This window comes from Sphingopyxis sp. (assembly GCF_051861155.1).
GTDB lineage: Bacteria > Pseudomonadota > Alphaproteobacteria > Sphingomonadales > Sphingomonadaceae > Sphingopyxis.
In genome coordinates this window covers 337,380-393,217 of sequence record NZ_JBHYDE010000002.1, presented here as the reverse complement: position 1 = coordinate 393,217, position 55,838 = coordinate 337,380, and the positions used below count along the sequence as shown (strand labels likewise).

General features: G+C 64.0%; 55 protein-coding genes and 2 tRNA genes (1 of these 57 only partly in view). 26 read left to right on the top strand and 31 right to left on the bottom strand.

Annotated elements, in window-relative coordinates; genetic code table 11:
• A protein-coding gene (locus ACTIFP_RS05120; RefSeq protein WP_439567634.1) for a hypothetical protein crosses the window boundary here: on the top strand, positions 1–544 show its 3' portion. 521 nt of this gene lie to the left of the window's left edge; the window shows 544 of its 1,065 coding nt (coding positions 522–1,065); the start codon falls outside the window, past its left edge; the stop codon is at positions 542–544.
• Positions 541–1,107 (top strand): serine O-acetyltransferase, encoded by a 567-nt coding sequence (locus ACTIFP_RS05115; RefSeq protein ID WP_439567633.1) that lies wholly within the window; start codon positions 541–543, stop codon positions 1,105–1,107. The genes ACTIFP_RS05120 and ACTIFP_RS05115 overlap by 4 nt, the downstream gene beginning before the upstream one ends.
• Before the next feature lie 16 nt (positions 1,108–1,123).
• Here ACTIFP_RS05115 and ACTIFP_RS05110 read toward each other — a convergent pair whose 3' ends face one another.
• The 17 genes from ACTIFP_RS05110 to pseB form a co-directional block, all read right to left on the bottom strand.
• The gene (locus ACTIFP_RS05110; protein ID WP_439567632.1) at positions 1,124–1,924 is read right to left on the bottom strand and encodes a metallophosphoesterase; all 801 of its coding nucleotides are present in this window, start codon (positions 1,922–1,924) and stop codon (positions 1,124–1,126) included.
• A 220-nt stretch (positions 1,925–2,144) separates the two neighbouring features.
• Entirely contained in the window at positions 2,145–3,221 is a 1,077-nt protein-coding gene (locus ACTIFP_RS05105; RefSeq protein ID WP_439567631.1) for a Gfo/Idh/MocA family protein, read from the bottom strand.
• Positions 3,218–4,219: a zinc-dependent alcohol dehydrogenase gene (locus tag ACTIFP_RS05100; RefSeq protein WP_439567630.1), complete on the bottom strand. Its 1,002-nt coding sequence runs from the start codon at positions 4,217–4,219 to the stop codon at positions 3,218–3,220. The genes ACTIFP_RS05105 and ACTIFP_RS05100 overlap by 4 nt, the downstream gene beginning before the upstream one ends.
• Positions 4,216–5,481 carry an N-acetyl sugar amidotransferase gene (locus tag ACTIFP_RS05095; RefSeq protein ID WP_439567629.1) on the bottom strand — a complete coding sequence of 422 codons (1,266 nt, stop codon included), beginning with the start codon at positions 5,479–5,481 and terminating at the stop codon, positions 4,216–4,218. The genes ACTIFP_RS05100 and ACTIFP_RS05095 overlap by 4 nt, the downstream gene beginning before the upstream one ends.
• Positions 5,478–6,251 carry a HisA/HisF-related TIM barrel protein gene (locus ACTIFP_RS05090; RefSeq protein ID WP_439567628.1) on the bottom strand — a complete coding sequence of 258 codons (774 nt, stop codon included), beginning with the start codon at positions 6,249–6,251 and terminating at the stop codon, positions 5,478–5,480. Before ACTIFP_RS05090 ends, ACTIFP_RS05095 begins: the two co-directional genes overlap by 4 nt.
• Positions 6,248–6,874, bottom strand: coding sequence for an imidazole glycerol phosphate synthase subunit HisH (gene hisH, locus ACTIFP_RS05085; RefSeq protein WP_439567627.1), 627 nt, complete (start codon positions 6,872–6,874; stop codon positions 6,248–6,250). The genes ACTIFP_RS05090 and hisH overlap by 4 nt, the downstream gene beginning before the upstream one ends.
• A complete protein-coding gene (locus ACTIFP_RS05080) occupies positions 6,871–8,001 on the bottom strand; it encodes an N-acetyl sugar amidotransferase (protein WP_439567626.1) in 1,131 nt (376 codons plus the stop codon). The genes hisH and ACTIFP_RS05080 overlap by 4 nt, the downstream gene beginning before the upstream one ends.
• Entirely contained in the window at positions 7,998–8,888 is an 891-nt protein-coding gene (locus ACTIFP_RS05075; protein WP_439567625.1) for a hypothetical protein, read from the bottom strand. The genes ACTIFP_RS05080 and ACTIFP_RS05075 overlap by 4 nt, the downstream gene beginning before the upstream one ends.
• The gene (locus ACTIFP_RS05070) at positions 8,885–9,418 is read right to left on the bottom strand and encodes a GNAT family N-acetyltransferase (RefSeq protein WP_439567624.1); all 534 of its coding nucleotides are present in this window, start codon (positions 9,416–9,418) and stop codon (positions 8,885–8,887) included. Before ACTIFP_RS05070 ends, ACTIFP_RS05075 begins: the two co-directional genes overlap by 4 nt.
• On the bottom strand, positions 9,393–10,697 hold the full coding sequence (locus tag ACTIFP_RS05065) for a DegT/DnrJ/EryC1/StrS family aminotransferase (RefSeq protein WP_439567623.1): 1,305 nt from the start codon (positions 10,695–10,697) through the stop codon (positions 9,393–9,395). Before ACTIFP_RS05065 ends, ACTIFP_RS05070 begins: the two co-directional genes overlap by 26 nt.
• 7 nt (positions 10,698–10,704) lie before the next feature.
• The gene (locus ACTIFP_RS05060) at positions 10,705–11,697 is read right to left on the bottom strand and encodes a Gfo/Idh/MocA family oxidoreductase (RefSeq protein ID WP_439567622.1); all 993 of its coding nucleotides are present in this window, start codon (positions 11,695–11,697) and stop codon (positions 10,705–10,707) included.
• Positions 11,698–11,717: 20 nt separating this feature from the next.
• Positions 11,718–12,755, bottom strand: a complete 1,038-nt coding sequence (pseI, locus tag ACTIFP_RS05055) for a pseudaminic acid synthase (protein ID WP_439567621.1) — start codon at positions 12,753–12,755, stop codon at positions 11,718–11,720.
• A gap of 8 nt (positions 12,756–12,763) precedes the next feature.
• The gene (locus ACTIFP_RS05050) at positions 12,764–13,405 is read right to left on the bottom strand and encodes a formyltransferase family protein (RefSeq protein WP_439567620.1); all 642 of its coding nucleotides are present in this window, start codon (positions 13,403–13,405) and stop codon (positions 12,764–12,766) included.
• Positions 13,399–14,448 (bottom strand): UDP-2,4-diacetamido-2,4,6-trideoxy-beta-L-altropyranose hydrolase, encoded by a 1,050-nt coding sequence (pseG, locus tag ACTIFP_RS05045; RefSeq protein ID WP_439567619.1) that lies wholly within the window; start codon positions 14,446–14,448, stop codon positions 13,399–13,401. The genes ACTIFP_RS05050 and pseG overlap by 7 nt, the downstream gene beginning before the upstream one ends.
• Before the next feature lie 32 nt (positions 14,449–14,480).
• Positions 14,481–15,188: a pseudaminic acid cytidylyltransferase gene (gene pseF, locus ACTIFP_RS05040; protein ID WP_439567618.1), complete on the bottom strand. Its 708-nt coding sequence runs from the start codon at positions 15,186–15,188 to the stop codon at positions 14,481–14,483.
• Entirely contained in the window at positions 15,185–16,336 is a 1,152-nt protein-coding gene (gene pseC / locus ACTIFP_RS05035) for a UDP-4-amino-4,6-dideoxy-N-acetyl-beta-L-altrosamine transaminase (protein ID WP_439567617.1), read from the bottom strand. The genes pseF and pseC overlap by 4 nt, the downstream gene beginning before the upstream one ends.
• A gap of 40 nt (positions 16,337–16,376) precedes the next feature.
• The gene (pseB, locus tag ACTIFP_RS05030) at positions 16,377–17,387 is read right to left on the bottom strand and encodes a UDP-N-acetylglucosamine 4,6-dehydratase (inverting) (RefSeq protein WP_439567616.1); all 1,011 of its coding nucleotides are present in this window, start codon (positions 17,385–17,387) and stop codon (positions 16,377–16,379) included.
• A 585-nt stretch (positions 17,388–17,972) separates the two neighbouring features.
• Between pseB and wecB the strand changes: the two genes are divergently transcribed.
• The 12 genes from wecB to ACTIFP_RS04970 all read left to right on the top strand — a co-directional run bounded on the left by wecB (position 17,973) and on the right by ACTIFP_RS04970 (position 29,841).
• Positions 17,973–19,088 carry a non-hydrolyzing UDP-N-acetylglucosamine 2-epimerase gene (gene wecB, locus ACTIFP_RS05025; protein WP_439567808.1) on the top strand — a complete coding sequence of 372 codons (1,116 nt, stop codon included), beginning with the start codon at positions 17,973–17,975 and terminating at the stop codon, positions 19,086–19,088.
• Positions 19,078–20,373, top strand: coding sequence for a UDP-N-acetyl-D-mannosamine dehydrogenase (gene wecC / locus ACTIFP_RS05020; RefSeq protein ID WP_439567615.1), 1,296 nt, complete (start codon positions 19,078–19,080; stop codon positions 20,371–20,373). The genes wecB and wecC overlap by 11 nt, the downstream gene beginning before the upstream one ends.
• Before the next feature lie 46 nt (positions 20,374–20,419).
• Positions 20,420–21,226, top strand: coding sequence for a class I mannose-6-phosphate isomerase (locus tag ACTIFP_RS05015; RefSeq protein WP_439567614.1), 807 nt, complete (start codon positions 20,420–20,422; stop codon positions 21,224–21,226).
• A gap of 82 nt (positions 21,227–21,308) precedes the next feature.
• Complete coding sequence (gene hslV, locus ACTIFP_RS05010; protein ID WP_439567613.1) at positions 21,309–21,875, top strand: ATP-dependent protease subunit HslV; 567 nt, start codon at positions 21,309–21,311, stop codon at positions 21,873–21,875.
• Positions 21,876–21,880: 5 nt separating this feature from the next.
• Positions 21,881–23,182 (top strand): ATP-dependent protease ATPase subunit HslU, encoded by a 1,302-nt coding sequence (gene hslU, locus ACTIFP_RS05005; protein ID WP_439567612.1) that lies wholly within the window; start codon positions 21,881–21,883, stop codon positions 23,180–23,182.
• A 155-nt stretch (positions 23,183–23,337) separates the two neighbouring features.
• The gene (locus tag ACTIFP_RS05000; RefSeq protein ID WP_439567611.1) at positions 23,338–24,201 is read left to right on the top strand and encodes a helix-turn-helix domain-containing protein; all 864 of its coding nucleotides are present in this window, start codon (positions 23,338–23,340) and stop codon (positions 24,199–24,201) included.
• 120 nt (positions 24,202–24,321) lie between these two features.
• On the top strand, positions 24,322–25,260 hold the full coding sequence (locus ACTIFP_RS04995; protein ID WP_439567610.1) for a tetratricopeptide repeat protein: 939 nt from the start codon (positions 24,322–24,324) through the stop codon (positions 25,258–25,260).
• Complete coding sequence (tilS, locus tag ACTIFP_RS04990; protein WP_439567609.1) at positions 25,214–26,218, top strand: tRNA lysidine(34) synthetase TilS; 1,005 nt, start codon at positions 25,214–25,216, stop codon at positions 26,216–26,218. Before ACTIFP_RS04995 ends, tilS begins: the two co-directional genes overlap by 47 nt.
• Before the next feature lie 81 nt (positions 26,219–26,299).
• Positions 26,300–28,246, top strand: coding sequence for an ATP-dependent zinc metalloprotease FtsH (gene ftsH / locus ACTIFP_RS04985; protein ID WP_439567608.1), 1,947 nt, complete (start codon positions 26,300–26,302; stop codon positions 28,244–28,246).
• Positions 28,247–28,336: 90 nt separating this feature from the next.
• A complete protein-coding gene (locus ACTIFP_RS04980; protein WP_439567607.1) occupies positions 28,337–28,696 on the top strand; it encodes a hypothetical protein in 360 nt (119 codons plus the stop codon).
• Positions 28,697–28,729: 33 nt separating this feature from the next.
• Positions 28,730–29,215, top strand: coding sequence for a hypothetical protein (locus ACTIFP_RS04975; protein ID WP_439567606.1), 486 nt, complete (start codon positions 28,730–28,732; stop codon positions 29,213–29,215).
• Between the two features lie 20 nt (positions 29,216–29,235).
• A complete protein-coding gene (locus tag ACTIFP_RS04970) occupies positions 29,236–29,841 on the top strand; it encodes a DUF3800 domain-containing protein (RefSeq protein WP_439567605.1) in 606 nt (201 codons plus the stop codon).
• A 219-nt stretch (positions 29,842–30,060) separates the two neighbouring features.
• Here ACTIFP_RS04970 and rpoZ read toward each other — a convergent pair whose 3' ends face one another.
• Positions 30,061–30,405 carry a DNA-directed RNA polymerase subunit omega gene (gene rpoZ / locus ACTIFP_RS04965; RefSeq protein ID WP_439567604.1) on the bottom strand — a complete coding sequence of 115 codons (345 nt, stop codon included), beginning with the start codon at positions 30,403–30,405 and terminating at the stop codon, positions 30,061–30,063.
• A 138-nt stretch (positions 30,406–30,543) separates the two neighbouring features.
• Here rpoZ and ACTIFP_RS04960 point away from each other — a divergent pair, with 138 nt between their 5' ends.
• Positions 30,544–31,740 (top strand): phospholipase D-like domain-containing protein, encoded by a 1,197-nt coding sequence (locus ACTIFP_RS04960; protein ID WP_439567603.1) that lies wholly within the window; start codon positions 30,544–30,546, stop codon positions 31,738–31,740.
• Here ACTIFP_RS04960 and ACTIFP_RS04955 read toward each other — a convergent pair.
• Complete coding sequence (locus ACTIFP_RS04955; protein ID WP_439567602.1) at positions 31,737–32,375, bottom strand: class I SAM-dependent methyltransferase; 639 nt, start codon at positions 32,373–32,375, stop codon at positions 31,737–31,739. The genes ACTIFP_RS04960 and ACTIFP_RS04955 overlap by 4 nt on opposite strands.
• Before the next feature lie 149 nt (positions 32,376–32,524).
• Between ACTIFP_RS04955 and ACTIFP_RS04950 the strand changes: the two genes are divergently transcribed.
• On the top strand, positions 32,525–33,838 hold the full coding sequence (locus tag ACTIFP_RS04950) for an MFS transporter (protein WP_439567601.1): 1,314 nt from the start codon (positions 32,525–32,527) through the stop codon (positions 33,836–33,838).
• On the opposite strand, the gene ACTIFP_RS04945 is transcribed toward ACTIFP_RS04950, so the two are convergent.
• Positions 33,835–36,162, bottom strand: coding sequence for a CDC48 family AAA ATPase (locus ACTIFP_RS04945; protein ID WP_439567600.1), 2,328 nt, complete (start codon positions 36,160–36,162; stop codon positions 33,835–33,837). The two genes, ACTIFP_RS04950 and ACTIFP_RS04945, sit on opposite strands and share 4 nt — an antisense overlap.
• A gap of 154 nt (positions 36,163–36,316) precedes the next feature.
• Between ACTIFP_RS04945 and ACTIFP_RS04940 the strand changes: the two genes are divergently transcribed.
• The gene (locus ACTIFP_RS04940) at positions 36,317–37,195 is read left to right on the top strand and encodes a LysR substrate-binding domain-containing protein (RefSeq protein WP_439567599.1); all 879 of its coding nucleotides are present in this window, start codon (positions 36,317–36,319) and stop codon (positions 37,193–37,195) included.
• A 17-nt stretch (positions 37,196–37,212) separates the two neighbouring features.
• Here ACTIFP_RS04940 and ACTIFP_RS04935 read toward each other — a convergent pair whose 3' ends face one another.
• Both ACTIFP_RS04935 and ACTIFP_RS04930 read right to left on the bottom strand, forming a co-directional pair.
• Entirely contained in the window at positions 37,213–38,880 is a 1,668-nt protein-coding gene (locus ACTIFP_RS04935) for a hypothetical protein (protein ID WP_439567598.1), read from the bottom strand.
• Between the two features lie 208 nt (positions 38,881–39,088).
• Positions 39,089–39,163 (bottom strand) — tRNA-Thr (locus tag ACTIFP_RS04930).
• A gap of 45 nt (positions 39,164–39,208) precedes the next feature.
• Between ACTIFP_RS04930 and ACTIFP_RS04925 the strand changes: the two genes are divergently transcribed.
• Positions 39,209–39,409, top strand: coding sequence for a hypothetical protein (locus tag ACTIFP_RS04925; RefSeq protein WP_439567597.1), 201 nt, complete (start codon positions 39,209–39,211; stop codon positions 39,407–39,409).
• Here the strand turns inward: ACTIFP_RS04925 and ACTIFP_RS04920 are convergent.
• Positions 39,399–39,713, bottom strand: coding sequence for a DUF1905 domain-containing protein (locus ACTIFP_RS04920; protein ID WP_439567596.1), 315 nt, complete (start codon positions 39,711–39,713; stop codon positions 39,399–39,401). The genes ACTIFP_RS04925 and ACTIFP_RS04920 overlap by 11 nt on opposite strands.
• Positions 39,714–39,815: 102 nt before the next feature.
• Positions 39,816–40,817, bottom strand: coding sequence for a peptidylprolyl isomerase (locus ACTIFP_RS04915; RefSeq protein WP_439567595.1), 1,002 nt, complete (start codon positions 40,815–40,817; stop codon positions 39,816–39,818).
• A 73-nt stretch (positions 40,818–40,890) separates the two neighbouring features.
• Between ACTIFP_RS04915 and ACTIFP_RS04910 the strand changes: the two genes are divergently transcribed.
• Positions 40,891–40,981 (top strand) — tRNA-Ser (locus tag ACTIFP_RS04910).
• A gap of 26 nt (positions 40,982–41,007) precedes the next feature.
• On the opposite strand, the gene ACTIFP_RS04905 is transcribed toward ACTIFP_RS04910, so the two are convergent.
• Both ACTIFP_RS04905 and ACTIFP_RS04900 read right to left on the bottom strand, forming a co-directional pair.
• Positions 41,008–42,099, bottom strand: coding sequence for a flavin reductase (locus tag ACTIFP_RS04905; RefSeq protein WP_439567594.1), 1,092 nt, complete (start codon positions 42,097–42,099; stop codon positions 41,008–41,010).
• A gap of 121 nt (positions 42,100–42,220) precedes the next feature.
• A complete protein-coding gene (locus ACTIFP_RS04900) occupies positions 42,221–43,201 on the bottom strand; it encodes an NAD(P)H-dependent flavin oxidoreductase (protein WP_439567593.1) in 981 nt (326 codons plus the stop codon).
• Positions 43,202–43,334: 133 nt separating this feature from the next.
• On the opposite strand from ACTIFP_RS04900, the gene ACTIFP_RS04895 reads away from it, so the two are divergent.
• The 5 genes from ACTIFP_RS04895 to ACTIFP_RS04875 are packed head-to-tail and all read left to right on the top strand — an operon-like array spanning position 43,335 to position 48,837.
• On the top strand, positions 43,335–44,429 hold the full coding sequence (locus ACTIFP_RS04895; protein WP_439567592.1) for an acyl-CoA dehydrogenase family protein: 1,095 nt from the start codon (positions 43,335–43,337) through the stop codon (positions 44,427–44,429).
• Entirely contained in the window at positions 44,426–45,631 is a 1,206-nt protein-coding gene (locus ACTIFP_RS04890) for an acyl-CoA dehydrogenase family protein (protein ID WP_439567591.1), read from the top strand. The genes ACTIFP_RS04895 and ACTIFP_RS04890 overlap by 4 nt, the downstream gene beginning before the upstream one ends.
• Before the next feature lie 13 nt (positions 45,632–45,644).
• On the top strand, positions 45,645–46,427 hold the full coding sequence (locus tag ACTIFP_RS04885; protein ID WP_439567590.1) for an SDR family NAD(P)-dependent oxidoreductase: 783 nt from the start codon (positions 45,645–45,647) through the stop codon (positions 46,425–46,427).
• Between the two features lie 24 nt (positions 46,428–46,451).
• A complete protein-coding gene (locus tag ACTIFP_RS04880) occupies positions 46,452–47,702 on the top strand; it encodes an acetyl-CoA C-acetyltransferase (RefSeq protein ID WP_439567589.1) in 1,251 nt (416 codons plus the stop codon).
• Between the two features lie 4 nt (positions 47,703–47,706).
• The gene (locus tag ACTIFP_RS04875; protein ID WP_439567588.1) at positions 47,707–48,837 is read left to right on the top strand and encodes a CaiB/BaiF CoA transferase family protein; all 1,131 of its coding nucleotides are present in this window, start codon (positions 47,707–47,709) and stop codon (positions 48,835–48,837) included.
• Between the two features lie 107 nt (positions 48,838–48,944).
• Here ACTIFP_RS04875 and ACTIFP_RS04870 read toward each other — a convergent pair whose 3' ends face one another.
• Both ACTIFP_RS04870 and ACTIFP_RS04865 read right to left on the bottom strand, forming a co-directional pair.
• The gene (locus ACTIFP_RS04870) at positions 48,945–49,649 is read right to left on the bottom strand and encodes an acyl-CoA dehydrogenase family protein (RefSeq protein WP_439567587.1); all 705 of its coding nucleotides are present in this window, start codon (positions 49,647–49,649) and stop codon (positions 48,945–48,947) included.
• Positions 49,646–50,785, bottom strand: coding sequence for an acyl-CoA dehydrogenase family protein (locus tag ACTIFP_RS04865; RefSeq protein WP_439567586.1), 1,140 nt, complete (start codon positions 50,783–50,785; stop codon positions 49,646–49,648). The genes ACTIFP_RS04870 and ACTIFP_RS04865 overlap by 4 nt, the downstream gene beginning before the upstream one ends.
• 50 nt (positions 50,786–50,835) lie before the next feature.
• On the opposite strand from ACTIFP_RS04865, the gene ACTIFP_RS04860 reads away from it, so the two are divergent.
• Together ACTIFP_RS04860 and ACTIFP_RS04855 are read left to right on the top strand one after the other, a co-directional pair.
• Positions 50,836–51,639, top strand: coding sequence for a crotonase/enoyl-CoA hydratase family protein (locus tag ACTIFP_RS04860; protein WP_439567585.1), 804 nt, complete (start codon positions 50,836–50,838; stop codon positions 51,637–51,639).
• Entirely contained in the window at positions 51,636–52,424 is a 789-nt protein-coding gene (locus ACTIFP_RS04855; protein ID WP_439567584.1) for a tyrosine-protein phosphatase, read from the top strand. Before ACTIFP_RS04860 ends, ACTIFP_RS04855 begins: the two co-directional genes overlap by 4 nt.
• Positions 52,425–52,541: 117 nt before the next feature.
• Here the strand turns inward: ACTIFP_RS04855 and ACTIFP_RS04850 are convergent, their stop codons facing one another.
• From ACTIFP_RS04850 to ACTIFP_RS04840, 3 genes are read right to left on the bottom strand one after another with little or no spacing between them, the layout of a single operon-like run.
• The gene (locus ACTIFP_RS04850; protein ID WP_439567583.1) at positions 52,542–53,867 is read right to left on the bottom strand and encodes a Xaa-Pro dipeptidase; all 1,326 of its coding nucleotides are present in this window, start codon (positions 53,865–53,867) and stop codon (positions 52,542–52,544) included.
• A gap of 50 nt (positions 53,868–53,917) precedes the next feature.
• Entirely contained in the window at positions 53,918–54,658 is a 741-nt protein-coding gene (locus tag ACTIFP_RS04845) for an HAD family hydrolase (protein WP_439567582.1), read from the bottom strand.
• Positions 54,655–55,575, bottom strand: coding sequence for an aminotransferase class IV (locus ACTIFP_RS04840; RefSeq protein ID WP_439567581.1), 921 nt, complete (start codon positions 55,573–55,575; stop codon positions 54,655–54,657). Before ACTIFP_RS04840 ends, ACTIFP_RS04845 begins: the two co-directional genes overlap by 4 nt.
• Between the last annotated feature and the right edge of the window lie 263 nt (positions 55,576–55,838).

Sequence of the window (55,838 nt, the reverse complement as noted above, 5' to 3'; positions counted from 1 at the left end):
CGGAAGCAAGTATGCGGTCTCGTTCCTCGGAACTGCACATACCGATCGTTATGCCATCGTATCGCAGATCGACCGCCAGCTACCCGCGCACATTACCCGGTTCTGGTTTCTCTATCTGCAAGCGAAATGGGTTCTGTTGGCATATCGTCTGCTGAATCGAGGATTCCGCGGCGCCCGCCAACGCGATTTCAGCTTCAATCCGATGGATCGCCAGGCCAGTTCGCAAATATTCTGGCAATCGGATGCCATTCTTGACATCGAACACCCCCGACAGGTGGGCTTGACGATGCGGACGTTCGAGACGCTGGGCGCCGGCAAGAAACTGATCACGACCAATGCCGATGTCCGAAACTACGCCTTTTTCGATGCAGCGAATGTCTGTGTAATCGACCGGAACAATCCCTCGGTCCCGGCGGCGTTTCTGGAGAAAGCGGCCACGCCGGTTTCGGAAGCAACGCGAAAGCGATATAGTTTGGCTGGCTGGGTCGATGAAATTTTTGCGGAGGAAGATTTCTCCTCCGTGCACCTGAGAGAGAGCCGATGACCGAACAACTGACGCTCGTCGATCTCCTCAAATCGGACCTGGAATGCTATTTCCATCACCATGGGGTGAACGACCGAGCCGTGCGCAAACGTGATTTGTGGCGGAATTTCCTCGTTCCGCGTTGCGCCCCGGTTGGTCTCTATCGCCTGTCCTATGCAACGCGTCGTACCGGATGGACGCGCCTTTCGAAGGCTCTTACCTGGCTCAACTTCTACCTTTATTCTGTCGAATTTTCGTCGCGTTGCATGATCGGACCCTATTTCTTCATGCCCCATGCCGCGGGATCGGTGATCGGTGCCGCCCATATCGGACATCACGCGGTAATCTATCATCAGGTCACTATCGGTGCGCAGTTTATCGATATCGAACATATCGCGCGCCCACGGATTGGCGATCATGCATTTATCGCGTCCGGAGCCAAGATCATTGGCGATATCGAGCTTGGCAATCACTGCACTGTCGGTGCGAACGCGGTAGTGACCAAATCCGCAGGATCCCATCAGACGCTGACAGGAATTCCGGCAATCGCCCGCCCTTCTAAGGGCGCCCGCCCAAGCACTTGAAGCCAGTCAGCCGAAGTCAGTCAGTCTTTGTCGAAAGAAAGCTCTGTTCGCGCCCCTGAAGCGTCAATGCAGTAAGGCATCCGGAAGCATAAGCACCGGTGTCGATCCCGATCCGATTACAGGCCAGATCGACATTTTCGCTAATCGAATGGCCGTGAACGACGAGCGGGCCATGATCGCTTTCGTTGTTTAGGAAATCGTCGCGGATCCAACGCAAGTCGCTCGTCTTCTGCCGATCGAGCGAAACGCCGGGGCGGACGCCCGCATGGACAAAGGCATAGTCGCCGTACAGCACCATGTCCTCACCGCGGCCCAGGAAATCGATATGCCGCTGCGGCACCGCGGGCGGAAAAAGTTCGGCCAATTCTTCGAACGTATGCTGTTCCGAGACTCCGTCGCCGCCGACGTAGCTGCGTATGGTCGCATCGCCGCCGATACGATAGAAATAGCGCAAGGCACGAACGCTACCCGACAAAGCCGCGAGCATGCACTCCTCGTGATTGCCGATCAGGTGATGAACCCGGTCAAAGCGATCCGCGAGCCCAAGAGCTCGTTCGACCACATCGCGAGAATCCGGGCCGCGGTCGACGAGGTCACCAAGCAGAATCAGAACACATTGTTCGTGGGGTCGATTGCTGCGATCCGCGTCGATCAGATCGAGCAGGTTCGCGAACAGATCGTCGCGACCATGAATATCACCGATTGCATAAATCAACATACCCGCCGGCACCGAGCGCTCGCTCCGCACGACGTCGGGCACTGAGCGCTCGCCCTGCGGTAACGCTTCGCTTTTGCGGAAACGGGAAAAAAGCCCCATGGCCTTCACTGAAACCTATTCGTACGCGCCGAATGCCCAGCGGCGCCGGCTGTGAGGATGAGCCTTTAGCGACACTGGCTCCTTGATGCCAGTGATTTGCGCGCGCAACCGCCCGGCCCGCCGCGCTATAGGGTCGGCCTGACGCCAAAGCGTCCATTTACAGCAAAAATTTTAGATCGGGCGACAACCGGCCTGCTCGGCGACAGTGAAAGATAGGACGTCAGGCATTATTGCCGCCAGTGCGTGCTTCGATGACGATGGCTGGATCGACCGCATCGAGCGCAACTGGCCGGGCACTCTCCAAATGCGATTGCACCATCGCGAAAAGAATATGCTGGCCCGTCAAAATTGCGCGACGGTTCGCGGCATTGGATCGGCGCGCCGTTGCGTCGCCGTCGAGGCAGGCAACCAATTCACGGATCGGCGCCAGCGTGCCTGCGGGTGCTTCGGGATCGAAGCCCACCGTTACCGACTGACGGTCAGGATAAGGATTAGCGCCTGAATAATCCGATATCGCTAATCCATGACCATCGTTCAGTACCGTCAATTCGGCAGACTGGCACGACAGGACTAAGTCCATCCCCGGGGAACGGCCGATGTGCCCAGCCACCCCGTCTTCGAACCAGATGGTCGCAGCCTCGATCACGGGGTCGGTCTTGATCGTCATCGCGCCCGCTGCGCGCTCGACGCCGGCGAGCCGCGCCTGCACCGCTTCGACCCGCCGACCACCAGCCGCCATCAAGATCAGGTCGACTGCGTGCGGGTGGGTCCAATAGAGCGCGCCCTGCCCAAGCGTAGCCCGAATCTCGCGCAGCGCGCCATAATCGCCACCGCTCGCAAGCGTGACGGCGTGGCGATAGATGGGGAAGAAACGGCGCACCGTGCCATAGGTGAGGAACAGATCGCCGCCAGCCTCCATCGCCTCGATTCGGCGCAATTCCGCTACCGAACTGCACAACGGCTTTTCGATGTGCAGCGCGCGCACGCCGACATCGAAACAATCGGCGATGATCCCTGCACGGCCGATCGTCCGGGTCGCGACCGTGACGAGGTCAAGCTCCTCCGCTTTCAGAAGAGACAGATGATCAGCATAGCCCCGTGCAACACCATAATGCGCCTGCGCACGCGCCAATCCTTCGGCCGACGGATCGCAAAGCGCGGCAAGCTCAAGATCTCCGTGCGCTTGCACCGCCTCGGCGTGAGCGAGCGGGAACCAGCACGCCGGTGCATATTCGCGAACCGCTGGGCTGGTAAAGGCCCCCATGCGCCCGCAACCGATCACCGCGGCACGCCTCATTCGGCCCAATCCAGAACGTAGGTAATCGCATCATTCTTACGTGCGGCGAGGTCGGTATAGGCAGTGGCGATATCCGTCCCCGCATAGCGCCCCGAAATCAACAGCGACGGATCGATCCGCCCCTCGGCGATCATCCTCGCGATCCAGTCGAGATTCGCACGCTCGTTGAATCGCAGAAAGGAACGGCTGTCGTCTCGCTCTGGCGACCAGCCCACGGCCTCGATCCGCAACTGCTTCATATAGACCTGTTCACTAGCCAGCGGGTTTTCCACCGGAACGCCTTCACCGCGCCCCGGAAACCCAAGCATCGCGATCACGCCATTGGGGGCTGCCAGCCGCAGCCCCGTTTGCCAATCGCTCCAGCCGTTAACGGTGCTGATCACGACATCGGCCCCCACGCCAAGCGCCGCTTTGGCTTTATCCAGGGCGTCCCGTCCGAACACAGTTCGTGCGCCCATGCGCTCGGCAAAAACCGCCGACGACGCCTGATCGCTGATCGCAAACACATCCGCGCCAGCGATGGCCGCCATAGCGACACTTGTCAGGCCGAGCGCGCCAAGCCCGATCACGAGCACGCGACTTCCCGACCGAATTTTCGAACGCAGAACCGCGTTATAGCCGAGGTGATAGAGATAGGCGCAAGCGATCGCCGACGCGTCGGCATCGGCCGGCAACCGGTAAAGAACATCGGCGACGGGTAGGAGCACATGGCTTCGATGCGAAGTGAAGCTCAATACCCGATCGCCCGGCGCATAATCGGGCGAGCCGCTGGCAATCACTCGGCCGACATGGCAATAGCCCTGCAGCCGCGGATAAACGACACTGGGCCGCAGCGGTGGCAGACCTTGCCAGGCGGCGATCTCCGTCCCCGGGGAAAGGGCGCTGACGATCGTTTCGCAGAGCAGTTCGCCTTCGACAGGCGCACTCAACTGCTCGCCGCGAAGTTCGACTTCGCCAGGCCCCGTCAGCCAGACCGTCGTCGCTTCGACCGCGGTCACAGCGGATAGCCTTTGCCGACAATGATATAGCGATCCGCCATGTCGCGCTCGAGCGCGCTGTGCGCTTCGAACCCCATTTTCCGTTCGGCGTCCTTTCGGTCCACGCGCGCAGGCACATCATCAATGGTTGCAGCTCGGCGCTGCCACCTTCCCGGTTTGGTCTCTTCCCAGATCGCAGGGTTACGGTGGCGGTCAAAGACGAACGCGAGCGCGCGCTCGTCGATGCCAATCCATTCGCAGAATTTGTCGAGATGGCGCAGCGGATGATTCTCGTAGTGCGCGACCAACGCGAATGCGTCGTTCCGCGTCAGGCGACCATGCCGGATCTCTCTGCACGCATGATCGGTCACTTTCGAATAGCCGTGCTTGAGCAGCTTCAAATGATCGTGGACATCCATGAAATTATAGCAGTCGACATGGTCATAGGTGTCGAAAGTACGTCCGAAGCGCGCACCCTGATAGCCGTGGCTCGCGACCATTTGTTCATGCTGCGCCTTGGGATCCCAGCGCATGTAATTGCCGAGATAGATGCCGCGCACGCCCACTCGCTCCAGATCATCATCGTCTGGATAACGATACTGCCAGACATCGTCCTCGCTCAACGTGTCGAAGATCGACAGCAGCTGATCGGGCTCGTGCCCCATCAAATCATGATCCTTACGGTAGCGCCGGGTCATCTCGACCTCGTGCTCGTGGCTGAACATGCCGACCTGTTCGAGTCCCTGATGCGCGCCCCAGATGATCAGCGGCACTTGATAGCGTACCGCAGTCTGAACCGGAAAGACCGTCTGCCCCGCCAAACATGGCCAATACATGCTGCCGAGCATCCGCAGTGCGGTGCGTGAGATATTTTTCACGGCGACCGGGTTCACATTCTGGACCAGGATGTCGCAGTCGAACTTGATCCGCAGGTTGGCGAGGTTGCGCACGCCGAGCGGCGTGTTGAAATATTTGTTGTAGGTGACGAGCAGCGGGTTGAGCCCCAGCCGCTCCTTCACGACATGCAGGATGAAGTGCGAGTCATTGGCGCCCGTCACCGGGACGATGCAGTCATAGATGCTGCCCGACTTCGCACGATAAGGCGCGACGAGCGCCTCGAGCTTCTGCCACCGCGCATCCCAGTCGAGGCTATCCTTTTCCTCATGGACGCGGCAGCCCGAACAAATGCCCTCGGCGTCAAGGACGAGGCCGAGCGCGTGGCGGGTCGAATAGAGGCAACGTTTGCACTGATGCGCGTCGTGGTCGTGGGCGAGGTCGGTCATGCGTAAAAGGTCCGCTGAAAGCTGGCCGGGCGCAGGGGCACGTCGAACATTGCCTTCTTGAATTGCTGGATCGCGGTTTCGCGATAGGACAGGAAATTGCCGACAGCCGCAGCGACGACATTGGGTTCGCGCAGTACGCCGGCAAGCTGACCCGCCTCGGACAGGCCGCCGAATGTGATCACCGGCACCGAGGCGGGCAGTGCGGCGCGGAGCAGATCGGTGTCGAAACCGCCCGGCCGTCCCTCGTTGCGCCAATCGATCAGCAGCGCTTCGGAAATCAGCCCCGATTGCAGGTCATCGACAAGCGAGGGCGAGATCGTATCCGCCTGCCCGGTGCGGTAGTCGAGCCAGCGTATCGCGCCGTCCTCGATCGCCACCGGCAGCGCAGCAATCACCGCCTGCGCGCCAAGCTGTCCGGCGATCGCGCGCACCTGTTGGGGATCATCGCGCAGCAGCGCATCGAGGCTGACGCGGTCGGCCGCAAGATTGACGACCTGCCGTGCATCAGCGGCCGACCTCACGCCGCCGCCGTAGATGAGCGGCGTCGATATCCCGAGCTTGCCGATCCGTTCGATCAGCGCGAAATCGGGCCCCTGTCCTGCGCGCGTCCGGTCGATGCACTGCACGAAGATTTCATCGGCGCCCCAGCGGTCGAGATTTTCGACCAGCACTTCGGGCCGCCCGAGCGGCAGATAGCGCGAATAGCCGATCGACTGGATCGCCCAGCCGTCGCGAACGGTGACGACGCCGACTAGCCGTTTCTTGATCATGCAGATTCCCCCGCGGCGCACAGATGTTCGACGACGTTGCGCAGCAGCAGGTGCCCGTTGAGCTGGCTCTTTTCGGGGTGAAACTGCAGGCCGACGAGCTTGCCGCGCTTGACTCCGACAGTGAAGGGCGCCGTCAGCCGCGCAACACACGCGACATATTCCGACGGTGCGTCAAAGACATAGCTATGATTGAAATACATCGCCTGCCCGTCGCTTTCCGCAAGCAGGCCGTCGTCGCCCCGCACCTCGATGCTGTTCCACCCAATGTGCCAGCGATCTTGCTCGAACGGCTTGACCTCGCCAGGGATCAGCCCAAGCCCGGCGGTGGTGACCAGTTCGTGTGAAACCTCGGCGAGCAGTTGCATGCCGAGGCAAAGGCCGATGAACGGCTTGCCGGCGCGAGCGCGTTCTTGCAGAAAGCCGACCAGATCATGCTTGTGCAGCTGCTCCATCGCAGCGGGAAAGGCGCCGACGCCGGGCAGCAGGATGACATCCGTCGCGTCAAGGACCGCCGGGTCGCTGCTGACCCGGCAACGATAACCGAGATTGTGCAGCGCACGCCAGACCGAAGCCTGATTGCCGACGCCATAGTCGACGATGCCGATCGTCCGCCGTGCAATCACAGCCCCGCTCCCACACGAAATTTGCGCTCGATCCGCCCGTCGGAGCGGATGTCGAACAGCTCGCGGTTCACCGAGGCATGGACCTGGCTCCAGAACTGCGCGGTTGAAATGCCGATATAGTCGCAGAATTGATCGATATAGTCGGGTGCACAGCTGTCATCATAGGCTTCGACCAACCGAATGCCCTCTTCTCGCGCCATGTTGCCGTGGCGGATTTCCTCGTTGCAATAATCGGTCACCCGGCCAAAGCCAAATTTGTAATATTTGATCATCTGGTTGAGCGTAACCCAATCCTCGTCGAGCGAGGTGACGCCGCGAAGGTCGCCGGTATTTTCGACCGGATCTTCACGGATCTGCAGGCCGCCGGCAACCGAATACATGCCGTTGTTGGTCAACGACCAGTCGCCGAGAAACCAGCCCAGATAGACGATTTGCAACCCGTGCGCGTCGAATTCCTCGGGCGTCGGATATTGATAGGGAATCAGCTGCCTGCGGTCGATCCCGGCATCGAGCATCCAGTCGAGCGCCGCGCCTGACAATGTGTTCATATAGCGCAGATTATTGCCGTCGTAGCCGGTACGGCCCAGCGTCTTGAGGTCACCGAGTTGAAGCCCGGGATTCTCGCCCCACAAAATGAGCGGAATCTGATAGCGGATCGCGAGCTGCGGCACCGAACTGAACAGCGCGAGTTCGGTCGAGCGCGCCCAGTTGGTGAATTTGTCGAACGCCGCGCGCATCAGCCCCTGCCACACCTGCGGCGCGGGCGCCGAGATCACGACGTCGAACCCCTGCTCGATCAGGTTCGAAATGTTGCGAACCCCGCGCTCGGTAACCTGCTCGGGCGGATAGCTGAGGCAGGCGAGCAGCGGATTGAGACCCAGCTTGTCGCGGACCCACAGCGCCTGCCGCGTGCTGTCCTTGCCGCCGCTGACGCCGATGATACAGTCGAATTTCTGCCCGGGCTTGCGCGGGAATTCGGCGAGCAGATCCTGTAGGATCTCGTAGCGTTCCTGCCAATCCACGTGCGCGAGCCGGTCCCAATAGTCGCATGCCGGACAAATGCCCGCCGGGGTAAACACGGTATTCGGCCGTGTGTCCGGTTGCAGGCAACGCGAGCAATATTTCATGGAGCCGTCAATTCCTTCAAATGTATGATCCCGCGGTGCGGAAGGACGCATGCGGGGGCCCAAGGGGGCAGGCTGCAGATGACTCTTCGTCCGGCCGCCAGAGCCACCACCATCGCAAAGCTGTTCATGCCCGCAACCCACGCGCTGCCGCGGATCGCCATGGCAAGATCGGGCGACATGTCAAGGCTTGCTCCGGGATGCGCATCGATCCAGCCGTCGTATTTTCCAGCCGAATCAGATGGGTGCGGTCGAATAACCAAAGGCATGTCGGACCTGATGCCCAACCGGTCCCGCTCCGCCGCAAAATAGTCGAGCGCCTGAAACTCGCCGGCCTGATCCCGCCCCCAGTCGCTGCGTGCCGGTTCCGCGACAAACAGCACCGGGCCATCGAGGGGTTGCGGCCCGGCGGCGGCGACTTGTTCGGCGAGATAGTAGTTCGGCTTCTCGGCCACCGGTACGCCCGGAAAATCGGCGCGGGCAATCCGGGCGGCATGGGGATCGGTCACCCAAAACTCGCCCGGCAGTTGGCGCCGCCCAGCGCGCTCGAACCGCATCGGGTAGTTGACCCAATGATCAAGAACCGCAACCGATCGGAGCCCCGCCTCGGTCGCCAGCACCCGTGCCCGATGCTCGAGATCGCCGGCCCAGCCGGTTCCACTGAGCACGCTCGCCGCGCCGTCCAGCGCCGCTTCGAGCGACATATCAGGAGCCCACATCCCAAAGCGTCGCTGCCAAAGCGTCGCCGCCGGACCTGCAAGGACGATGCGAAAATCGGCCGCCTTCCCCGCTCGCGCAATCCACGCGATGATGATGTTCGCAGCGCCCGCATCATGCGCCACGACCGCGACGGGACGCGGCAGCTCAGCCAGCGGGTCTGCTTCGATCATAACCCGGCGAAGCGCGCATAATAGACGATATCCTGCGGCGCACCATCGACCAGTTCCTGCGCCTTGCGCGTCGCCTCGTGCCGCATATGCGACCGTTCCATAAGCCGGACCATAGCTTGATTGCACGCCAACGTTCCGGCCGTCAGCTTGCGGACCTCCGGCTGCGCGATCAACCAGTCGGTCAGCGTCGACCACGCATCCTGACCATAGCCGCCGCCCCAGCGATCGGGTTCACCGATCATGATGCCGACATCCACCGTTTGATGACGCGGGTTCACATAAGCGGTCATCGTGCCGATCGCGCGGTCGCCCGCCCTTTCGTGCACCGAGACGAAGAAATTGGGCGTACCCGCAAAAGACGCCAGATAGGCTTCGCAACTCGCCCGATCATGGGCGCGGAATCGCTGGTTCGAGAACCGCACAACGCGCGGGTCGTTCAGCCAACCGATATAGTCGTCGGTAATATCGTCCGGCCCGAATGGGCGCAACCAGACGAGCCGCCCTTCAAGCGGCGACAGTCGCAGCGTCATGTTCTTCCAGCGCGTCGAGCTGACCCCAAACCTTACGGAACGCCTCGACGATCAGCGTGACATCCTCGCTTGGCAACTGATGCATGCAGACAGCAAGGCCCAGATAACTCTTGTCCTGAAGCTCCTCCGCGACCGGGCATGTCCCTGGCCCATAAGCAAAATTACGTTCTCCCGCGCGCAGCGACCAAGGGAAGCCTTCGCTGCCATAAGCAACCTGCTGCGTGAAGATCGGCAGCCGGTGGAGATTTTGATAGGAGGAAGATACGCAGGGAACACCCTCAGCGCGCAGTGCTGCAGCGATGGTATCACGCGAAATGCCAAGCGCGTCGATGTCGAGCGTCATCGCGTAGATATAATAGACATGCGATGTGTAGGGCGCGACATAAGGCGTTGAAAGGCCTTTCAATCCCATGAGCCCGGCATTGAGTTCGTCGGCGACGCGCTGCCGGTCGGCGACGCGCGCGGTGAGCTTGTCGAGCTGTGTGCTGGCGATTGCTGCCTCAAGTTCGCCCATACGGAAATTATAGCCAATCATGTTGACCAGATCGGCACGCGACGCTGGCTGCACCACCGATTCCGCGTGGTTGCGGATCAGGCACATCTTCGCCGCCAGCGCATCGTCATTGGTGACCAGAATGCCGCCTTCACCGCAATGGATATGCTTGTGATAATTCAGGCTGAAACCGCCGATATCGGCAAGCGTGCCCGTGAAATCGTCGCCACTACGCGACCCAGGCGCCTGCGCCGTGTCGGTGATCAGCTTCAGCCCATGCTCGTCGGCGATCGCGCGCAATGCTGTCATGTCGGCCGACTGGCCAAAAATGTCGACGGCAAGGATCGCGCGCGTGCGCGGGGTGATGTTGCGGCGGACGCTCTCGGGATCGATGTTGAAGGTCCGGCGGTCGATATCGGCAAAGACGGGAATTGCGTTCCAATGCAGAATCGCCATTGCTGTTGCCGACATCGTCCACGGCGTAGTGATGATCTCGTCGCCCGGCTCGACACCGATCGCGCCGACCGCGGCGATCAAGCCCGACGTCCAGCTGTTGACGCCGATCGCATGCTTGACGCCGAAATAGGCGGCGGCCTTGGCCTCGAACGCCTTGACCTCCGTTCCGCCCATGAAGCCGGGGCCCGGCGCGCCGATATAGGCCGACAGATTTCCGCTGCGCACGACGCGCACCACTGCGGCCTCTTCATCGGCCCCCATGCTCTTGAAATCTTCAAGCGGGCGCGAAATCAGAGGCGATCCGCCAAGAAGGGCAAGCGGTTCGGTCATCTCTCGGTCATGTCCTTGTCTGAGCTGTCCCGCCTGCGCGGGTGCGGTTGAGCGCGGATTCCCTGATGGAATCGCATAATTTCTGCGCTGTTAGCGCGGTTCGCCCGTTGCTGGCAAGCGGCGCGCCGTGTTCCAGCCAGTCGTACAGATTGGAGGCGGCGGCGCGCATCGCCTCGAAATAACGGCCTTCGCTGGCCGTGCCCGGTTGCAGCGTGCAGTAGCCGGCGAAGGCCGCGCTTTTGCCCGCCGGGCGGAGAATCCAGCCCAGCCCGCCGTCGATCATCTCGATCGTTCCCTTTTCCGTCACGATCCGCAGCTCGAACAGCGCATAATCGCTCGCGTCACCAACGTTGAGCGCTACCGGAATATCGTCACCCGCTGTGAGCAACGCCGGAACGCTGGGGTCGTCTTCCCAGAAATCAAAGCGGGGAGCTCCTGCCGCAACCAACGCCAGTGGGCCGAGCAGCATCGCGAGCAGGTCGAGCATATGGCTCCCATTGTTCCCGATGCCCTTCGTATAGAAACCGCTCGCCGCGCGGACAGCGCCGTGGCGGCCGGCGGCGAGATCGGCGGCGAGCGCGACGATGTCAGGCGCCCAGCGCCGCGTATGATTCACCGCGAGCTCGATGTCCGCAGCTTCATAGCGTCGTACCCAGTCGGCGCTCACCCCCGCGGCTTGCGTCAGTGGCTTTTCGGCGAAGACGAGCCTCGGCCGCAGCGCCAGCGCCGCCGCCAGATCCGCCTCATGACAGGCAGTGGGCGAGCAGATGCTGACAAGATCGAACCGGCCGGCCTCGGCGCCGAGGTCGGCGACAGTCGCTGCCTGTTCGGCAACGTCCCAATGGCGCGCAAAGGCGGCGCGCCGCTCGGCGTCGGGGTCGACGCACGCCGCGATGCGAAACCCGCCCTGCGCGCGAAAAGCGCCGGCGTGGCTCAGCGGCAGGGCGTCGGCGGGTCGGCCCTCATCAAACCGTCCGCCGATATTGCCGCAGCCGATCACCAAGACGTCATAGGTGCGGGTCAGGACAGGATATCCCAGGTCACGCGCGTCCCCGCGACGAGCGGACGATGCACCTTCTTGCCGATGAAATGGTCATAGAATTTGGGTGGCAGACCATAACCGGGACGGATGGCGCGCAAATTCTCCGACGTCAGTTCCTCGCCCGCGGCAACATCCTTGGCGATGTAGAGCGAGCGGCGGAACTGCTTCGATCCCGCCTCGGCGCTGACGCCATAGGTAACGCCGCCCATCGCCTGCCACGCACGATCGCACTCCTCGCGCATCATGGCGAATTCGTGAGGTTCCATCGAAAAGGCGCTGTCGACGCCGCCGTCGGCGCGCGCGAGCGTGAAATGCTTCTCGATCAGGCAGGCGCCCATCGCGACGCTCGCCACCGCTACCCCGCATCCCATCGTGTGATCGGACAAGCCGACCGCACAACCAAAGGTTTCATGCAGGTTCGGGATCGTGTTGAGGTGGCTGTTCTCGGGCGTCGCGGGATAGGTGCTCGTGCATTTCAGCAGCACGATGTCCTTTGCGCCCGCCTCGCGCGCGGCAGCGACGGCTTCGCCGATTTCGGACACATTGGCCATGCCGGTCGACATGATCATCGGCTTGCCGGTCGCCGCGACGCGGCGGATCAGCGGCAGGTCGATGATTTCGAACGAGGCGATCTTGTACGCCGGGACGTTCAGCGTTTCGAGGAAATCGACCGCCGTCGCGTCGAAAGGCGACGAGAAGCAATGGATGCCCAGCTCCTCTGCGCGCGCCATGATTGGCGCGTGCCAGTCCCATGGCGTGTGCGCCTCGTCGTACAGGTCGTAGAGGTGACGGTTGTTCCACAGGCTACCGGGGTCGGTGATAACGAAATCGTCGCCCGGAACCTTCAACGTCATCGTTTCGGCGGTATAGGTCTGGAGCTTGATGGCATCGGCACCGCTCGCCGCAGCGGCATCGACGATGGCCAGCGCACGGCCGAGGTCGTGGTTGTGGTTCCCCGACATTTCGGCGATCAGATAGGGCCTCTTGCCGGCCGCGACTTCACGGTCCTTGATCATCATGAGGATTAATTCTCCAGTTTCTTCAATGAAATAGCATAGCGCGCGCCATGCAGGTCAAAAAATGCGGGAAAGCGGTCGGGATCCGACAGACGGATAGTATCGAATTGCTCGGCGATCGATGCGGCGGGATCGACGCGGCTGTCCTCGGGACGACGGCGGGGGCACCAGCTCGGTTCACCTTCCTGCGCGCGGGGCACATAGCGGCCGAAACTGGCAACCGCCCAATCCATCAATTCAAGCTCGGCGGCGATGAGCTTGGCCATAATCTCGGACAGCAGTTCGTGTCGCTCGGCATTGAAGCGGACTTGGCGATAGATATCGCCGCTGTCGACCGGATCCTCGGCGGCGAGCAGGCTGACGACAATCTCTGCTTCACCCTCAATCAATGCCCAAATATAGGGTGACCAGCCCCGACGCTTCGGAAGGTCGCTGGCGTGAATGACAAAGACATGCGCATATCGGTCGCGCACGTCGGGCCCGATCAGTTCCGAACAGGAAATCAAGAACAGGATATCACCGCCCGACAGTTCGGCGGAGCGGGTAACGAGCTCGGTCGCCGCAGCCGACCGATTGCGCTCGGCCCATTGTTCGAGGCTAGCCCATACCGGGTGGTTTTTGTCCGAACAGACGATCGAAACCTTCAACATGCTTCCCTCATCGCGCGGGCGACCCGCATCGCGCCCTGCCCGTCGACCAGCGCGCGCCCCGCCTCCGAAAAGGCGCGCCGACGATCGGCGTCGGCGATCATCGCGGCTATATCACCGGCAAGGCTGTCCGCGGACCAGCCCGGATCGACGATATGCGCGACGCCGGCAGCGCCCAGCGGTCCTAGCACGTCCATATGGTTCTCGGCAAAAGGCAGGAGGATCGAGGGCGCGCCGATACACATCCGTTCCCATGTCGCGCCGCCGCCGGCACCAATCTGCAGGTCGTGGCGCGCGAAGAAGTCGGCAAGATCAGGCAGGTCGACGCTCAGCCGGGCACTCGGACGCGCCGCGACAGCCGCACGCAGGGTGCCTAGATGCGGATTGGCCGAGGTCGAGGCGATTTCAACCGCGCCATGGAAACCCGCTTTCGCCACCGCGTCGAGCGCAGTCGCACTGGCATTCACGGCATCGCTCCCGCCCATAAATATCCCGATCGAGCCGACCTTTGGCGAAAAGTCATAGCGCCGAGCCCCCGCATAGACCGGATCAAGCAGCGCATAGGACGGCCCGGCGAGCAGAATGCAGTCGTCCGGCAGCAGTCCGGCATATTTTTGCCGATGGTCGGGATGCCAGTTATGATCGATCAGTAACCGAGCAGAAAGCGGCCGGTCAGCAAGGTCATCGATCACCGCAACGCGAACGCCAAGGCTGTTGGTAACGGCCTGCTGCCAGCGTGTATCAAAGGCATAATGGTCGACCACCACCCAGTCGGGCGCAAAGTCGGCGAGCGCGTCGATGCTATGCCGGGCATCCTCCTGCCATCCGATTTCGGCCCAACCGGCGTGCGATAGCGGCAGATTGGCGCGCCAGCTGCCGTCATTCATTGGCGAAGAAAGCGACCGGAGTTGAAAGCCCTTTCCCTCGATCGCCCCCGCCGACCAGTCGCCGAGACCAAGATCGCGCGATACGAAGGCGACGTCGGCCCCCACCGCGTGAAGACCGTGTGCGAGCGACAGGTCGCGGCGGACGTGTCCCGTGCCCATTCGATGCGACGCATCGACACGGAAAGCGACTTTCATCCCATCGTCCCGAAGGCTTGATAGAGTTTCTCGGCGCGCTCCCAATCGTCTGGCGTGTCGATATCGACCACCCGCCATTCGGGCAGGACGATCGTCCGGCCGTTCGCGTGGAGGTTCAGTCCAGCGAGCCATGCCTCCGCCTCGCCGATATAAAACTGGCCTGCATCATAATAACCCGGCTCAAGATCCTGTGTCCGCGTTCCGACATGCTCCGGGTTGAACGGCGCGACACGGCCGTCCTCTCCGCGACGCAAAGCGCGCTGGATTGGTGAAGGAAAGGGTGCGACCGGAAATACATAACCCTCACCGCCCGCAGCCTGGAGCACATCGAGCGCGCGGCTGATGTCGGCGGGGTCGATCATCGGCACGCCAGGATAGATGCAGCAGGCGGTGACAACGGGCCAACCCATCGCGCGGCATTCCGTAATCGCATGTGCGATCACCGGTACCGTAGGCGTATGATCGTCGGCCAGTTCGGCAGGGCGCGCAAAGGGCACATCGGCGCCATGGTCGCGCGCAATACGTGCGATCTCGTCATCGTCGGTTGACACGATCACACCATCGAAAATACCGCTCTTGTGCGCTGCATCGATCGCATAGGCGATCATCGGCTTGCCTGCAAAATCCTTGATATTCTTGCGCGGAATGCGTTTTGATCCGCCGCGCGCCGGAATGACGGCGAGCCGCTCAACGGCTGTGTTCATGCAACCAGCCCGCGCAGTATCGCCGCGACCCTGTCCTGCTGATCTTCGGTCAATCGCGGGAAGAGCGGAAGCGAGATCGCCTTGGCATAATATGCCTCTGCCGCAGGGAAGTCGCCCGTCCTGAAACCGAGCGCGCGATAATAAGGTTGGGTGTGGATCGGAATATAATGGACATTCACACCGATTTCGGCGGCGCGCAATCCCGCAAAGACCGCGCTTCGGTCGATCCCCTCGCCCACTTCCACGGCATAGAGATGCCAGGCTGAGCGTCGATCACCGAGCCGCAACGGCCGCTTCACCGGCAGGTCGCCGAGGATCGCATCATAGCGGTCGGCAAGTGCATCGCGCTGGACCTGCATCGCGTCCATGCGACCCAGCTGCGACAGGCCGAGCGCGGCTTGCAGGTCGGTCAGCCGGTAATTATAGCCGAGGTCGATCTGCTCGTAATACCAGCCGCCCTCATTGACGCCGGTCAGTTGTGCAGGATCGCGCGTCATGCCGTGCGAGCGCAAAAGACGGAGCCTTTCAGCAAGTGTGTCGTCCTGCGTCGTCAACATCCCGCCCTCGGCGGTGGTGACGATCTTGACCGCGTGCATACTGAACACCGTGATGTCGGCATGGCGCGAACCGACTGGCTCGCCTTGATATTCCGCGCCCGCGGCGTGTGACGCATCGAGCAGGACGCCAAAACCATAGCGGTCGGCGAGCGTCCGGATTTCGGCATGGTCGGCCGGCAATCCCGAGAAATCGACCGGGATCACGACATGCGGCAGTTCGCCCACGCGATCGGCGGCCTCCAGCTTTGCAGCCAGCGCGGCGACCGACATGTTGCGGGAGGCGGGATCTATATCGACGAAATCGACCGTGCCGCCACAATAAAGCACACAGTTGGCCGATGCGAGAAAGCTGTTGGGGCTGGTCCACACGCGCTTGCCGGGCCCGACGCCAAGCGCAAGGCAGCCGATATGGAGCGCCGCCGTCGCGTTCGACACCGCGATCGCATGCGCAGTGTTGTGGCGCGCTGCAAAGGCAGCCTCGAACGCTGGGATCGCCGGTCCCTGCGTCAGGAAATCCGATTTCAACACCGCCACAACGGCGTCGATATCCTCACCCTCAATCTGTTGGCAGCTATAGGGAATGAACGCCATGCTCGGTCTCCGGCGCCGACCATACGGCGGCGCCCGCTCCTCAATCGATGGTCTGGCCCACCACGTGCTTCTCGATCAGGTCGCGAAGCTCGTCGACGGTCAGGAAATCGGGATTGTCGCCACTGTTATACGCGAAACCCGGCTCGACGGGCGTGGCCTTGTTCCGCGCGCAATAATCCTTGACCGAATAGAGGCCCGAGGTCGGCAGGATCGCGTAGAAATCGCCGAGGTCGACCGTATTGAAGCTGTCCGACGCGGTGATCATTTCCTCGTGGATCTTCTCGCCCGGGCGAATGCCAACGATTTCCTGACGGCACTCGGGCGCGACCGCGGTCGCAACATCGGTGATGCGGTACGAGGGAATCTTGGGGACCAGCACTTCGCCGCCCTCGGCATTCTCGATCGACCACAACACCATTTCCACGCCTTCTTGCAAGGAAATGTTGAAACGCGTCATGCGGTCGTCGGTGATCGGCAATACGCCCGCCCCCTTGCGCGCCATGAAGAAGGGGATCACCGAACCGCGCGAACCCATGACATTGCCGTAGCGCACGACGCTGAACCGGATGCCGCGCGACCCCTGCACCGAATTGGCCGCAACGAACAGTTTGTCGGAGCAGAGCTTGGTGGCACCATAGAGGTTGATCGGCGCCGCCGCCTTGTCGGTCGACAGCGCGACAAGCCGCTCGACCTTGCTGTCGAGACAGGCTTCGATCAGGTTCTGTGCACCAAGCACGTTGGTCTTGATGCATTCGAAGGGGTTATACTCGGCCGCGGGCACCTGTTTCAGTGCGGCGGCGTGGACGACGATGTCGATGCCCTCAAGCGCGCGGCGCAGCCGGGCCTCGTCGCGCACATCTCCAATGAAATAGCGGATTGCCGGATATTTCTCGAACGGAAATACCTGCTGCATTTCGAACTGTTTCAACTCGTCGCGCGAATAGATCACCAGACGGCGAACGTCGGGAAAACGCTCAAGCACCGTCTTGACAAAGGCCTTGCCAAAAGAACCCGTTCCACCCGTAATCAGGACGGATTTGTTGTTCAGCATGATGTCGGAATACCCTTTGCCTGGCTCATCAAAAAACCGCCCATTTCGACACAGCGAAACCTTGCGGCGGTGATGGCGCCCTAGAGACGAGTTTTGCTCCTTTTGCAAGCGCCGAGGTTGGCGGCATTCATCAGCTTTTTCATTTGTGCCAGTCGATCTTACGGTTGCTTGAGGTAGTTATGATGTCCCGGTTTCCGGCATAATGGAACCGCATACCGCGCTCGTGCGACAACGATCGCGACATCGTTGGATTGAATATTGGCAGCTCGCCTGCCTTGAAAAAAATAGCTGCGATTCCGCGAGATGTCGGAGGAAGCAGAAATTGGAATGTAGCAGGATGCCGACGTTTTGCGCCAGATGCATGGCAGATTCGAACTCTATGTATGGCAAATTTGCAAGGCCTCGATCGAGGCGCGTCGTAGGCCTCTCGCGCCGTTGGACGGAGCAGCGGTATTCTCGATCACGCGCGGCGCCGACAACGCTGCTAGTTGGCTCCGTTTTGCCACCATCTGGCACTCTATGTTTAATGGTTCACAAGTATTATTCGTCATAAGAATGAAGCCAAGGGTCGTGAGGAAAGCAAGAATGATCATAATGACGGTTTTCGGGACGCGACCCGAGGCGATCAAGATGTTTCCCGTCGTTCATGCGCTGCGCCGGCAATCGGGGGTCGACATCCGGCTTTGTGTGACCGCACAGCACCGCAACATGCTTGACCAGGTTCTAAGCATCGCCCGCCTCACGCCCGATTTCGATCTCGACATCATGACACCGAACCAGACGCTTGACTCTCTGCTTGCGCGCCTGGTTACCGGGCTGGGAGAATTGTTCGATCGCGAAAAGCCCGACCGCATTCTCGTCCATGGCGATACGCTTACCACAATGGCCGCCACCCTCGCCGCCTATTTCCGCAAGATTCCCGTCGGCCATGTCGAAGCGGGGCTGCGCAGCGGTAATATCTATCACCCGTGGCCTGAGGAGGTGAATCGCAAGGTCACCGGCGCGGTGGCCGATCTCCACTTTGCGCCCACGGAAACTGCCGCCGCGGCCCTGCGCGCCGAGAATGTGCCCGCTGACCGCATTCACGTCACCGGCAACACCGTGATCGACGCGCTGCTCGCGACCAAGGCGCGAATCGACCAGGATGCTTCGCTGGCCAGCGGCCTCGACCCGCTCGTCGCGCGCTTCGCCGGCAAGCGGATCGTTGCCGTCACCTCGCATCGGCGCGAGAATTTCGGCGACGGGATGAAGGCTATCGCCGATGCCATCGCTGCCATTGCCGCGCGCGACGACGTCGCGGTGATTTTCCCCGTCCATCCCAACCCGCATGTCCGCAGTTGCATGGAACCGATCCTTGGCGGTCTTTCCAATGTCGCGCTGATCGATCCGCTCGATTATCCCCATTTCGTGCGGCTGCTCGCGACGTCCGACCTGGTGCTGACCGATAGCGGCGGGGTGCAGGAAGAAGCCCCGGCGCTCGGCAAACCGGTGCTGGTCATGCGCGAGACGACCGAGCGTCCCGAAGGCATCGAAGCAGGCACCGCGCGACTTGTCGGAACCGACAAAGCGCGTATTGTTTCCGAAATTTTCAAGCTTCTCGACGATAAGGAGGCTTATTCGGTCATGGCCCGCGCCCACAACCCGTTCGGCGACGGCACGGCGGCCAGACAGATTGCGGAGATTGTTGCGCGTGCCCATTGATACGGAACAAAAGGTTACGGTGCTTGGGCTCGGCTATATCGGGCTGCCGACCGCGGCATTGATTGCGCGCTCGGGCTGCAAAGTCACCGGGGTCGACGTGAGCCAGGCGGTCGTCGATACCGTCAACAGCGGCCGGGTGCATATCGAGGAAGTCGATCTCGACGGCCTGGTCCAGGGCGTCGTGTCGCGCGGGGCGCTGGTGGCGTCGGTCGAGGTCGCGCCCGCCGACACTTTTGTAATTGCCGTCCCGACTCCGCATGACGATGAACATCGTCCCGACATCAGCCATGTCCTGTCGGCGGCGCGCGCGATCGCACCGCGGCTGGAGGCCGGCAACCTCGTCATCCTCGAATCGACCTCGCCCGTCGGGACGACCGAAAAGGTCGCCGAGCTGATCGCCGGGCTGCGTCCCGATCTCAAGGTTCCGGGCGCGTGCAGCGGCGCTGCCGACATCTTCATCGCTTATTGCCCCGAACGCGTGCTGCCCGGCCGAATCCTCGTCGAACTGGTCGACAACGACCGCTGCATCGGCGGCATCACCCCGCGCTGCGCCCGCCGTGCGATGACCTTTTACCGGCAGTTTGTCCGCGGTGCCTGCGTCACCACGTCGGCGCGCGCCGCCGAAATGGTGAAGCTGGTCGAAAACAGCTACCGCGACGTCAATATCGCCTTCGCCAACGAGCTGTCGATGATGGCCGAGCAGATGGGGGTCGATGTGTGGGAGGTGATCCGCCTCGCGAACCGCCACCCACGCGTCAACATTCTCCAGCCCGGCCCCGGCGTCGGCGGCCATTGCATCGCGGTCGACCCCTGGTTCCTCGTCCATGGCGCGCCCGAGCACAGCCGCCTGATCCGCACCGCGCGCGAGGTCAATCTTGCCAAGACCGCGCATGTCATCGGCGCCGCCGAAATGCTGGTGTCGCAGTATCCGCAGGCGCGCGTCGCTTGCCTCGGCCTCGCCTTCAAGCCCAATATCGACGATTTTCGCGAAAGCCCGGCGGTCGAGGTCGCGGCCGCGCTCGCCCGCCGATTCGGCCCGCAGGTTCGGATCGTCGAACCCTATGCACGCGGGCTGCCGATGGAGTTCGCCGGGACCGGCGCCGAGCTGATCGACCTCGACAGCGCGCTGGCCGATTGCGACCTGCTGATCGTGCTGGTCGACCATGATCTGTTCAAATCCATCCCGCTCGAAGAACGTGGCGAAAAAATCGTCTATGACACGCGCGGCTTGTGGCTCGATCAGCCAAATATGACGAGCGCCAATCCGCTGCACCGCGCGGCCTGACGCGGCGAGGCTTGACGCGTTCGCGATGCCCCCGCATGGGCGGGATATGCTGCAACGTCTTGAAACGATCGTCGTCGAAAAGCCCTGGGGACGCACCGATATTCCCAGCGATTTCGGCGATTTCGGCGCGCGCCGGATCGGCGAGATCTGGTTCGACCATCCCGGCGGCGACAATGCGCCGATCATGGTCAAATTCCTGTTCACGTCCGAACGATTGTCGATCCAGGTCCATCCGGGCGATGCGGCGGCACAGGCCGCGGGGTTTGCACGCGGCAAAGAGGAATGCTGGCTGATCCTCGATGCGAGACCTGGCGCCGAGCTTGGGGTCGGCCTCAATCGCCCGAGCAGTCATGCGGAACTCCACAGCGCCGCGCTCGACGGGAGCATCGTCGACCTGATCGACTGGCGCCCCTCGAAAACCGATGATTTCGTCTATAATCAGGCGGGTACGATTCACGCGATCGGCCCCGGCCTGACCGTCGTCGAGGTGCAGCAGAATGTCGACTGCACCTACCGCCTTTACGATTATGGCCGCCCGCGCGAACTCCACCTCGATGAGGGCCTCAAGGTCTCCAACCCGGGTCCGGTCCACGATCCGCGCGATACCGTCGTCGATCCGCAGGCGAACCGCATGCTGGTCAGCGGCCCGCACTTTCATCTCGCCCAGCTTGCCGGCCCGATCGATCCGGACATCCTCGCGCAGGCGGCCGGCGAGTTGACCTTCGTCCCGCTCTCGGCGGGCTGCCGCGTCGGCGATGAGCGCGTCGCGCTTGGCGAGGCCGTGCTGCTCACCGACCCGTCGGCTATCGAGATCGACGAGGGCGCGCGCGCACTCCTGGCCTGGCCCGCCTGATCGAACGTCGGCCCCCGCAAAGGCGGGGCGACGCGATCCCCTCCCCTTGCGGCCCCGCCCGTCATCTCCCATATCGCTGGCCATGAGCGAACCCCATGCGCACCGTGCCGCGCCTTGGCACGGAACCACCATCCTGTCCGCCCGCACCGCCGACAAGGTCGTCGTGATCGGCGACGGTCAGGTATCAATGGGCCAGACCGTGATGAAGCCCAACGCGCGTAAGGTCCGCCGCCTGCACGACGGCAGCGTCATCGGCGGATTCGCGGGCGCGACTGCCGACGCCTTCACGTTGTTCGAACGATTGGAAGCCAAGTTGGAGCGCCACAACGGCCAACTGCTGCGCGCCGCGGTCGAACTCGCCAAGGACTGGCGCACCGACAAATATCTCCGCAATCTGGAAGCGATGATGATCGTCGCCGACAAGGAGGTGACGCTCGTCATCACCGGCAACGGCGACGTGCTCGAACCCAAGGGCGGCATCGCCGCGATCGGGTCGGGCGGCAATTACGCCCTCGCCGCCGCCACCGCGTTGGCCGAATATGAGAAAGACGCCGAGATACTGGTGCGCAAGGCGATGCAGGTCGCGGCCGACATCTGTGTCTATACCAACGACCAGTTCACCCAAGAAACCATCGAAACGCAGGCGTAACGCAGATGAACAAGGATCTGACTCCCAAGGCGATCGTCGCTGCGCTCGACACGCATATCATCGGCCAGGACGCCGCCAAGCGCGCGGTCGCGGTGGCACTGCGCAATCGCTGGCGCCGCCAGCAGCTTTCGGCTGACCTGCGCGACGAGGTAACGCCGAAGAATATCCTGATGATCGGCCCGACCGGGTGCGGCAAGACCGAGATTTCGCGCCGCCTGGCAAAGCTTGCCGACGCGCCGTTCATCAAGGTCGAAGCGACGAAGTTCACCGAGGTCGGCTATGTCGGCCGCGACGTCGAACAGATTGCGCGCGACCTGGTCGAGGAAGCGGTGCGGCTCGAAAAGGATCGCCGCCGCGAAGCGGTGCGCGCCGCCGCCGAAGAGGCCGCGATGGAGCGGCTGCTCGATGCGCTGACCGGCAAGGGCGCCAGCGAGGCGACGCGCCAAAGTTTCCGCCAACGCATCCGCGAAGGGCATCTCGACGACAGCGAGGTCGAGATCGAGATCGCCGACGCGCCGAACATGCCGTTCGAATTGCCGGGCCAGCCGGGGCAGATGAGCATGATCAACCTGTCCGATATGCTCGGCAAGGCGATGGGCGGCGCACCCAAGAAGCGCCGCAAGCTGAAGGTCATCGAGGCCGCAACGCGGCTGATCGAGGAAGAACAGGACAAGCGCCTGGACCAGGACGACGTCGCGCGCATCGCACTCGCCGACGCCGAGGCCAATGGCATCGTGTTTCTCGACGAGATCGACAAGATCGCGGTCAGCGACGTGCGCGGCGGATCGGTCAGCCGTGAGGGCGTCCAGCGCGACCTGCTGCCGCTGATCGAAGGGACCACGGTCGCGACCAAATATGGGCCGATGAAGACCGACCATATCCTGTTCATCGCCTCGGGCGCGTTTCATGTCGCCAAGCCCAGCGACCTGCTGCCCGAATTGCAGGGCCGCCTGCCGATCCGCGTCGAGCTGAGCGCGCTCACCGAAAGCGACTTCGTCCGTATCCTGAGCGAGACCAAGGCGGGCCTGCCCGAACAATATGCGGCGCTGCTCGGCACCGAAGGCGTGACTTTGTCGTTCACCGACGATGCGATCGCCCGCGTTGCAAGGCTCGCCGCCGAGGTCAACGAACGGGTCGAAAATATCGGCGCGCGGCGGCTCCAGACGATCATGGAGCGGCTGGTCGAAGAGGTCAGCTTTGGCGCCGAAGACATGACGGGCACGACGCTCGCGGTCGATGCTGCCTATGTCGATCGCCAGCTGGCCGAGGTTGTCGGCGATACCGACCTCAGCAAATATGTGCTCTGACCGGCACGGTTTCCGGCGCGGCTTCGGACGAGCGTAATAAGGCTTCTTTTCAGCCGTTCGTTTACCGAACTTCATTTGACTTTTTCGGCCCGTCAATGCGATGAACGGTGCGACACGGTCGACACGGGTTGCAACCGACCGGCGCGGAGACAGTAATGACAGACGAGGATGTCGCCCCGGAGCAGGGCGAGCTGGCGATCACGCGCACCGGCGATCGGCTTCGGCTGGCGCGGGAAGCGGCGGGGTTGTCGCTTGCCGATGTGGCGACGCGTACGCGGATCACCCAGCGCCATCTGTCGGCGATTGAAAAGTCCGATTTCTCGGAGCTTCCGGGGCGCACCTATGTCACCGGCTTCGCGCGCGCCTATGCCCGCGCGGTTGACCTGCCCGAGGCCGAGGTCGGCGCCGCGGTGCGCCGCGAGCTCGAAGAAGACGCCTATGGCGCACGGCCGCTGTACGAAGCCTATGAACCCACCGACCCGGCGCGGCTGCCGACGGCGCGGATGACATGGACGCTGGTGATCATCGCGCTGCTCCTCGCGTCGGCCTATGGCGTGTGGCGGTTCCTGTCGGTCGAGCCCGGCGAAGCGCTGGTCGCCGCGCAGAACCGCGCCGCCGACGCATCCGAAGCCCCGCAGAGCGACGTCGTCGCGCTGCCGACGACAAAGACTGGCGCTAGCCCGTCGGCGGTCGCCGCCAATGCGCCGGTGGTGCTGACCGGCATATCGGAGGTCTGGATCGGTTTCGACGATGCGGCGGGCAAGACCGAAAATTGGCGGACGCTCGATCCGGGCGAAACCTATCAGGTGCCGCCCGAATATATCGAACAGTTCACGCTGCGCACGAGCATCCCGCAGGCGCTCAAAGTCACCGTAGGCGGCCGCGACGTCGGCGCGATCGGCCCTGCCGACACGCTGGTCAAGGGCGTCTCGCTGAAGCCGGGCGATCTGGTTGCGCGGGCGGAAGGCAATGGTGCCGCGACCGGCGCGACGGCAACGAGCGCGCAGCCCAAGGGCTGAATCGGCCATCATTCGGGCCGGTGTGAGCGGCAGCGCGCCGAAATGGGTTTGCGCTGGCGCGCTTTGCCGCGTTATGAGCGACAAAATGGTTAATAGGTGGGGGCCTTACGGCAGATGAAGATGCGTCATATCACTTTCCTCGGGGCGGCCTCGGCCGCGCTGGTGGCGACGATGCCCGCGCAGGCGCAGGACGGTGCGATCGACAAGCGGGTCGAGCGCTTGGAAAAGGAAATGCGAGCGGTCCAGCGCTCGGTATTTCCCGGCGGCAGCCCGACCTTTTTCGAAGGCGAGATCGCACCCGACAACACGCCGGGCGAACGCGCGCGCAGCAACGCGCCGGTGATCGACCTGACCGCGCGCGTCGATGCGCTCGAAAGCCAGCTGCAGACGCTGACCGGCCAGACCGAGCAGAACGCCTTTCAGCTGCGCGAGCTCGAAAAGCAGTTCACGGCGTACAAGGCCGAAATGGACAAACGGCTCGCCGATCCGGCAACCGCGGTGGCGACGCCCGCCAGCCTCGCCCCGGCGCCGACGGTGAAGCCGCCGGCCACCACCCCGACCGCCGCCGCCGCGCCGGCGAAAAAGCCCGTGACCACCGCCAAACCCGCCGCGACCGCCCCCAACGCCGCGCGGCTCGCGCTGGTCAAAAAGGTCGAAATTCCAGCGACGGGGAACGAAACAAAAGACGCGTACGACTATGGTTATCGTTTGTGGGAAGCGAAGCTCTACCCCGAGGCACAGGTGCAGCTGAAACAGGTCGTGACCAAATGGCCGAACAGCAGCCAGGCAAGCTTTGCCCAGAACCTGCTGGGCCGGGCTTATCTGGACGAGGGCAAGCCCAGTCTTGCCGCGGTCGCATTCTACAATAATTACAAGGACCGTCCGAGCGGCGCCCGCGCGCCGCACAGCCTGATGTATATGGGCGTCGCGCTCGACAAGCTCGGCCGCAAGGCCGACGCCTGCAAGGCGTTCCGCGAGCTTGACGAAGTCTATGGCGACAAGGCGCCGCAGGATGTCCGGACCGATGCAGCCGCCGCCCGATCAAAAGCAGGCTGCTGACCGCGACCGCGCCGACCGGCTGGCGAGCGACCTTGGCGCGCTCGTCGGATCCGATTGGCACCGGCTGCATTATGGCGTCGCCGTGTCGGGCGGCCCCGACAGCATGGCGCTGCTCTGGCTGATGGCGACGCTGCTGCCCGGCCAGGTCTGGGCGGCGACCGTCGATCATGGCCTGCGCAAGGGATCCGACGACGAAGCGCGGATGGTCGCGGGCTTTTGTGAGCGCGAGCATATCCCCCATTCGACCTTGCGGCCCACGACGCCGATCAAGGGGTCGTTGCAGGCCGCGGCGCGCGCCGAACGTTACCAGCTGCTCGAACAATGGCGCGGCGCCCAGGCGCTCGACCATATCGTGACCGCGCACCACGCCGACGACCAGCTCGAAACGCTGGTGATGCGGCTCAATCGCAGCAGCGGAGTGAGCGGGCTCGCGGCGATTCGCGCCCGCAACGGCGTCATTCTGCGGCCGTTGCTGCGCTGGCGGCGCGGCGATCTGGTCGATCTGGCGCTCGATGCCGACCTGCCCTTTGTCGATGATCCGTCGAACAGCGACAATCGCTTCGACCGCGCCCGCCTTCGCCAGGCGCTGCGATCGCAGACGGTGCTCGACCCGGCGGCCGCGGCACGTTCGGCCGAATGGCTGGCCGAGGCTGATGAAGCGATCGACTGGGCGGTCGAGCGCGCGATCGCGTCATGGCCCGACGCATCGGACATCGCGGTGATCCGCGACGAAGGCTATCCACCCGAAATGTTCCGCCGCATCGTGGCGCTGCGCCTGCGCGCCAATGCGCCCCAACTGGCGGTGCGCGGAGCCTCGCTCGACGGCGTTATCGCCGCGATGCACAAGGGCAAGCGCGCGATGGTCGGGGCGTTGCTGATCGACGCGGTTCGCGGCTTTGAAGGGACGATCTGGCGCATTTCTGCTGCGCCGCGGCGGAAACCTCCCAAAAAGGGCTGATTGCCTCATTGTCATTTAACTCGTTTATCCTATCTTGTTGGGATGGGAGCGCAGCGCCGCGCCGATTAGGAAAGATTCCGCATGCAGGACGACAAGGAACCGCAGGGCAACCCCTGGATGAAGAGCGTGATGATCTGGAGCGGCATTCTGCTTGCCATGCTCCTCGTCGCCTCGATGTTCGGCGGGGCAGCGCAGCCTGCGGGCAGCGCGCTGGCCTATTCGGAATTCCGTCAGAAGGTCGAGGAAGGCAGCGTCAAGGACGTCGTGCTGTCCGAAGACAAGGTGACCGGCACGCTGTCGAACGGCGACCGCTTCACCGCCAACGTCGTGCGCGATCCCGACCTGCTCAAGATGCTCAACGACAATGGCGTCAAATATGACGGCAAGGCCACCGAAGCGCCCAATTTCTGGATGTATATGCTCATCCAGTCGCTGCCGTTCCTGCTGATCCTCGGTATCGCTTTCTTTGTGTTCCGTCAGGTGCAGAAGAACAACGGATCGGGCGCGATGGGCTTTGGCAAGTCACGCGCCAAGATGCTGACCGAAAAGCAGGGCAAGGTGACCTTCGACGACGTCGCTGGGATCGACGAAGCGCGCGAGGAGCTGGAGGAAATCGTCGAGTTTCTGCGCGATCCGACCAAATTCTCGAAGCTTGGCGGCCAGATTCCGAAGGGCGCGCTGCTCGTCGGTTCGCCCGGCACCGGCAAGACCCTGCTCGCCCGCGCGATTGCGGGCGAAGCGGGGGTGCCTTTCTTCACCATTTCGGGTTCGGACTTCGTTGAAATGTTCGTCGGCGTCGGCGCGTCGCGCGTCCGCGACATGTTCGAACAGGCGAAGCGCAACGCGCCCTGCATCGTCTTCATCGACGAAATCGACGCGGTCGGCCGCCATCGCGGCGCCGGTCTGGGCAACGGCAATGACGAGCGCGAACAGACGCTGAACCAGTTGCTCGTCGAAATGGACGGGTTCGAGGCGAACGAGGGCATCATCATCGTCGCGGCAACGAACCGTCCCGACGTGCTCGACCCTGCCCTGCTCCGCCCGGGCCGCTTCGACCGCCAGGTCGTCGTGCCGCGCCCCGATATCGAGGGCCGCCAGAAAATCCTCGAGGTGCACACCCGCAAGAAGCCGCTCGCTCCCGACGTCGACCTCCGCCGCGTCGCGCGCGGCACGCCGGGTTTCTCGGGCGCCGATCTCGCCAATCTTTGCAACGAAGCGGCGCTGCTCGCGGCGCGTAAGGGCAAGCGCCTGATCGCCAACGACGAATTCGAAGAGGCGAAGGACAAGGTCATGATGGGCGCCGAGCGCCGGTCGATGGTGATGACCGAGGACGAGAAGAAATCGACCGCTTACCACGAAGCAGGCCATGCGCTGGTGTCGCTCCACGTCGAGGGCTGCGATCCCTTGCACAAGGTGACGATCATCCCGCGCGGCCGCGCGCTGGGCGTGACGTGGAACCTGCCCGAGCGCGATCGTTATTCGATGAGCATGAAGCAGATGAAAGCGCGGCTCGCACTCTGCTTTGGCGGGCGCATCGCCGAACAGCTGATCTACGGCAAGGACGAGCTCAACACCGGCGCGTCGAACGATATCCAGCAGGCGACCGACATGGCCCGATCGATGGTCATGGAATATGGCATGTCCGAAAAGCTCGGCTGGCTGCGCTATCGCGACAATCAGGACGAAGTGTTCCTGGGGCATAGCGTGTCGCGCGCGCAGAATATGTCCGAAGACACCGCACGCCTGATCGACGCCGAAGTCCGCCGCCTGGTGGAGGAAGGCGAAGGCGTCGCGCGCAAGGTGCTGACCGACCATCTCGACGAGCTTCACCTGCTCGCCGCGGCGCTGCTCGAATATGAAACGTTGTCGGGCGACGAGTCGAAGCGCGCGATCAAGGGCGAGGACATCGGCCGCGAGGATGATGCCGGCAAGCGCGGCACCCCGGTATCGGGCCACGCCGGATCGCTACCGCAGATCAAGCGCAAGCCGCGCCGCCCGCTGGGCGATGCGAACCCCCAGGGCGCTTAGGCTTCGTAAGCCCGACGCGCGCGATTCAGGGGTTATTCATTGGCTGACGGCATTTTGCGGCGCATGCCCAGGGGTAAACGCGTCCGCATCTTGCCTGTCCTGCTCGCCGCGCCGTTGCTTTGTGCAATGGCGCCGGGCGACATGAGTGTCGCCGCCTTTCTGACGCGCGCCGACTCTCTGGCCCGGCTGGGGCCGCTCGCGCTCGCTACGCCGCAGGGCAACCAGTTGAAGGGCGAAGTCGTCGCCGCGGGCAAGCGGTACAAGGCGCGCATCGATGCCGATCGCCGCGCGGGCCGGAAAACGACGAGCTGCCCACCCGAATCGGGGACGCTGACCCCCGACCAATGGCTGGCGCATCTGCGATCCTATCCCGCCCAGGCCCGCAAGACGGTGAGCATCAATGCGGCGTTCGACGCGCTGATGAAGAAACGCTACCCCTGCCCCGCCTGATGCGCCATGGAGCGGTCGGCAAAGGAGACGGCAATGACCGGTAAATCGTGGACAATATTGGCGCTGGCGATCGGTCTGGCAATCGGGTCGGCGCCCGTGGCGGCGCAGGGGACCGGCGCGCTGAGCAGCAAGATCGAACTGGAAAAGCTGGCCCCGACGACGGCCGGACAGGCGCCCGCCAAATCCTATGTCGCGCCCGACGTCGTCGTCCCCGGCGACCGCATCCGGGTCACGCTGACCTTTACCAACAACGGCGCCGCGCCCGCCGCGGGGCTCAATCTGACCAACCCGATTCCCGAAGGGCTGGTGTATGACGATACCGCTGACCCCGCCGGGTTTTCGGTTTCGATCGACGGCGGCAAGACCTTCGGCCCGCTCGCCGCGCTGACGGTGCCGGTAACGGGCGCCGACGCGCGGGCTGCCGTGGCCGCCGATGTCACCCATGTCCGCTGGCTGTGGCCCGACGCCGTCGCGCCCGGCCAAAGCCGCTCGGTTGCTTTCTTTGGTCGTGTCCGGTGAACGGATCGCGGCGCTAGCCGATGACGATCTATTGCGACGAATCGGGTGGGCTTAACGCGGGTACCATGACCTTTTCGGCGGTGATGCTGACGCCGCAGGCGGCCGCCGATATTCATGGCCGGTTTCGCAGCGTCACCGGGCTGCGCGGCGAGTTGAAAGGCAGCCGGATCAGCATCGTCGAACGTGCCTATCTGCTCGAACTGTTCGACCGCGCCGGGGGACGCGCGTGGATCGCAGTGGCGAAACGCGAAACGCTCGCCCAGAATCATGGCGGGACATGGCCCAGCGATCTGGCGCTTTACGCCGCGCTGCTGAACCTCGCGATCGGCCGCTGGCTTCCCGAAACCGGCGGCGTGTGCACCGATGTGGTGATCGACGAAGGCCGCTACGACCCCGCCATCCTGGCGAAGGTCCGCGAAGACATTCAGGCCGGGCTCGGCGGGTGGGGCCGCGCGTCGCTCGCCGACAGCCGCCGCAGCGACGGGGTGCAGATCGCCGACGTGATCGCCAACAGCCTGTTCAACATCGCCGTCGGCTCGCCGCGGGCACACCGCATCCAGCGGATCATCGAACCGATGCTGGCGTCAAAGGCGATCCGTGTGGCGGAGTTGACGCAGGTTTCTTAGCTGAACGCCTGGTTTGGGGTGGGGAGCGGACGTTCTCACCTAGCTTCGTCATTCCCACGAAGGCGGGAATCCCACTTTTTTCCTTCGTCGTGGCAAAGCGGGATCCCCACCTTCGCGGGGATGACAGGAAATGGTCACCAGGAGACATTCCGTACACCCTACCTCAACAAAAAAGGGCCGCAGTTTCTTGCGGCCCCCTTATCTCGATATTCGCGAAGCTTATTCGAAGTCGCTGCCGCCACCCGCGGGGCTGCGCGGCGGCGCGGCGGCGGTCAGGCGGAGAGCTTCGGCCGAGCGGCTGATCGAGCTGATTTCATCGGGCGTATCGTCATCATCGACGACGACCTTTTGCAGCGTCGTAATCAGCGTTTCCTTCAGATCCTTCGGACGCACGGTCTGCTCGGCGATTTCGCGCAGCGCCACGACCGGATTCTTGTCGCGGTCGCGATCGACGGTCAGTTCCGAACCACCCGAAATCTCACGCGCACGGTGCGCAGAGAGCAGGACGAGGTCGAAACGGTTGGGAATCTTGTCGACGCAATCCTCGACGGTAACGCGGGCCATGTTGTTTCCTTAGATATCGGAGAGACCAGCCTTTTGGGAGGCATGGCGGCAAGCGCTGCGCGCTAGCAGCAAGGCCGGTCGCTGTCAATCGAAGCGCTGCCCTTGCGGGGTTTGTCGCGCCCCGCCTATGAACGGTCGATGACCGATGCGCCGCACCCCGCCAGCGATCCCGATACGCTGACCGCCGACGTCGCCGGGCACCGGCTGGAAGTCATCGTCGACGGCGACCAGCGGCTCGACCGCATCCTAGCGCTGCTGAACGGCGCCATCCGCAGCATCGACATCATCATGTATATTTTCGAGCATGACGACGCCGGAACGCGGGTGCTTGACGCGATGACCGCCGCGGCAGAGCGCGGGGTGCAGGTGCGCGCGGTGATCGACAGTTTTGGGTCGTCGGACATTTCCGATAGCATCTTTGCGCCGCTGCGCGCGGCAGGCGGCAGCGTGACTTTCTTTTCGCGGCACTGGCGGTCGAGCTATCTGGTCCGCAATCACCAGAAATTGCTGTTGATCGACGAGGCGGTGGCGGTCACCGGGGGTTTCAACATCGCCGCCCCCTATCTCAGCGCGCGGGGCGGCAATTGCTGGTTCGACCTGGGCGTCGTCGTGCGCGGCCCGTCGGTGGCGCGGATGATCGCCTGGTTCGAAGAAATCCACGATTATACGGTGAACAACGACGGCAAGCTATTGATGCTGCGCCGCCTGATCCGCGAATGGCCGGTCGAGGCGGGTCCGGTGACGTGGCTGGTCGGCGGCCCGACCCAGCGGCTGTCGCCCTGGGCGCGCGCGGTGCGCACCGACCTGACAGGCGCGCGCCAGCTCGATATGGCGATGGCCTATTTCTCGCCCGGTCAGGGCATGCTGCGGCGGCTTGGCCGCGTGGCGCGGCACGGCCGGGCGCGCTTCATCATGGCGGCAAAATCCGACAATGCGGCGACGATCGGTGCCTCGCGCCTGCTCTTTGGCTATCTGCTGCGCAAAGGCGCGCAGATCTGGGAATATCGGCCGTGCAAGCTGCACATGAAGCTGATCGTCATCGACGACGTCGTCTATGTCGGCACCGCCAATTTCGACATGCGCAGCCTGTTCGTGAATGTCGAGGTGATGCTGCGCGTCGCCGATGCGGGTTTCGCAGAGCAAATGCGCGGCTTTATCGCGGCGCAGCAGGACGACTGCGACGACATCACCCCCGCGGCACACAAGGCGCGCGCCGGGTGGCTCACCCGGCTGCGCTGGACGCTGGCGTGGTTTGTCGTCGGGGTCGCCGACTATACAGTGTCGCGGCGGCTCAATTTCGGGCTGGGTGAAACCGACCCTGATGCGGAGGTTTAGTCCTTCCAGCCCCAGAACAGAAAGCAGGGTGGCACGTTCACCCATTCGAACGCATTGTCGATACGGGTGAAATGCGCCGCGAGGAAATCGCGGGCGCGGGCGCGGAACTGATAGACCAGGAACGCACCGCCGGGACGCAGCACGCGGTGGGTGGCGGCGGCGATAGCCGGACCAACCCCTGTGGGCAACGTCGAAAAAGGCAGCCCCGACAGCACATAGTCGGCCTTTTCAAAGCCATGCGCCGCGATGATTGCCTCGACGTCCGACGCCGATCCGTGCACCGCGATGAAGCGGCTGTCGCGGATGTCTCTGCGCAGATAGTCGATGAAGTCCTCGTTGGTGTCGATCGCGATCAGCGTCGCATCGCCCGCCATGCGTTCGAGCACCGGGCGGCAAAAGGTGCCGACCCCCGGGCCATATTCGACGAACAGCTTCGTGTTCTTCCAATCCACCGGCCGCAGCATGTGGCGGATCAGCGTCGGCGACGACGGCACGATCGATCCCACCATGACCGGATGCTTGATGAAGCCGCGGACGAACATGCCCCACGGCCCAAAAAAGCGTTTGAAGCCCTCGCGCAGCCGACGGGCCAGCGGGGCTTTCGTTTCTTGGGCCTGCGCCCGCGGATTGGTCATGGTGGCTTTCGCGTTGTTGCGGTTGGCGCTGGCGTGGCAAAAACGGCGCGCGGGCGCAAGGAAAGAGTCAGTCTTGACTCTGGACAGGTCGCCGCGCGCGTGTAGGGAAAGGCCACTCGCGGGCGCGCACCGGCAAAGGGGGATCGGCCATGGCAAAGACATCACGCTCGATCCCCGCCGACCGGATGACGATCCTCTTTGCGGTGATGCTCGTCGCCGCCGCGGGCAATACCGCGATGCAGTCGATCCTGCCCGCGATCGGCGCCAAGCTGCATATTCCCGACGTCTGGGTCAGCCTGGCGTTCAGCTGGTCGGCGCTGCTGTGGGTGATGACCGCCCCCTATTGGGCGCGCCAGTCGGATCGGCGCGGGCGCAAGGCGCTGATGGCGCTGGGCGTGATCGGGTTCATGTTGTCGATGGCGTTTTGCGGCCTCGCGCTCTGGTCGGGGCTGCAGGGCTATCTCGCCGCCGGCACGACCTTCATCATCTTTGCGCTGTTTCGCAGCCTGTACGGCGGGTTCGGGTCCGCGGCACCGCCCGCAGTGCAGGCCTATGTCGCGGCGCGCACCGAGCCCGAGGAGCGGACACAGGCACTCTCGCTCGTTTCGTCCTCCTTTGGCCTGGGCACGGTAATCGGTCCCGCGATCGCGCCGTTCTTCATCCTGCCCTTTGTCGGCCTCGCCGGTCCGCTGCTCGTCTTTGCGCTGATCGGCCTGCTCGTCCTGATCATGCTGCGCTGGCGGCTGCCCGACGATGTGCCGCGCTTCGCGGCACGCGGCGCGATCGTTGCCTATCCGACGTCGGCGGGTTCGCCCGCGGCGGCGACCGACGAGAGCGACGACGAGGTAGTCGACCCCGGCGCGGCCGCCGCACCGCCGCTGCGCTGGTCCGACACGCGCGTTCGCCCATGGTTGCTCGCAGGGCTGTACGGCGGGCAGGCGCAGGCGATGATGCTGGGCGTCATCGGTTTTCTGATCCTCGACCGGCTGGAGCTTCGCCTCCGCCCCGACGAGGGTGCGGCGATGACCGGCATCGTGCTGATGGCCGGGGCGTTCGCGACGCTGTTATCGCAATGGGGGCTGATCCCGCTGCTCAAGCTGTCGGCGCGCACCGCGGTGCTGACCGGTTCGGCGCTCGGCGCGACCGGGCTGGTGATGACCGGATTGTCGCAGAATCTGCACGGCATCATCATCGGCTTCGCCCTCGCCTCACTGGGGTTCGGGCTGTTCCGCCCCGGCTTTACCGCGGGCGCTTCATTATCGGTTCCGCGCCGCGATCAGGGCAGCGTCGCGGGGATGACCGCGTCGATCAACGGGTCGGCCTATATCGTCTCGCCCGCGGTCGGGGTGCTGCTGTACAATTGGCACCCGATGGTCGCCTATGGCCTGATGGCGGGCTTTTGCGGCTGGCTGGTGCTGTGGGGCTGGTCGGCGCTGCGGCAGGACCAGCCCGCAACCAGCTAGTCCTTCGCGTCGCTATCGCCATGCTTGCGCTCGCGCACCGGCTTGAGCATGCCGGGGGCGAAGAAGCCGATCGGATCGACGCTCATCGCGGCCTGCTTGATCTCGCCCTGAATCTTTTCATAATCCTTTTCCATCGCTTCGGTCACCGAAGCGCGGGTGTCCTTCAGCGCCGCTTCGAAATCGGCCATCGTCACCACATCGCTGTTGATCGACCGCTTGAGCGCCGCGAGGCCCGCACGCCGTGTCAGATCCTCCAGATCGGCGCCGGTAAAGCGCTCCGACCGCTCGGCGAGCACCGCCAGATCGACCTCGTCCGCCAGCGGCATCTTGCCGGTCTGGATTTCAAGGATGCGGCGGCGCCCCTCCTGGTCGGGAACCGCGACATAGATCAGCTCGTCGAGCCGGCCCGGCCGCAGCAGCGCCGGGTCAATCAGGTTCGGGCGGTTGGTCGCGCCGATCACGACGACCGACTGCATCTCCTCAATCCCGTCCATCTCGGCCAGGATCGTGTTGACGACGCGTTCGGTCACTTGCGGCTCGCCCGACGTGCCGCTGCCGCGCGCCGGGACCAGGCTGTCGAGTTCGTCGATGAAGATGATCGTCGGCGCGACGGCGCGCGCGCGCGCAAACAACCGCGCGATCTGCTGCTCGCTCTCGCCATACCATTTCGACAGCAGGTCCGACGATTTGATCGAAATGAAATTCGCATCGGATTCGCGCGCCGCCGCTTTCGCTAGCAACGTCTTGCCGGTACCGGGCGGCCCGTAGAGCAGGAAACCCTTGGCGGGGCGGATGCCCAGCCGCCGGAAGGCCTCGGGATGTTTCAGCGGCAGCTCAATCCCCTCGATCAGCTTCTCGCGCGCCGCGTCGAGCCCGCCGATGTCGCTCCACCGCGTTGTCGGCGCCTGCACCATCACTTCGCGCATCGCCGAGGGCTGCACGCGCTTCAATGCGTTGCTGAAATCCTCGCGCGTCACGCGCAATTCCTCCAGCACCTCAGGCGGGATCGTCCCCTCGGCCAGATCGAGCCGGGGCATGATCCGCCGCACCGCTTCGATCGCCGCCTCGCGCGTCAGCGACGCCATGTCGGCGCCGACGAAACCAAAGGTCGTACGCGCCAGTTCGGCCAGATCGACATTTTCGGACAGCGGCATGCCGCGCGTGTGAATGCCCAATATCTCGCGCCGCCCGCTCTCGTCGGGCACGCCGATCACGATCTCACGGTCAAAGCGGCCCGGGCGCCGCAGCGCTTCGTCGATCGCATCGGGGCGATTGGTTGCGGCGATGACCACCAGATTGGTGCGCGGCTCCAGCCCGTCCATCAATGTCAGCAGCTGCGCCACCAGGCGCTTCTCGGCCTCGCCCGTCACCTGGCCGCGCTTGGGCGCGATCGAATCGATTTCGTCGATGAACAGGATCGACGGCGCCGCCTTGGCGGCCTGTTCGAAAATATCGCGCAGCCGCTTTTCGGATTCGCCATAGGCCGACCCCATGATTTCGGGGCCGTTGATCAGGAAAAATTGCGCTTCGCTCTCGTTCGCGACGGCGCGGGCCAGCCGCGTCTTGCCGGTGCCCGGCGGGCCATGCAGCAGCACCCCGCGCGGCGGATCGACGCCCAGGCGGCGGAACAATTCGGGGTAACGCAGCGGCAGCTCGACCATTTCGCGCAGCTGGTCGATCGTCTCGCCCAGCCCGCCCAGATCGTCATAGGTCACATCGGTCCGGCGCGCGTCCTGCGGCTCCTGATATTCTGGCAGCAGCTCGATTTCGGTATTCTCGTCAATAAACACGACGCCCTTTGGTGCTGCCGAGACGACGATCAGGCGAACCTCGGCCAACGCATAGGCCGGCGCATTGAGCATCTGGCGCAGCTGCGGCGGCATGTCGCCCGATTCCAACCGCTGTTGTCCGGCGGTCGCGACGGTGTCGCCCGCCACCAGCGGCCGCCCGAAAAAGCTGCGCTTCAGCGCGTTCGCCGATCCCTGTAGCCGCAGATTTTCCTGCGCCGGGGCGAACACCACGCGCGTCGCCGGGCGCGTTTCGACCCGGCTCAGCATCACCATGTCGCCGGCGCCCGCGCCCGCATTGGCGCGCTGCAGGCCGTCGAGGCGGATGACCTCCAGCCCTTCATCCTCGGCATAAGGCGCCACGACGCGCGACGCGGTCTGCCGCTTGCCGTTGATCTCGATGATATCGCCCTCGGTGACGCCCAATTCGGCCATCGCGGAGCGCGGGATACGCGCAATCCCGCCGCCGCTCTCTTCGGCGCGCGAATTCGCCACCTGCAGTTTCACCTGTTTTTCTTTTACCGCTGCATCGGCCAAGGCGCATCTCCCTCAAAAAGGTCAGAATGCCGAAGATAGGGAGGTCGTTCCCGATTTGCGACCCCTCGCCCCTCCTCGGTGCTGCACCATCTTATGCCGCACTGCACAAAATTCTGGCAAGTCGCGCGGCGGCATGTCATCATCGGTGCCCGATATGCCACGCCTTCCTCCCCTCAGCAGCATGGAGGCCTTTCTCGAGGTCGCCCGCCACGGCACGGTCAAGGCGGCCGCGATCGAGCTTGGCCTGTCGATGCCCGCGCTATCGCGACGCATCCAGACGCTCGAACATGCCGTCGGCCGGCCGCTGTTCAACCGCCACCATCATGGCCTCAGCCTGACCGAGGCGGGGCGCACGTTGCAGGCACAGCTGTCGCCGATCCTCGACGAGCTGCGCACGGTGATCGGCCAGGTCGACAGCCCCGACGCGTCGCTACGCCTGCACCTCAACGTGCTGCCGCTCTTTGCCCAGCAGCGGCTGTTCCCGCGCCTGCCAGAACTGCGCCGCGAGCATCCCGAACTGCACATCGACATCGACACCATGTCGCATGCCGAAGCGCGGTTGGGCGACGGCATCGACGCCGCCATCGCCCTCGCCCGCTCGATCGACCCGGCGCTGTATGCAGCGCGGCTCGACCAGGACAAGGTATTCCCGATCGCGGCGCGTAACCTGACCGACGCCGATCGGCCGATTGCGGTCCCTGAACAATTGCAGCGCATGACGGTGCTCCTCCACCGCGAGATGCCCGAGACCTTTGCCGAGTGGAAAAAGGCGATCGGCATGCCTTACCTTGAACCGGCGGGGATCGACTATTTCGATTCGGGGCCGCTGATGCTCGAAGCGGCGGCACAAGGCATCGGCGTCGCCTTCATGCACGGCCACCACCTCGACGACGCGAACGACGCGCGGCTGGTCCGCCTGTTCGATTTCGACGTCGACAGCCCGTACAGCTACTGGTTCGTGTGCCGCCCGCGCGCGCTGCGCCAGCCCGCGGTGAAGCTGTTCCACGACTGGCTGCTGGCGGCGAAGATTTGATCCGCAAGACCGGACTGCTATCCGACAAACCCCAGCCGAACGGCGACACGGACACGCTCACGAAGCCGAAGACCACCAGTTTTCCTGATCAAGACCTTGATCGTTTGACCTGAGCGAAGAAACTCCCCGGTCGTTATCGACTTCCTGACACGGACCCCATAGTTGGGAGAAAGTTGCGTCAATTTTGGTTTTAGCTGCTGCGAGAAGCCATTAACAAACACGTCAGCTTCAATGGTTCCCGAATGACTGTTTGGTGATCGAACGCTTGCGGTGATTGTCACGCTGTCCACCCACGCTCCGCCTTCCGGAACGGTCCAACCTCCGCTGACGGATGACAAATGAGACGGGTCAAGCCACTCATCACCGTCGCCTTCGGAAAGCTCCATTTCATAAAAGAACGTCTCATTCCGCGCCGCTATGGAATTACTGATATCTTCAATTTCGCGCCGAAAAGCCATTCCATTGGGCATTGTCAAATATCTGGTCACGACACGGCATCCGCTGGCGCCCGCCGCAAACACGACGAAATCCTCGGCATTGGCTGAGCCCTCATAGGTTACATTGTCAAAGCTGATCCCATGCGCCCTAACTTCCGTATAGGTAATGCTGTCCCCTATCGCCAAACGATGGGGCAAATCATAAGGCAGAATGATGTCCCCCGTCGCGCGATTGAGCGATGTAACAGGAAGCGAATAGCCCGCATTCTGGCCCGTATTGACTATGAGCGTGCCGGTTGCGGCGAGCGGCGTTCCCGCAAGCCCCCGCACGTTGAAACCGCTCGTTCCTGATCCCGTAAGGCTTGTAATTGGGCCAGTGTACTTTCTAACGCCATGACCGAAACGGATCGCCGCCACGAAACAATTCTCAAGATTGATGTTGCTGCCAACCATCCCCGCGGCGCCCCGAATATCGATGCCGTAGTCGATCGACGCAACATGGCGCAGATTGCCGAATATCCAGCGATTTGGGGCGATGCTCTCCGGGGAGGGCAGAGGCTCGAACAATATCCCGATCCGTCCATCGCCAGGCACGGGATTGCTTCCGCCCGATACGCGGACATTGTCCAGGACCCCGTAATATGGGCAAGCGGGATCGTCGAGACCTCTTACATGGATTCCAATTTGAGAGGCCTGCAGCAGGTCAATCGATGTATCGCGCATAAGAGGACTGTCGCAGTTCTGAAAGGCAAATGCCGTGCGCCCAGCGCCCGAGAGGCGGATATTTCCTCCCGTCACGCGCGGGCGAGCCACGGTGTGTTTCGTTCCCTTCGTCCCCCAGCCATAGGAAAATAATCGAGCCGGGGGATTAGCCCTTATCCAGGTTCTGCGGAAATCGAGATCCACCTCTCCAGTAACGATGAAGCCGCTCGTTCCAAGATTCATCTCCATACCGGGAAAGCTGATTGTACCCCCGGGATATGGCGATCTTGAGATCGCCGCGAGCGCGGATTGAAGGGCCGCGCCATCATCTGCCTCGCCATCCCCCCGGGCTCCGAACCGTTGGGGCGTCACCGCCAGAAAATTTTGATCTTCCCCATTTGGAAGCGTCGAGACGCGGCTAGCATCTCTTTCTTCAGTGCCCGCTGACGGCTCTCCCTTTTGAGCTAGCAATGTCGGGGCAGCAGCGCTGAGTGCAGCGGCGCCAGCGATGAGTTCGCGGCGGCCAGGATTAAGGCGAGCAGACATGACGAGATTTCCTTTCCTATCCATCATGCAGCAGACGGAGCGAAGCACCAAATAGCATAGCGTCAAGGTCTTTTGCGCGACGACGATGGGCGGCCCAAAAGCGCTGTAAGCGGGGCAGTCATAAGCGGAACGGCATTCAAGAGCAGGCTCGACGAATAGCTTGAGCCAAGCGTCCGCACCATTTTTTGGCGATAATGCTAAGGAAAAATGGTGCTGCTGGGGAGGATTGAACTCCCGACCTCGTCATTACCAATGACGCGCTCTACCACTGAGCTACAGCAGCAACCGGAACGCCCGCAAACGCCTGTTCGCTGGGCAGGCGCGGCCTATGACGGGGCGCCTGTCGCCTGTCAAGGTGCGAGGGTTGACGATCGGCTATTTTCGCGGGCATGGCACCCTTGTGAGCAAGCCGCCCTCCCCCGCCGACATCGAACGCGAACGCCGCCTGGCCGAAGCGCTGCGCGACAATCTGCGCAAGCGCAAGGCGCAGGCGCGCGATGCCCGGGCGGAAATCCCGGCTAAAGACTGACGGTCACCGTCACCTCGTCACCCTCGACCAGCGCCTCCGCCTTGCGGACCGCGGCCTTGACCGGCAGCAGCCAGCCGCCGCTCTCCTTGTGCGGGAACACCGATGTCTGCCAGCTTGTCTGGCCGATGGTCACATCGACCCGCGCCGATCCGAATCCCTTTCGCCCGTTCAGCCATTGCCCACTGATCGCTGCGATCCGGATTCCATCGGCCGCGTCGCCCACGATGGTGACGAAAAACCAGGCGGCAGGGGCGGTAACGGACTGCCAGCGCCAGAGCGGGGCAGTGACGGTGAAGCTGTCCACTTCGCTCTCAACCCGTTCGTATCGAGCGAAGTCGAGACGCCCGGCGTGAGCCCACGCCCTGCCCGCATCTCGGCGTCGCTCGATGCGAACGGCAGCAAATTGTCATTTCGCGACAGCCCGCACCGGCACCGGAATATTGCAGATGTCGGCGCCGCCAGCAGGCTTGATAAAGAAGGGATCGCGGCGATTGGCGCGCGCATCGGCGTAGCGCGCGAAGCTGTCGCTTTCGGTTGACAGATATTCAAACCGCGGCTGATCGGCCGCGGCCAGTTCGCCGGCAATGCGGATCGACGCGATCGGCACCCGCTCCTTCTCATCCTCGTAAAAGCCCAGCGCGCCGGTGCCGCGCGGCAGGCTGGACAAATGCTCGATCCCGCTGATCACGCGGCCGACGAGGGCGATGTTCTGATCCAGATGGCGCGGAGCGTGGCCGATGACAGTGTAGAGTTCTGCGCCGCTGCCGGTGTCGGGCGACAGGTTGCGGCCGACGCCGACCATGCCATAGCAATGTACGGGCCAACCCGACTCATCCTGACGGTCGACGGCGACGGCCCAGCCGTGAAAAGCAATGGTCTCGTCGGCGAAGGGGTCGCGCGGGATTGCTCGCTTGACCGCTGAAATTTTCTTGTCTGCAGGTTGGCGGAAGGCGGCGAGCAGTTCGGCCTCTTCGGACTTCATTTTCGCGCGCAATGCGGCCTGCAAATCTTCGGCGAGCGGCGTCACATACCCTCTCTCCGGCACCGTCACCAAACCCGCCGGCAATGCCTTCTTCTCGGTCGCATCGCCCCACTGCACGACATAATTGTCCTGCACCCGATTGACGCTCGTCCCGTCCCACCAATGCGCGGCGGCGAGCTTGCGGATGTTGCCGATCCATCCCTGACTGAACGGCGCCGGCATCAGCTGGATGACGACGCGGCGCGCCTTGCCATTGGCGTCGGGCGCCAGGTCCATCACCAGCAGGTCGGACGGCGCGATCGCGATCCAGTCGCTGGCGGGCGCCGCGGCGGCGATCTCGCCGGGTGACGGGATCGGCGCTGGTTCCTGCGCAGTAACCGGGAGGGCGAGCGAAGCGGCAGCGGCGGCCAGAAGCAGATGTTTCATGCCGCCTGTCTGCCATGCTCAACCGACTTGCGAAAGCCCCGCCCAGCGATTAGGGCGCGCGTTCCAAGCATGCGGAGCGGTGGCCGAGTGGTCGAAGGCGCTCGCCTGGAAAGTGAGTATAGGTCAAAAGCCTATCGTGGGTTCGAATCCCACCCGCTCCGCCATCGGGCCCTGTCCGGTTCGCCCTTCGTCAGGCGAAATGCAGCCGCCGATACTTGCCGCGAAAATAGAGCAGCGGGTCGCGGTGCGGTTCGAACTGCGCGCGCACGACGCGGCCAACCAGGATGAAATGATCGCCCGCCTCGTGCAGCGATTCACGCTGACATTCGAACGACACCAGCGAGCTGCCGAGCAGCGGCACGCCGGTCTGGCCCGGCGCCCACGGCAGGTTGGCGAACCGATCCTCGCCGCGCGTCGCGAACCGGTTCGACGCGGGCTGCTGGCCGATTTGCAGGACATTGACCCCGAAATGCTCCGCCTCGCGCAGCGCGGGCGCGGTGCCCGACGCATTGGCGATGCAGACCAGCAGCAGCGGCGGATCGAGCGAGACCGAGGTAAAGCTGTTCGCGGTCAGCCCCACCGGCACCCCCGCCGTATCGAGCGTGGTGACGATCGTCACCCCGGTGGCAAAGCAGCCCATCGCATCGCGCAGCGTCCGCGGGTCCGACCCTGCCTGAAACTCGGTCGCCTCGCGCGGCTGGCGGCGTTCGAGAAATTCGAGCAGCTGGCCGAGCAACGCCTCGGTCCGGTCGGCGTCGAGCGCCAGATCGGCTTCGTCGATGTCGGCGCTTTCGCCGATCGGCAGCGCCGCGTGAAAGGCATCGCTCGCAGTGCTGCATTGCGCGGGCGCAAAGCCGCCACGCACCACCAGCGTCGGCAGCGTCTGACGCGCCGCGATGCCGCTCGCAATGGCGTCGGCATCCGCGGGCATATCGACCAGCACGAGCCCGCCCGCGAGCAATACGCCGTCGGTCGCCAACGCGCGTGTTGCAATCCAGCCGCCGTGCCGCGCCGCAACCACGACGGGGCGTGACCCCATTTGTGCGAGGACGAGGCGCAAATCCTCGATATGCGCCGCTAGTTGATCCGGCCCGTCACCCGGCCGCAGATCGAGGTTCACCACCCGGCGCCCCGACAGTACCAATCCGTCGGCCACCGCGCGCCACGCCGCGCGCTCCCGGCCGATGTCGGGGATCAGCAGCACCGCGGGGTCATTGTCGTCGCCCAGCACATCGGCGGGCAACGCCACGCCGCCGAAACCCTTATATTCGATGAGGCTCAAACATCCCCCCTGGCGCTCCGGCGGGCGAGGACGCCGACGGGTTCCGGTCTGATCAAATTGCGAAGAATCGGATCATATCGAAAGCGCGCGTGCCGCGCCAGCGCCACGGCGACGTCGCGGGTTATCCGCGCATCGAAGCGAGCCGCTGATCGACGATCGCATCGGCGTCGGCGATGATCCGGTCGATCAGTTGCTGACAGGTCGGAATGTCGTGGATCAATCCCTGCACCATCCCGGCCCAGAACACGCCCTTTGACAGGTCGCCGGTTTCGAGCAGTTCGCGCCCGGCCTTGCCGTTCACCAGTTCGGCGACATCGGCAAAGGTCGCGTCGGGCTGCGCCAGGCGGCGCACGACCTCCTCGCTGACTTCGCTCTTGCCGACGCGCGCGGTGTTCTTGAGGCTGCGGAAGATCAGGTAGGAGCCGCGCTCGTCGTTATCGACATAGGCTTGCTTCACGTTGTCGTGGATCGGCGCCTCGACTGTGGCGCAGAAGCGCGTGCCCATATTGATGCCCTCGGCGCCCAGCGTCAGCGCGGCGACAAGACCGCGGCCGTCGCCGAACCCGCCCGACGCCAGCATCGGGATCTTCACTTTGTCGGCGGCGGCGGGGATCAGGATCAGCCCGGGAATATCGTCCTCGCCGGGGTGCCCGGCGCATTCGAAGCCGTCGATCGAGATGATGTCGCAGCCCGCGCGCTCGGCCGACAGCGCGTGGCGCACCGCAGTGCATTTGTGGAGGATGGTCACGCCATGCGGTTTGAGCATCTCCCAGATTTCGCGCACCGCCTGCGTCCCCGCGGTCTCGACGATCTTGACCCCGCCGTCGATGATCGCCTGCGCATAGGCCTTGTAATCGGGGGCGTTGATCGTCGGGAACACCGTCATATTCACCCCGAACGGCTTGTCGGTCATCGCACGGCAGCGCTCGATTTCCTCGCGCAGTGCCGCGGGGCTCGGCTGGGTCAGCGCGGTGATGATGCCCAGCCCGCCGGCGTTCGACACCGCGCTCGCCAGTTCGGCATAGCCGACGCTCTGCATCCCGCCCTGCACGATCGGATGTTCGATCCCCAGCATTTCGGTGATGCGTGTCTTGAAAGCCATCGTCAGTCCTTCCCCATCTTCGATCGCAACAAATTGACGCTACGTCGCCGCCGCGCCGGAATTGACTTGACGTTTACGTCAACGTCCGGTTCATTGGCAAGACAAGATATATGGGAGCGGGACGAATGGCATCATGACCATCCTCTATGACGAAGGCCAACAGGCGATCGCGACCGAATCGCGGCGGGTGCTCGAGGCGCGCACCAGCACCGAGGCGCTGTTACCGTTGCTCGAATCGGTCGGCGAATATCACCGCCCTTTTTGGGAGACTGCCAAGGAACAGGGCTGGACCGCGCTTGCGCTTCCCGAAGATCAGGGCGGACTGGGACTCGGCTTGGTCGAACTCGGGCTGATCGCGCATCAGGCCGGCCGATCGCTCAGCGGCGCGCCGTTTCTGACGTCAAGTTTCGGTGCCGCCAAGGCGATTGAGATTTATGGCTCCGATGCGCAAAAGGCGCGCTGGCTGCCACAGCTGGCCTCGGGTGAAAGCATCGGTGCGATCGCTTTCGCGGCCGGCCCCGACGCCCTCCCCTCCCGGCCCGACGTGACGCTGACTGGCGACCTGCTCGACGGCGCCGCGCGCGGCGTTTCGGGCGGTCTGGCCGCCGACGTGGCGATCGTCCTCGCCAACGGCCCCGGCATGCCCGTCTTGACGCTGGTCGATCTGGCTGGGGTAGAACGCACCGCCATCGTCAGCTTCGACAACAGCCGCTGCCTGGCCGACCTTGGTTTTGCCGCGACGCCCGCTGAGACGCTGGCGGTGGGGCATGCCGCGCACGATGCCGCGCTCCATATTCTGGCGCTTCAGGCGGTCGTGACTGCGCACGAGCAGACCGGCGGCGCCGAAGTACTGATGGAGATCGCGCGCGATTATGCGCTGACCCGCCGCGCTTTCGGCCAGCCGATCGGCGCCTTTCAGTCGGTGAAACACCGGATTGCCGAGCTTTACGGGCTGGTCGAACTGGCGCGCGCCAACTGCATCCACGCCGCCGCGCGCGAAGGCGCGGCCGATTTCATCACCGCCGCCGCGGCGGCGCGGCTGTCGGCGACCGAGGCCTATGACACCGCGGCGCGCGATTGCATCCAGATTCACGGCGGCATCGGTGTCACGTGGGAGATCGGGCTCCACCTTCATATGCGCCGCGCGCGCAGCCTCGCGATCGAACAAGGCAGCAGCCTATTCTGGGAAGATGTCCTCGTCGACCGGCTGGCAGGAGAAGCGGCATGAGCGATCTTGAAACCTATCGCGCCAAAGCCGCGGCGTGGCTCGCCATGATGGCGCCGACCTTTGGCCGCGACGCGCGCAAAGGACTGGCCGAGGCCGACGATCTGGCGCTCGGGCGCCGCTACCAAAAGGCAAAGTTTGACGCGGGCTATGCCGGGATCAACTGGCCGACCGAATATCGCGGCCAGGGGCTGACCCATCTCGAAAAGGTCACCTTCGACGCCGAAGAGATGAAGCACGGCTTTCCGAGCTTCTATTTCGGTATCTCGCTCGGCATGCCGGTCCCGGTGCTGATGCAGTTCGGCAGCGACCGCGAATTCGTCAAGGAACGCGTGCTCAAAGCGCTGCAGGGCGAAGAAATCTGGTGCCAGCTGTTCTCCGAACCCTCGGGCGGCTCGGACCTCGCGGGCCTGCGCACCAAGGCTGAGCCCGACGGCAACGGGTGGAAGATCAACGGCCAAAAGGTTTGGACCAGCTGGGCGCATTATAGCGACTATGGCGTTATTGTCGTGCGCACTGACCCGACCGTCGCCAAGCACAAGGGGCTGACCTATTTCTGGGTCGACATGAAAGCGCCGGGGGTAACCGTGCGCCCGATCAGGCTCGCGGGCGGCGACAGCCACGTCAACGAAGTGTTCTTCGACGATGTGAAGATCAGCGACGATCATCGCATGTCGCCCGTCGGCGGCGGCTTTGCAGTCGCGATCGCGACGCTGATGATCGAACGCTATGTCGCGACCGACAGCGCTGGGTTCGGGCCGCATCTCGACCTGTTTGTCGATCTGGCCAAAGACACCCAACTGAATGGCAAGCCGGCGATCGAGGACGGCCGCATCCGGCAACAGATTGCGCGTAACTATGCGATGCGGTCGGGGCTCGATTCGATCAACGTCCGGGCGCGGCTGATGATGCAGGCCGGGATGATCCCGGGCGCCGAAGGGTCGCTCAACAAGCTCGTCGCGGTGCGCTCGCGCCAGAAACTGTCCGAGCTCGCGATCGACCTGCAGGGCACCGGCGGCTTCGCCTTCGACGAACATGCCTCGCAAAAGGAGGATTGGGCGTCGAGCTGGATCAACGCGCCGACCGGCCGCATCGCCGGCGGGTCGGATGAAACGCTGCTCAACACGATCGCCGAGAAGGTGCTCGGCCTGCCGCAGGATCATCGCCCCGACAAGGGCATCCCGTTCAACCAGATTCCGGCCTGAGGAGGCACAGTCCATGAAGTTCGATTCGACCACCGCAGCCGTCGTCACCGGCGGCGCATCGGGCCTGGGCCGGGCGACTGCCGAAGCGCTGGCGGCGGCTGGCGTGAAGGTTGCCATTTTCGACATCAACGAGGCGCTGGGCGAAGAGGTCGCGGCGGCGATCGGCGGGCTGTTCTGCAAGGTCGACATCACCGACGAACAATCGGTTCTGGACGGTTATGCCAAGGCGCGCGCGGCGCATGGCCAGGAACGGATTTGCGTCCATTGTGCAATGACCTCGCGCCGCGGCAAAACGCTCGCCTATGACAAGGAAAGCCGCACCTTCCGCCGCACCCCGACCGAAGATTATGCCTATGGCGTGGCGGGCATTTTGACCGCAAGCTATCGCATCGGGTCGATTGCCGCCGAGGGCATGGCGACGCTGCCCGAAATGGACGACGGCGAACGCGGCGCAATCATCTTCACTGCGTCGGTCGCGGCGCAGGACGCGCAGATCGGTCAGGTCATCTACGGCTCGGCGAAAGCGGGCGTGAACGGCCTCGTGCTGCCGATGGCGCGCGACCTGATGGACCTTGGCATCCGCGTCAATGCGATCATGCCCGGCGTGTTCGGCACGCCTTTGCTGGGCAATATGAACCCGAAGGTGAAAGAAAGCCTCGAAGCCTCGGTCCCCTTCCCCAAGCGGCTCGGCAAGGCCGAGGAATATGCCAGCCTGGCGATGGAAATGATCCGCAACACCTATTTCAACGGCCAGGCCGTCCGCCTCGACGGCGCGATCCGCATGGCCCCTCGTTAAACGCTCCCCGAAAGGAATTATCTCATGGCCGAAGCCTATATCATCGACGCCGTCCGCACCCCGCGCGGGGTCGGCAAACCGGGCAAGGGCGCTTTGTCGCACCTCCATCCCCAGCATCTCGCCGCGACGGTGCTCGCCGCGATCCGCGACCGCAACAATCTCGACACCGCGACGGTCGACGACATCGTCTGGTCGACGTCGAGCCAGAATGGCAAGCAGGGCGGCGACCTCGGCCGCATGGCGGCGCTGTCGGCGGGCTATGACACCAAGGCATCGGGGACGACGCTCGACCGTTTCTGTGGCGGTGGCATCAGCTCGGTGAACTTTGCCGCAGCCAGCGTGATGAGCGGCATGGAAGACTGCGTTATCGCGGGCGGCACCGAAATGATGAGCTACACCACCGCTTTCGCCGCTGAACAGGCCAACGCCGGGCTGCCGCCGCGGCTGATGGGATCGGGCCATGAGGCGCTCGACGAGCTCCACCCGCAATCGCATCAGGGCGTCTGCGGCGACGCGATTGCCACCATTGAAGGCATCAGCCGTGAGGCGCTCGACGCGCTCGCGCTGGTCAGCCAGCAGCGCGCCGACCGCGCGATCAAGGAAGGCCGATTCGACAAGTCGGTCGTCCCCGTGCTCAACCCCGATGGCAGCGTCGCGCTAGACCATGAAGAATTCCCGCGCCCCGAAACCACCGCCGAAGGGTTGGCGTCGCTCAAGCCCGCCTTCACCGGGCTTGCCGATTTCGATCTTGGCGGCGGCTTCACCTTCCGCAAGCAGGTCAATCGCCGCTACCCCGATGTCGAAATTGAGCATTTCCATCACGCGGGCAACTCGTCGGGCGTCGTCGACGGCGCTGCGGCAATCCTGCTCGCGTCGAAGGACTATGCCGACAAGCACGGCTTGAAGCCGCGCGCCCGCGTGGTCGCTTATGCCAATATCGGCGACGATCCGACGCTGATGCTTAACGCGCCCGTTCCCGCGGCGAAGAAGGTGCTGGAGAAGGCCGGGCTGACCAAGGACGACATCGACGTCTGGGAAATCAACGAGGCGTTTGCCGTCGTCGCCGAAAAATTCATCCGCGACCTCGATCTCGACCGTGAAAAGGTCAATATCAACGGCGGCGCGATGGCGCTCGGCCATCCGATCGGCGCGACCGGGTCGATCCTGATCGGCACCGCGCTCGACGAACTCGAACGCTCGGGCGGTCGTTATGGCCTGGTCACCATGTGCGCGGCGGGCGGCATGGCGCCCGCGATCATCATCGAACGGATCTGATGGCATGACGGGACCGCTCAAAGGCATCAGGATCGTCGAATTCGCCGGGATCGGTCCCGGTCCTTTCTGCGGCATGATGCTCGCCGACCATGGCGCCGAGGTGATCCGCATCGACCGCCCCGGCGGGTTCATGGACCCGCGCGATCCGCTGAGCCGCAACCGGACCTCGATCGCACTCGATATGAAGAACCCCGACGCGGTGGCGATCGCGCGCGACCTTTGCAAAAGCGCCGACGGGATCATCGAGGGGTATCGCCCCGGCGTGATGGAGCGCCTCGGGCTTGGGCCGGACGTGCTGCTCGCCGACAATCCCCGGCTGATTTACGGGCGCATGACCGGCTGGGGCCAGTTTGGGCCCTATGCCCATGCGGCGGGACACGACATCAACTATATCGCGCTGTCGGGGGTGCTTCACGGCATCGGCCGCGCGGGTGAAAAGCCGGTGCCGCCGGTCAATTATGTCGGCGATTTCGGCGGCGGCGGGATGATGCTGGCGTTCGGCATGGCGAGCGCGCTTGTCCACGCTGCACGCACCGGCGAGGGTCAGGTGATCGACTGCGCGATGACCGATGGGTCGGCGTTGCTCGCGGGGATGACCTGGGGCTTCAACGCCGCGGGCCGGCTCAAGGACGAAGCGGGCGTCAATATGCTCGACGGCGGCGCCCATTTCTATGGCAGCTACGCCTGCGCCGATGGCAAGTTCATCTCGATCGGGTCGATCGAACCGCAATTTTATGCGCTGCTGCGCGAGAAGACCGGGCTGACCGACGATAAAGATTTCGATGCGCAGATGGACCCGTCACAATGGGGGGCGCTGAAGGACAAGCTGACCGCGCTGTTCAAGACCAAGACCCGCGACGAATGGTGCACGGTCATGGAAATGACCGACGTCTGCTTCGCGCCGATCCTGTCGCTGGCCGAAGCACCGCAGCACCCGCACAATGTGGCGCGCGAAACGTTTGTGAGCGTGGGCGGAGCGGTGCAGCCCGCCCCGGCGCCGCGATACTCCGGAACGGTCAACGACACCCCGCGCGCTGCGCCTGCCGTCGGCGGCGATGGCGATGCGGTGCTGGCGGGGCTTGGTTATGACGTGGGCACGATCGCGGCGCTGCGTGAGGGTGGTGCGGTGCGCTAATTGTCCAACGTCCGTTCGTGTCGAGCGAAGTCGAGACACGGCGAAGTCGCGCATCGCCCAAAGGCATCTCGACTTCGCTCGATGCGAACGGAATACGGGGTAGAAACTCAACGCGCGGTCAGCGCTTCCCACAGCCCCTTGCCGCCAAACCCCGCCACCTGCTGCCCCAGCCGCGCCGCCCAATAGGCGTCATTCCCATGCGCGCTGCGCCACCGCATCAACGGGATCGTCACCCGATTGAGATCATATTCGCGGGTAAAGCCGATCGCGCCATGCACTTGGTGCGCGATCGCAGTGACCACCCCGACGGCGCGGTTGGCGCGCAATTTCGCCGCGGCGATTTCGAAACCCGCGGCCGACGGATCAAACGTCACGACATCCAGCCGCGCCGCCAGCGCCGCAGCCGCTGCTTCGACCGCGCGCACCTCGCACGCCATCACCGCCAGCGATTGCTGCACCGCCTGGAATTTTCCGAGCGGTCGCCCGAATTGCTGGCGGGTGTTCACATGCTCGATCGACAGCGCCAGCGCCTGCCCCATAGCGCCCGCCATCAGGCTGACTGTCGCAGCGGCGTGTAGCGCCTCGTCACGGCCCTCCAGCATCAACGGCGCCACCGGGAGGTCGGGCACGAGAACCCCGGCGATTTGCAGCACGGCGTTCACGTCGCCCCAGTCGCCGTCAAAACCGCCGTCGGCTTCGGGCACCAGCAACAGCCCGAACCCCGCCGCCTCGACCGGCGCCATCCCCGCCGTCGCAGCCTCGGCAAACACCGCCCGCGCGGTATCGCACAGCATCTCGCGCGCCGCGCTCATCTGAGGCCCAGCCCGCGCGCGATGATCCCGCGGATCACCTCGCGCGTCCCGCCGCGCAGCGAAAAACTGGGCGAAGCGATGAGCAGCGCGCGGAGCAGCCGCGCCAGATCGTCCGCATCGTCCCAGCCGCTTGTCACGATCGCCTGCACCCGGCGCGGCATATCCTGTTCGAACGCATTGCCCAATTCCTTGACCACGGACGCCTCGACCATCGGATCCTCGCCCGCCGCCAGCTTTGCGGCGGTCGACATCGACAGCTGGCGCAGCGTCCACATCTCGGCGGTAAGTTCGCCGATCAGCGCCGCCAGCGCCGGGTCGGGGTCGGCGCCCGCCGCATCGATCAGCGCGACGAGCAGCGCGTGGCTGGACAAGTACCGCTCCGGCCCCGATCGTTCGAGCCCGAGTTCGGCGGTGACCTGTTGCCACCCCTGCCCGCGTGTCCCGACCAGCGCGCCGTGCGGGACGAGGACATCGTCGAAAAACACCTCGTTGAAATCATGGTGGCCCGCCATGTCGATGATCGGGCGGATCGTGATGCCGGGGGTGTCGAGATCGATCAGCAGCTGGCTGAGCCCCGCATTGCGTTCGCTGCCCTCCTCGGTGCGGACGAGCGCCAGCATGATGTGCGAAAAATGCGCGCCGGTGGTCCAGATCTTCTGGCCATTGATCCGCCAGCCCTCGGCGGTTTCACGCGCCGTCGTGCGCACCGCAGCCAGGTCGGACCCGGCGCCGGGTTCGGACAGCCCGATACAGGCAAAAAGCTCGCCCTTCGCAATCCCCGGCAGGTAGCGCTGCCTTTGCTCCTCGCTGCCATAGCGCAGGATCAGCGGTCCCGTCTGGCGGTCCGCGATCCAGTGCGCGCCAACTGGGGCACCGGCGGCGAGCAATTCCTCGATCACCACATAGCGTTCCAGCGGATGCCGGTCGCGGCCGCCATAGCGGGTCGGTAAGGTCATCCCGACATAGCCCGCTCCGCCGAGCGCGCGGCTGAAATCGGCATCGAAGCTCGCCCAGCAATTCGCGCGCGCGACGATGTCGCCCCGCGGCTGGTTCGCCGCAAGCCAGCCCAGCAATTCGGCGCGCAGTGCAGCGATGTCGCCGGGTGGATCGAACGGATAGAGCGCAAAGCCTTGCATGTCCGCCCAGCCATGCAATAGCTTTTCCCGAGCAGCAAAAGGATTTTGAGATGGGCGAGTTTTTGAGTGTCGAGCGGCGGGGCAAGATCGCGATCCTGACCATGATCAAGCCCGAAAGCATGAACGCGATCGGCACCCACGAAGACTGCCAGGACATTATCGACACCCTCCGCGCCCTTGGCGACGATCGCGGCGTCAGCGCGATCATCCTGACCGGCAGCGGCAAGGCATTCAGCGCCGGCGGCAATCTGAAGGGCATGCAGGACCGTACCGGCATCGGCGTCCTCGACCAGCCCGATTCGACGCGCAGCAATTACCGCAAGGGCGTGCAGGCGGTGATCCGCGCGCTGATGGACTGCGAAATACCGATGATCGCCGCGGTCAATGGCCACGCCATCGGCCTCGGCTGCGACCTTGCCTGCACCTGCGACATCCGCATCGCCGCGGAAAGCGCCAAATTCGCGTGCAGTTTCATCAAGGTCGGGATCGTCCCCGGCGACGGGGGCGCCTGGCTGCTGCAGAAGGTGCTTGGCTATCCCCGCGCCGCCGAACTGTTCCTGACCGGCGACCGTTTTGACGCGGACCAGGCAAAGGCATATGGTCTGGTCACGGACGTCGTCCCCGACGCGGAACTGCTCGACCGCGCCGTGGCGATTGCCGAACGGATCGTGTGCAATCCACCCCGCGCGCTGCGCCTGACCAAAAGGCTGCTGCGCGAGGCACAGCATAGCCGGATGAGCGACATATTGGAGCTCAGCGCCGCCTATCAGGCGATCGTGCACGAAACGGCCGATAACCGGGAGGCGATCAATGCCTTCGTCGAAAAACGCCCGCCGGTGTTTACAGGAGAATGACCATGATTGCCGAGCGCGTCCTGCCCCTGACCGGCATCCACAATTTCCGCGATTATGGCGGCTATGCGGTCGAAGGCGGCGGGCGGCTGCGTAGCGGTATGTTGTGGCGATCGGCGCATCATCAGGACGCGAACGACGACGATCTGGCGGCGATCGACAAGCTGGGGATCGAGACGATCATCGACCTGCGCGGCGACGATGAGCGCGCCGCACACCCATGCCGGCGCAGCGACGATTTTTCGGCGCGGGTGCTGTTCGCCGACGGCAACACCGCGGGGCTCGCGCCGCATCTGCAGGCGGCGAAGGGCAGCATCGACAACGACACCGCGCGGGCGCGGATGATCGACACCTATGCCGGCATGCCGTACCGCCCGGTGCTCGTCGCGACGCTGCGCCTCTACCTTGCAGCGCTCGCCGAATATGATGCGCCCAGCCTGGTTCACTGCGTCGCAGGCAAGGACCGCACCGGCTTTGCCGTCGCGGTCGTCCACCGATTGCTCGGCGTCCATGAGGACGATCTGATGCACGATTATCTCCTCACCAACAGCGCGGGCAGGATCGAGGAACGGATCGTGCAGGGCGGCGATGTGATCCGCGCGCGGTACAACGCCGACATTCCCGATGACGCGATCCGCACCCTGATGTCGGTGAACCCGATCTTCCTCGACGCCGCGCTCGCCACGGTGCGCCGCGACCATGGCGATGTGGCGACCTATGCCGAGGCAGTGCTGAATTTCACGCCCGAAATGCGCGATGCGATCGTGGACAAGCTGGTGGTCTATTGAGCAACCAAATTTCCGTTCGCCCTGAGCTTGTCGAAGGGCTGTCCTTCGCCTCACCGTTGCAGCGAAGAAATACGGTGCTTCGACAAGCTCAGCACGAACGGCTTTAGGTGGGCGTGATTACTCGCCCTTCACCAGCACCCCGCCCTTGACCACTGCATCGACGCTTTCCAGCTGGCGCACATCGGTCAGCGGATTGCCATCAACCGCAACCAGATCGGCATAGCGGCCGACCGCGATCGCCCCGACATCCTTTTCGCGCCCCAGCGCCTCGGCGGCGTTCTTCGTCGCCGCCTGGATCGCCTGCAATGGGGTCATGCCATATTCGACCATGACGCGGAACTGGCCGCCGATCTGGCTGTGCGGCATCACCCCGGCGTCGGACGCAAACACCATCCGCACCCCGGCGCGGTGCGCCTTGCGGAAATTGTCGCGCTGGATCTGGGCGATTTCGCGATCCTTGCGCAGATTATCCTCGAGCACACCGTTCTTGGCGCCCTCGGCCTGAGTATATTCGGTGTTGAAGATGTCCATCGCGAACCACACCGGCTGTTTGCGCGCCACCGCCATGCGGATGCCTTCGTCGTCGACCAGACTGGCGTGCTCGATCGTGTCGATCCCCGCGGCGATCGCAGCGCGGATCCCCGCCCCGCCATGCGCGTGCGCGGCGACGCGCAGCCCCCATTGATGCGCCTCGTCAGCGATCGCGCGCAGTTCGGCCTCGGGCACCTGCAGCTGGCCGGGTTCGGTGTTGCGGGAGAACACCCCGCCGGTCGCGCACACCTTGATCACCTCGGCGCCGAACTTGCGCTGGCGGCGGACCTGATAGCGCAGCTCGTCGGGGCTGTCGCCGATCCCCTCTTCCTTGCCGTCCTTCTTTTCCAGGCTGGGCGGCAGGTAGGTGCTGTCGCAATGACCGCCGGTCGCACCCAGCGCGTAACCCGCAGGGACGATGCGCGGCCCGACCGCATAACCGGCATCGATCGCCTGTTTCAGGCCGATGTCGTTGCGGTCGCCCGATCCGACGTTGCGCACGGTCGTGAACCCGGCATCGAGCATGTCGCGGGCATTTTTGACCGCGGTCATGCCCCAGAAACTGTCGGTGAACTCCAGCCCGCGATAGCCGCCGATGTCAGCGGGTCCGTCGAGGTGGACGTGCATGTCGATCAGCCCGGGAACCAGCGTCTTGTCGCCCAGATTGATATGCTTGACGTCGCTGCCCCAGCGCACCGTGCGCGCATCGGCGATATTGGTGATGCGGCCGTCGGCGCCAACAAAGATTGCGGGAAACTCGACTGTTTTGCCCGTCAGCACATCGACATAACGCGCGGCGGTGATGACCGTCTGGCCCGCTGGCTCCTGAGCGAGCACAGGAGCGGCGAAAAGCGCAACCGAACCCAAAGCGATTCCCCGCAGAAAACTGCCGAACTTTACCCGCGATTGCATATTTGATCCGCCTGTTGTTAGTGCCCATCCAATTGATGGCAAAACAGGACTTAATAGGACAGCGGAATCTTGTGCTGCGCCAGATGGTCATAGTCCGGGCGACACGCGTCGGCGACCGCGAGCTCGTCGCGTTTCAGGTCAGGCTGCGGTTTATCGGGTGCGCCAAAGCCGGTGCTCGACGCCACCGCATCATACCAATGCGTCGCCCAGACGCCGTCGGTCGGGTGCAGCCCCGCTTGCCAGGACAGCATCGCCGGATCCCACGTGATGCCCAGCGCCGCGCACAATTTCTGCAGCATCGTCGCCGGATCGCGCAGGACGTCGGCGCTGTCGATCACCGGCGGCGCATGGCCCAGGCGATCGGCCTCGCGGTCGAAGAATTCGACCTGCTTGGCGGTGCCCAGATGGTCGGGCCGCACCGCGACGCGCTTGGCGGCATAGCTGGCGACAACGCGGGCCGGGTCGCGGATCAGAAAGGCGTGGCGCAGCCCCGGCAGGTCGTCGTGCGCGATGGGGCCGACCATATGGTGCGCCATATGCTTCTGGTACCATATCGGCGTGCCCGTTTGGCAGGCGCCGGTCATGCCGCGCGCTACACCGCGCCAGTCGCAATCCATCGACGCCATAACGTCATTCGCCATTGGCTGCGGATCGCCGGTTTCTTTCAGATAGGCACCGTAGAAAGGCTCATCGGTCACATGCGTGTCGGCGCGGCTGCCGAAGCTGCGCATCATCGCTGTCGACAGGTTGCGCGGCCCCGACCACATCGCGATGCGGATGCAGTCGGTCACGGCCGGTCGCGCCCCGCGATGTCACGCTCGATCAACGCCTTGTAAAGCCCCTGCAACCGCTCGACCATCGGCCCGCGCCCGTCGGTCAGCACGCGCCCGTCGATCGTGTGCGCCGGAACGACGCCCGCAAAGGTGCCGGTGACGAACGCCTCGTCGGCGCCATGGACCTCGGTCAGCGAGAAATTCTTCTCGAACACCGGAATGTCGTTCTCGCGGCAGATGCGGATGACATTGCTGCGCGTGATCCCGGCGAGGCAATAATCGCCGCTCGACGTCCACACTTCGCCCTTGCGGACGATGAAGAAGTGCGTCGAATTGCACGTCGCGACAAAACCGTGCGGGTCGAGCATCAGCGCCTCGTCGGCACCCGCCTGCGCCGCCTGGATGCACGCGGTGATGCAGTTGAGCTTGCTGTGCGAGTTGAGCTTGGGATCCTGCACCGCCGGATCGCCGCGGCGCACATGCACGGTGAACAGCGACAGCCCCTTTTCGACCGTCGCGGGCAACGGATCCTTATACTCTGCGATAATCACGATCGTCGCGGGCGAAATGACGACGCGCGGATCCTGATAGGGGGTCGATCGGATGCCGCGCGTGACCATCAACCGGATGTGACAGGCGTCCATGCCATTACCGTCGATCGTATCGTAGAGCCGCCGGGTCAGCGCGGCGCGGTCGATCCCGATGTCCATCGCGATCGCCTTGGCACCTTCCCACAGGCGATCCAGATGCTGGTCGAGGAACGCCATGCGCCCTTTATGAACGCGGATGCCCTCCCACACCCCGTCGCCGAGCATGAAGCCGCTGTCGAACACCGACACGCGCGCCTCTGCCCGCGGCACCAGCGTGCCGTTGACGTTGATCAGGATCGCGTCGTTGCGCGGATCGGGGACGAAATCATGGGTGCCTTGTGCCATGCCCCATTCGTAGCCGCTGGCGCGCGGCTGTCGAGAGCGAAGCGGTGGCTAGGGTCAGGCCCCATTAATTGCGCGATCGAGGTTTGAGGCGATTTTGCTCAGGGCGAGGAGGAAAGGCGACGGGATATGTCAATATCTCAAGACTTTCCGACGACGCCATGGGCAAAATCGGTCAAATCCCGCAGGGACGTCGAAATGGCTTCGATCTCGCGTCCACGCGGCCTTGCGGGTAGCGATGAGAAACCCCAACCCGCGCGAACCCC

What these genes read in the sequence shown, in the direction of transcription:
- ACTIFP_RS05115 (WP_439567633.1), top strand. Translation starts at nt 541, where the DNA reads ATGACCGAACAACTGACGCTCGTCGATCTCCTCAAATCGGACCTGGAA.
- ACTIFP_RS05110 (WP_439567632.1), bottom strand. Translation starts at nt 1,924, where the DNA reads ATGGGGCTTTTTTCCCGTTTCCGCAAAAGCGAAGCGTTACCGCAGGGC.
- ACTIFP_RS05105 (WP_439567631.1), bottom strand. Translation starts at nt 3,221, where the DNA reads ATGAGGCGTGCCGCGGTGATCGGTTGCGGGCGCATGGGGGCCTTTACC.
- ACTIFP_RS05095 (WP_439567629.1), bottom strand. Translation starts at nt 5,481, where the DNA reads ATGACCGACCTCGCCCACGACCACGACGCGCATCAGTGCAAACGTTGC.
- ACTIFP_RS05090 (WP_439567628.1), bottom strand. Translation starts at nt 6,251, where the DNA reads ATGATCAAGAAACGGCTAGTCGGCGTCGTCACCGTTCGCGACGGCTGG.
- ACTIFP_RS05080 (WP_439567626.1), bottom strand. Translation starts at nt 8,001, where the DNA reads ATGAAATATTGCTCGCGTTGCCTGCAACCGGACACACGGCCGAATACC.
- ACTIFP_RS05075 (WP_439567625.1), bottom strand. Translation starts at nt 8,888, where the DNA reads ATGATCGAAGCAGACCCGCTGGCTGAGCTGCCGCGTCCCGTCGCGGTC.
- ACTIFP_RS05070 (WP_439567624.1), bottom strand. Translation starts at nt 9,418, where the DNA reads ATGACGCTGCGACTGTCGCCGCTTGAAGGGCGGCTCGTCTGGTTGCGC.
- ACTIFP_RS05065 (WP_439567623.1), bottom strand. Translation starts at nt 10,697, where the DNA reads ATGACCGAACCGCTTGCCCTTCTTGGCGGATCGCCTCTGATTTCGCGC.
- pseI (WP_439567621.1), bottom strand. Translation starts at nt 12,755, where the DNA reads ATGATCAAGGACCGTGAAGTCGCGGCCGGCAAGAGGCCCTATCTGATC.
- ACTIFP_RS05050 (WP_439567620.1), bottom strand. Translation starts at nt 13,405, where the DNA reads ATGTTGAAGGTTTCGATCGTCTGTTCGGACAAAAACCACCCGGTATGG.
- pseG (WP_439567619.1), bottom strand. Translation starts at nt 14,448, where the DNA reads ATGGGCACGGGACACGTCCGCCGCGACCTGTCGCTCGCACACGGTCTT.
- pseF (WP_439567618.1), bottom strand. Translation starts at nt 15,188, where the DNA reads ATGAACACAGCCGTTGAGCGGCTCGCCGTCATTCCGGCGCGCGGCGGA.
- pseC (WP_439567617.1), bottom strand. Translation starts at nt 16,336, where the DNA reads ATGGCGTTCATTCCCTATAGCTGCCAACAGATTGAGGGTGAGGATATC.
- pseB (WP_439567616.1), bottom strand. Translation starts at nt 17,387, where the DNA reads ATGCTGAACAACAAATCCGTCCTGATTACGGGTGGAACGGGTTCTTTT.
- wecB (WP_439567808.1), top strand. Translation starts at nt 17,973, where the DNA reads ATGATCATAATGACGGTTTTCGGGACGCGACCCGAGGCGATCAAGATG.
- ACTIFP_RS05015 (WP_439567614.1), top strand. Translation starts at nt 20,420, where the DNA reads ATGCTGCAACGTCTTGAAACGATCGTCGTCGAAAAGCCCTGGGGACGC.
- hslV (WP_439567613.1), top strand. Translation starts at nt 21,309, where the DNA reads ATGAGCGAACCCCATGCGCACCGTGCCGCGCCTTGGCACGGAACCACC.
- hslU (WP_439567612.1), top strand. Translation starts at nt 21,881, where the DNA reads ATGAACAAGGATCTGACTCCCAAGGCGATCGTCGCTGCGCTCGACACG.
- ACTIFP_RS05000 (WP_439567611.1), top strand. Translation starts at nt 23,338, where the DNA reads ATGACAGACGAGGATGTCGCCCCGGAGCAGGGCGAGCTGGCGATCACG.
- ACTIFP_RS04995 (WP_439567610.1), top strand. Translation starts at nt 24,322, where the DNA reads ATGCGTCATATCACTTTCCTCGGGGCGGCCTCGGCCGCGCTGGTGGCG.
- tilS (WP_439567609.1), top strand. Translation starts at nt 25,214, where the DNA reads ATGTCCGGACCGATGCAGCCGCCGCCCGATCAAAAGCAGGCTGCTGAC.
- ftsH (WP_439567608.1), top strand. Translation starts at nt 26,300, where the DNA reads ATGCAGGACGACAAGGAACCGCAGGGCAACCCCTGGATGAAGAGCGTG.
- ACTIFP_RS04975 (WP_439567606.1), top strand. Translation starts at nt 28,730, where the DNA reads ATGACCGGTAAATCGTGGACAATATTGGCGCTGGCGATCGGTCTGGCA.
- ACTIFP_RS04970 (WP_439567605.1), top strand. Translation starts at nt 29,236, where the DNA reads ATGACGATCTATTGCGACGAATCGGGTGGGCTTAACGCGGGTACCATG.
- rpoZ (WP_439567604.1), bottom strand. Translation starts at nt 30,405, where the DNA reads ATGGCCCGCGTTACCGTCGAGGATTGCGTCGACAAGATTCCCAACCGT.
- ACTIFP_RS04960 (WP_439567603.1), top strand. Translation starts at nt 30,544, where the DNA reads ATGACCGATGCGCCGCACCCCGCCAGCGATCCCGATACGCTGACCGCC.
- ACTIFP_RS04955 (WP_439567602.1), bottom strand. Translation starts at nt 32,375, where the DNA reads ATGACCAATCCGCGGGCGCAGGCCCAAGAAACGAAAGCCCCGCTGGCC.
- ACTIFP_RS04950 (WP_439567601.1), top strand. Translation starts at nt 32,525, where the DNA reads ATGGCAAAGACATCACGCTCGATCCCCGCCGACCGGATGACGATCCTC.
- ACTIFP_RS04940 (WP_439567599.1), top strand. Translation starts at nt 36,317, where the DNA reads ATGCCACGCCTTCCTCCCCTCAGCAGCATGGAGGCCTTTCTCGAGGTC.
- ACTIFP_RS04935 (WP_439567598.1), bottom strand. Translation starts at nt 38,880, where the DNA reads ATGTCTGCTCGCCTTAATCCTGGCCGCCGCGAACTCATCGCTGGCGCC.
- ACTIFP_RS04925 (WP_439567597.1), top strand. Translation starts at nt 39,209, where the DNA reads ATGACGGGGCGCCTGTCGCCTGTCAAGGTGCGAGGGTTGACGATCGGC.
- ACTIFP_RS04915 (WP_439567595.1), bottom strand. Translation starts at nt 40,817, where the DNA reads ATGAAACATCTGCTTCTGGCCGCCGCTGCCGCTTCGCTCGCCCTCCCG.
- ACTIFP_RS04900 (WP_439567593.1), bottom strand. Translation starts at nt 43,201, where the DNA reads ATGGCTTTCAAGACACGCATCACCGAAATGCTGGGGATCGAACATCCG.
- ACTIFP_RS04895 (WP_439567592.1), top strand. Translation starts at nt 43,335, where the DNA reads ATGACCATCCTCTATGACGAAGGCCAACAGGCGATCGCGACCGAATCG.
- ACTIFP_RS04890 (WP_439567591.1), top strand. Translation starts at nt 44,426, where the DNA reads ATGAGCGATCTTGAAACCTATCGCGCCAAAGCCGCGGCGTGGCTCGCC.
- ACTIFP_RS04885 (WP_439567590.1), top strand. Translation starts at nt 45,645, where the DNA reads ATGAAGTTCGATTCGACCACCGCAGCCGTCGTCACCGGCGGCGCATCG.
- ACTIFP_RS04880 (WP_439567589.1), top strand. Translation starts at nt 46,452, where the DNA reads ATGGCCGAAGCCTATATCATCGACGCCGTCCGCACCCCGCGCGGGGTC.
- ACTIFP_RS04875 (WP_439567588.1), top strand. Translation starts at nt 47,707, where the DNA reads ATGACGGGACCGCTCAAAGGCATCAGGATCGTCGAATTCGCCGGGATC.
- ACTIFP_RS04870 (WP_439567587.1), bottom strand. Translation starts at nt 49,649, where the DNA reads ATGAGCGCGGCGCGCGAGATGCTGTGCGATACCGCGCGGGCGGTGTTT.
- ACTIFP_RS04865 (WP_439567586.1), bottom strand. Translation starts at nt 50,785, where the DNA reads ATGCAAGGCTTTGCGCTCTATCCGTTCGATCCACCCGGCGACATCGCT.
- ACTIFP_RS04860 (WP_439567585.1), top strand. Translation starts at nt 50,836, where the DNA reads ATGGGCGAGTTTTTGAGTGTCGAGCGGCGGGGCAAGATCGCGATCCTG.
- ACTIFP_RS04855 (WP_439567584.1), top strand. Translation starts at nt 51,636, where the DNA reads ATGACCATGATTGCCGAGCGCGTCCTGCCCCTGACCGGCATCCACAAT.
- ACTIFP_RS04850 (WP_439567583.1), bottom strand. Translation starts at nt 53,867, where the DNA reads ATGCAATCGCGGGTAAAGTTCGGCAGTTTTCTGCGGGGAATCGCTTTG.
- ACTIFP_RS04840 (WP_439567581.1), bottom strand. Translation starts at nt 55,575, where the DNA reads ATGGCACAAGGCACCCATGATTTCGTCCCCGATCCGCGCAACGACGCG.